The sequence below is a fragment of the Enterobacter cloacae complex sp. IR5401 genome, from assembly GCF_049238425.1.
In the GTDB taxonomy this organism is placed as follows: domain Bacteria; phylum Pseudomonadota; class Gammaproteobacteria; order Enterobacterales; family Enterobacteriaceae; genus Enterobacter; species Enterobacter hormaechei_C.
In genome coordinates, this window is the sequence record NZ_JBMKHN010000005.1 from 57672 (window position 1) to 115342 (window position 57671).

Consider the following 57671-nt stretch of genomic DNA (forward strand, 5'->3'; position numbering starts at 1 on the left):
CTGCTGCGCCCGCTGTTGCCAGTTTCCCTGATGGCGTGAAAAGGCCTGTCCCAGATCGCTGCCGCCACCGCGCGGCGGCTCCTCAAGAATAGCCGCCAGTTTTGCCGCCGTGGCAATTTCATCGTCGCCCTGTGCTGCTACCAGCATTGCCGCCAGACGTGGATCGTTGCCCAGCGCCGCCATTTTCTGGCCGCGCGCCGTCAGTCGCTCGCCTTCCAGCGCGCCAAGCTGGGTCAGCAGACTGCACGCGGCGGAAAGGTTGACGACAGGCGGAGGATTAAGCCAGGTGAGCTGGTCAGGGTCCGGACAGCCCCACTGCATCAGATCCATCACCAGTCCGGAGAGATCGCTTTGTAAAATCTCAGGCGTGCTCTGGAATGCCGCACGCTCCGCCTGCTCGGCGCTGGTTAAATGCAGGCAAATACCCGGCTCAAGACGCCCTGCTCGCCCTGCGCGCTGCACCATTGAGGCCTGGCTGATGCGCTGCGTCAGCAGCCTGGTCAGCCCGGAACGCGGATCAAAACTGGCCACCCTCTCCAGCGTACTGTCCACCACCAGGCGAATGCCTTCGATGGTCAAACTGGTTTCCGCGATATTGGTTGCCAGCACCACTTTGCGCTGCCCCGCCGGTGCGGGAAGGATCGCCTTGCGCTGGTCAGCCAACGGCAGCGCGCCGTAGAGCGGGCACAGCATAACGTCACTGTTCACCCGGGATGCCAGCTGCTCCTGTACGCGCTGGATTTCGCCTACGCCGGGTAAAAACAGCAGCAGCGAGCCGGGCTCCTGGCGGAGCAATTCAGCGGTGGCGATGGCAACCGCTTCGTCAAAACGCTGATGGGCAGGCAGCGGCTGATAGCGGCGCTCGACCGGGAACGCACGCCCTTCAGAGGAGATCATCGGCGCGTCAGGGAGCGTCTGCCGGAGCCGCTCGTTATCCAGCGTCGCCGACATAATCAGCAGCCGAAGGTCGTCGCGCAGCCCCTGCTGAACGTCGAGCAGCAGCGCAAGGGCCAGATCGGCCTGGAGGCTGCGCTCGTGAAATTCATCAAGGATCACCAGCCCGACGCCGGTCAGCTCCGGATCGTTTTGCAACATACGGGTAAGAATACCTTCGGTGACCACTTCCAGCCGCGTGGATGGTCCAACGCAGGTTTCGGCGCGCATCCGGTACCCTACCGTCTCACCCGGTTTTTCATTCAGCAGTTCCGCCAGGCGCTGCGCCACATTGCGCGCCGCCAGCCTGCGCGGCTCCAGCAGGATAATTTTCCCGCTGATGTTCCCATCGCGCAGAATTTGCAGGGGCAGCCAGGTGGATTTACCCGCTCCGGTGGGCGCGCTGAGCAAAACCTGTGGCGCATGTTCTAAGGCTGCGAGAAGCTCAGGAAGGACGACGGCGACGGGCAAAGAGGACACTTACGGCTCCAGAGGGTTAACATTAATCGGCGTACATTGTAGCATCGGCGCATATCATTACCGAGTCTTGCGCATGTCTGAGTCTAAACGGCTATTCTTCGCCATTGAATTACCCACCACGCTTCAACGGCAGATTGTTCGCTGGCGCGCCAGCCACTTCCCCGCGGAAGCGGGCCGCCCCGTCGTCGCCGCCAATATGCACCTGACGTTAGCCTTTCTTGGTGAAGTAAGCGCTGAAAAGCAGCGCGCGTTAAGCGCAATGGCCGGACGCATTTCGCAGCCGGGGTTTACGCTGCATCTTGACGATGCCGGGCAATGGCTGCGCTCTCGGGTGGTCTGGCTGGGGACGCGGCAGCCCCCTCGCGGACTGCTACAGCTCGCCAACATGCTGCGGGCGCAGGCCGCGCGCAGCGGCTGTTATCAGAGCCCGCAGCCGTTTCATCCCCACATTACCCTGCTGCGCGATGCGGGTCAGGCCGTTGCCATCCCGCCACCGGGCTTTCACTGGTCCTTTCAGGTGAATGAATTTGCGCTGTACGAATCTGCCTTTGTACAAGGACGCACCCGCTATACTCCGCTCCAGCGCTGGACGCTGGGCGACACGTTAAGGAATCCTGATGAAGTTTAGTCCTGCACTCCAGCCCGCCACGCTGATCCAGCGTTACAAACGCTTTCTCGCTGATGTGATCACCCCTGCGGGCGAAACGCTCACGCTGCACTGCCCTAACACCGGCGCCATGACCGGTTGCGCCACGCCGGGTGACACGGTCTGGTATTCCACATCAGAAAATACTAAACGCAAATATCCCCATACCTGGGAAATGACCGAGACGCAAAGCGGGGCATTTATTTGCGTTAATACCCTGCGCGCAAATCAGCTGGTTAAGGAAGCTCTGACAAATGGAATGCTCCCTGAACTGATAGGTTACGGCACGCAAAAAAGCGAAGTGAAATATGGCGATGAAGGCAGCAGAATTGATTTTATGTTACAGGCGGAAGACCGCCCTGAGTGCTATATTGAAGTGAAATCAGTGACGTTAGCGGAACAGGAAAACGGCTTCTTTCCGGATGCGGTAACGCTACGTGGCCAGAAGCATCTGCGAGAGCTAATGAGTGTAGCGGCGGCGGGCAAGCGCGCCGTGTTGCTGTTTGCGGTTCTGCATTCAGCCATTGAACGGTTTTCCCCGGCCCGTCATATTGATCCTAAATACGCGCAATTGTTGAATGAGGCACAAAAGCAGGGGGTAGAGATTTTCGCTTATAAAGCGGAACTTTCTGCCGATAATATGACTCTGAGATCCTCTCTTCCCATTGTCTTATAAGGGATTAGACGATTGACTAATAAGTGTTCTGGCCGCGTGCGCAAATACGCTTTTCCTCACAGGGTTGTCAAGTGTTACGTTTAGATAATTGCCATACGGAAAAGCATCTGCTATTTATAGCGACCTGATTTTTCCCCCAACACGGGGATCGATAGTGCGTGTTAAGGAGAAGCAACATGCAAGAAGGGCAAAACCGTAAAACATCGTCCCTGAGTATTCTCGCCATCGCTGGGGTGGAGCCGTATCAAGAGAAGCCGGGCGAAGAGTATATGAACGAAGCCCAGCTGTCGCACTTCAAGCGTATTCTTGAAGCATGGCGTAATCAACTCAGGGATGAAGTCGATCGCACCGTTACACATATGCAGGACGAAGCTGCTAACTTCCCGGACCCGGTCGACCGTGCCGCTCAGGAAGAAGAGTTCAGCCTCGAACTGCGTAACCGTGACCGCGAGCGCAAACTGATCAAAAAGATCGAAAAAACGCTGAAGAAGGTCGAGGACGAAGATTTTGGCTACTGCGAATCCTGCGGTGTTGAAATCGGTATTCGTCGCCTGGAAGCGCGTCCAACAGCCGATCTGTGCATCGACTGTAAAACGCTGGCAGAAATCCGCGAAAAACAGATGGCTGGCTAACGCCTGCCCTCTCACTACTCTGCTAAGGCGGGAGTCTCTCCCGCCTTGTTACCGTTGATATGTCTGAATCTCACTATATCGGGCGCTTTGCGCCATCTCCCTCCGGTGAATTACACTTCGGCTCATTAATTGCCGCGCTTGGCAGCTACCTACAGGCTCGCGCCCGTCAGGGTCAATGGCTGGTCCGCATTGAAGATATCGATCCTCCGCGTGAAGTTCCCGGTGCAGCAGAAACTATTCTGCGTCAGCTGGAACATTACGGTCTTCACTGGGACGGCGACGTACTCTGGCAGTCTCAACGCCATGATGCCTACCGTGAACGTCTGGCGTGGCTTGCTGAACAGGGCCTTTCCTATAACTGCACCTGCACGCGGGCGCGAATTCAAAGCGTGGGTGGCGTTTACGATGGCCACTGTCGTACGCGGCACAACGGTCCTGAGAATGCTGCCGTACGGCTGATACAGCGTTCTCCGGTGACGCAGTTTACCGACGTTCTCTCAGGAACCATTCAGGCGGATGAACGCCTGGCGCGTGAAGATTTTATTATTCACCGTCGTGATGGTTTGTTTGCCTATAACCTGGCGGTGGTTGTCGATGACCATTTCCAGGGCGTCACGGAAATCGTGCGCGGGGCGGATCTGGTTGAGCCTACCGTGCGGCAAATATCGCTTTACCAGCAGTTTGGCTGGACGGTGCCGGATTACATCCATCTGCCGCTGGCGGTCAATGAACAGGGAAATAAGCTGTCGAAACAGAATCATGCCCCGGCGCTGCCTGACTGCGATCCGCGCCCGGTTTTGATCGACGCGCTGCGATTTCTCAACCAGAATGTAACGCAGGAATGGCAGGATCTGAGTCTGGATGAATTGCTGAAAACGGCCATTGCTGACTGGGCGCTTATCGCCGTGCCAAAAATCCAGCATTCTCAAATGCGTTGCGCTGAGCTATGATTAGCCGCTTTTTTGATAACAAAACACACTACGAGGTGTACTATTTTTACCCGAGTCGCTAATTTTTGCCGTAAAGTGCTGAGCCGCGAAGAGAGCATGGCGAACGACGCTATTGCACAGCCACACATGTCGGTCATTCCGCGTGAACAGCACAATATTTCCCGCAAAGATATCAGTGAAAATGCCCTCAAGGTGCTCTATCGTCTGAATAAAGCAGGCTACGAGGCCTATCTCGTCGGCGGCGGGGTGCGCGATTTACTGCTGGGCAAAAAACCAAAAGATTTCGACGTGACGACCAGCGCCACGCCTGAGCAGGTGCGTAAATTATTCCGCAACTGCCGTCTGGTTGGCCGCCGTTTCCGTCTGGCGCACGTGATGTTTGGACCAGAAATCATTGAAGTGGCGACCTTCCGCGGTCACCACGAAGCGGGCGTCAACGATCGCACGACTTCCCAGCGCGGCCAAAACGGCATGCTGCTGCGCGACAACATCTTCGGCTCTATTGAAGAAGATGCTCAGCGTCGCGATTTCACCATCAACAGCCTTTACTACAGCGTGGCGGATTTTACCGTGCGCGATTACGTCGGCGGTATGCAGGATCTGAAAGACGGCCTGATTCGCCTGATCGGTACGCCGGAAACGCGCTATCGCGAAGATCCGGTCCGAATGCTGCGCGCCGTGCGTTTCGCCGCCAAGCTGAACATGCGTATCAGTCCGGAAACCGCAGAGCCGATCCCGCGCCTGGCGACGCTGATTAACGACGTCCCCCCTGCCCGTCTGTTTGAGGAGTCGTTAAAGCTGCTCCAGGCAGGCTACGGGTTTGAAACCTACAATTTGCTGCGTGAATACAACCTGTTCCAGCCGCTGTTCCCGACCATTACCCGCTACTTCACCGAAAACGGTGACAGCGCAATGGAGAGGATGATTGCACAGGTGCTGAAGAACACGGATACCCGTATTCATAACGATATGCGCGTGAATCCGGCGTTCCTGTTCGCGGCCATGTTCTGGTATCCGCTGCTGGAAACGGCGCAGCGCATCACTCAGGAGAGCGGTCTCGCCTATTATGATGCGTTCGCGCTGGCGGCAAACGACGTGCTGGACGAAGGCTGTCGCACGCTGGCGATCCCGAAACGTATTACCACGCTGGTGCGTGATATCTGGCAGCTTCAGCTGCGTATGTCCCGCCGTCAGGGTAAACGCGCCTGGAAGCTGATGGAGCATCCTAAGTTCCGCGCCGCGTTCGATTTGCTCTCTCTGCGTGCTGAAGTCGAAAGAAACCAGGAGCTACAGCGCCTGGCGCAGTGGTGGGGAGAATTTCAGGTCTCTGCACCACCAGAGCAGAAAGATATGCTTACGGATCTCGATGATGAGCCGGCACCGCGCCGTCGTCACCGTCGCCCGCGCAAACGCGCACCGCGTCGTGAAGGCACGGCATGACCCTTGCGTATATCGCCATCGGCAGCAATCTGGCCTCTCCGCTGGAGCAGGTTAACGCTGCCGTGCAGGCGCTGGGGGAGATCCCGCAAAGCCGCATCGTCGCGCTGTCCTCATTTTACCGTACGCCGCCGCTCGGCCCGCAGGATCAGCCTGATTATCTGAACGCCGCCGTGGTGCTGGAAACGACCCTTGACGCAGAAACGCTGCTGGATAATACCCAGCGTATTGAGCTACAGCAGGGTCGCGTCCGCAAAGCCGAACGCTGGGGACCGCGCACCCTCGATCTCGATATTATGCTTTTCGGCCACGAGGTGATTAACACCGAACGCCTCACCGTTCCGCATTACGACATGAAAAACCGCGGGTTTATGCTCTGGCCGCTGTTTGAAGTCGCGCCCGATCTCACCTTCCCTGACGGCGCCTCGCTGCAAGCCGTTCTGCAAAATCTCAACGCGGATAAACCGGCCCGCTGGTAATCCCGCCTCTGCATCGATTAACCATTCCTTATTTGCGGTTAATCGATTGCCTAAAATCATTGTTCCCTCGAATGTTACTGTTAGAATGCGCAAAGATTCGCTTTTGGGCCATCAGGAAACAGTATGAAACCAACCACCATCTCCTTATTGCAGAAATGCAAACAGGAAAAAAAACGCTTCGCCACTATCACCGCGTATGACTACAGCTTCGCAAAACTGTTTGCCGAAGAAGGGATCAACGTCATGCTGGTCGGGGACTCGTTAGGGATGACGGTACAAGGACATGATTCCACTCTGCCGGTCACGGTCGAGGATATTGCTTACCATACCCGCGCCGTGCGCCGGGGTGCGCCCGCCTGCCTGCTGCTTTCCGATCTGCCGTTTATGGCGTATGCCACCCCGGAACAGGCCTTTGAAAATGCGGCGACAGTGATGCGTGCTGGCGCCAATATGGTCAAAATCGAAGGCGGCGCCTGGCTGGTCGATACGGTAAAAATGCTTACCGAACGCGCCGTGCCGGTTTGTGGTCATTTGGGGCTGACGCCGCAGTCTGTCAACATCTTTGGCGGATATAAGGTGCAGGGCCGAGGCGATGCGGCGCAGACGCTGTTTGATGATGCCGTGGCGCTGGAAGCCGCGGGCGCACAGCTGCTGGTGCTGGAGTGTGTACCGGTTGAGCTGGCTAAGCGTATCACTGAGGCGCTGTCGATTCCGGTGATCGGCATCGGCGCGGGCAACGTCACCGATGGCCAGATTCTGGTCATGCACGACGCCTTCGGGATCACCGGCGGCCACATTCCAAAATTTGCAAAAAATTTCCTGACAGAAGCAGGCGACATGCGTGCTGCTGTGCGGCAGTATATGGCTGAAGTGGAGTCCGGCGTTTATCCGGGCGAAGAACACAGTTTCCATTAAGGAGTCCAGGTGTGCTAATCATAGAAACTCTGCCGCTGCTACGCCAGCATATCCGCCGTGCACGTCAGGAAGGTAAACGTATTGCACTGGTCCCGACCATGGGCAATCTGCATGACGGCCATATGAAACTGGTTGATGAAGCAAGAGCCCGGGCAGATATCGTGGTGGTCAGTATCTTCGTTAACCCGATGCAGTTCGATCGCGAAGACGATCTGGCGCGCTATCCACGTACCTTGCAGGAAGATTGCGAGAAGCTCAAAAAACGTCATGCGGATATCGTCTTCGCACCGGCACCCGCAGATGTATATCCTCAGGGTACCACTGAATCGACCTACGTCGATGTGCCGGGTATTTCGACCATGCTGGAGGGCGCCAGCCGCCCGGGCCATTTCCGCGGCGTCTCCACCATCGTCAGCAAACTCTTTAACCTGGTGCAGCCGGACATCGCCTGCTTCGGTGAGAAAGATTTCCAGCAGCTGGCATTGATTCGCAAGATGGTGGCCGATATGGGCTACGATATTGAGATCGTCGGCGTGCCGATTGTGCGTGCTAAAGACGGCCTCGCCCTCAGCTCCCGTAACGGCTATCTGACCACCGAACAGCGTAAAATTGCGCCGGGCTTAAGCAAAGTCATGAATACCATGGCAGAGCAACTGCTGGCAAAAGAGTTAACCGCAGAAGAAATTATCGCTCTGGCTGAACAGGCGCTGAACGAGAAAGGTCTTCGTGCTGACGACGTTCAAATTCGGGATGCCGATACGCTTCTGGAACTCTCAGATACCAGCAAACGTGCGGTAATTCTGGTGGCGGCCTGGCTCGGCCAGGCCCGCCTTATCGACAACAAAGTGGTTGAACTGGCGTAGTTTTTCTACCCGGAAGTGAAAGGTAAATGTAATGATTCGCAAAATGCTACAAGGTAAGCTTCACCGTGTGAAAGTCACCCAGGCCGATCTGCACTATGAAGGCTCCTGCGCGATCGACCAGGATTTTCTCGACGCGGCGGGTATACTCGAAAACGAAGCTATTGATATCTGGAACGTTAATAACGGCAAACGCTTTTCAACGTACGCGATTGCCGCTGAACGCGGATCTAAAATCATCTCCGTTAATGGGGCAGCGGCGCACTGCGCGGACGTAGGCGATATCGTCATTATTGCCAGCTTTGTGATGATGTCCGACGAAGAGGCACGTCGCTGGCAGCCAAAAGTGGCCTACTTTGAAGGCGATAATGAGATGAAACGTACTGCGAAAGCCATTCCGGTACAGGTGGCCTGATAATATTTATCCCATGACCCATTCCTGTGTATTTATTAAATGAATGGGTCATTAAAATGTATTAATTGAATTAATACCCAAACGCTTCCCGCTCCACCAGACAAACCCATCATATTGATAATAAATACTTTTAAATTTACTAAAGTATTCATTTAGTTTAAATCACGCACAACATCTATATTTAATTGAGATTAACAATATAATCCGCCACGAAATTTAATTTCAAAAAAAGCTTTACGGTACTTATTATTTACTCAATGAATATGGATATTGAAATGATTTCTAAAAATTATGGTTTGGCAATTGCAATGGCAAGCATTCTGGCTGCAGGTTCAGCGGTAGCAGCAGACGACACGGGTACCATCACTTTCCACGGCATGGTTTCTAACAATACTTGCCAGGTCTCCCTTGATCAGAAAATCGATCAAAACGGTAATGATTTTGACGTAACCCTGGATACCGTGTTTGTGCGTGATTTTGCAAACGCACTGGGTAACACCAGCACCCTGGGTGAAAAGAAATTCACCCTTTCTCTGACGGGTTGTGATACCGCGACGGCGAAGAAAGCGTCTGCCCAGTTCTCTTCATGGGCGGGTTCTTCTTCTACAGAAGGCGGTCTGCTGGTGCCACCAAGCAATGCACAGGGTTCTGCTAAGAACGTTAACCTGGTGCTGTCAAACGACGGTAACTCAGCTACCGATCAGATTAAAATTGACCAGACCAACAACACTCAGCAAGCAACTATCGATCCAACTTCTGGCGCAGGAAACCTGTACTACCGCGTAGCATACACCCAGGGTCAAGGCTGGGATGCAGCAAGTAATCCAGTATCTGCTGGTACCGTGCAGGCACAGGTTGCCTTCACCATGATCTACGAATAAGAAATTCGTAAAATATTAAATTAAGCAATCCTTCATGATAAGTGAGGGATTGCTTATGTAATTCCAAAAGGAAGTGGAAAAATGTCTCATTCAGTCTTTATTAAAGGTTTTAAAGCCGCACTGCTCGCAACTGCTTTTTTGGCCGCATCGAATGCAAGTGCGGATATTGTTATTTCCGGCACCCGTATTATCTACCCACAGTCATCGAAGGATGTCGTCGTTAATCTCGATAACCATGGAAACAAACCGCTTTTGGTTCAAACCTGGCTTGACGATGGGCGTGATGGTGTTAACCCGGAAGAGTTGAAACTTCCTTTTATTATTACCCCTCCTGTATCCCGTATTGACCCGAAAAAAGGCCAATCCGTACGTATTACCTACACAGGTTCACCTTTACCACAGGATCGTGAATCGCTTTTCTGGTTCAATGTCCTGGAGATTCCGCCAAAATCAAAAGCTGCAGATAAAGAGAATCTTAACCAGCTTCAGCTGGCGTTCAGGACCCGTATTAAATTCTTTTACCGACCAGACGGGTTAAAAGGCTCGGCAGGTGAGGCCGCTGAGCATTTGACATGGACGCAGAAAAAAGAGGGGAACGCAGTTAAGCTTGTTGCCCATAATAACTCACCCTATAACGTCTCCGTTTCGGCGGTAACCATTAAAGCCAGTCAGAAAACATACGACGTTGATCATAAGGCCGTTCCACCGTTTAGTGATACCACAATGACGGTGAAAGGCTTAGCTTCTGCCGTAAATGGTAAAGTTGAGTTTGATACCATTAATGATTATGGCGGCACAGACCATCACGAAGCTGGACTTAAATAGAACACCCTTTAATACGCATAATAATTGATAGCATTAACTCTGTAGAGAGCCCCCTCTCTACACTGATTAAGTGGATGTGCCATGTTATTTAAACGTTCTCTTTTATGTCTTGCGATAAGCGCAGCATTGCCTTTTTATGCTTGCGCAGAAAATATCACGCCAGCAAAAGATCTGCCTGATAATGAAGAAGAGGTCGAGTTTAACGATCAATTTCTTTTAAATGGCAGTGCTAGTATTGATATTAATCGTTTTTCACATGGCAACCCGGTTTTACCGGGGACCTATCGCACTAAGATCAACCTGAACGGTAAACTGAAGTCCACCGTGGAGGTAACGTTTAAAGATAACGGAACACCTCGTGCAACCCCGTGCATAACAAAAGTGCTGCTGTCACAATCGGGTGTCGACACCAGCACATTGCCTGACGGACCGGAAGACGATGAAACCTGCGTCGATATTAAAAAGTCCTTCCCTGGCGCTACGGTTAACTATGACAGTGGCAAGCAGGCTATGGACCTTACTTTTCCACAGATTTATGTGCTGAAGCGCCCGGCTGGTTATGTCGATCCGTCGTTATGGGATAATGGAATTCCTGCTGCTCTGCTCTCGTATGACATGAATGGCTGGCGTAGTGAAAACAACGGCAGTACATCAGAAAGTGCATATATAGGATTACGCTATGGCCTGAATATGGGGCCATGGCGTCTTCGCTCGCGTGGCAATCTTAACTGGGACAAAGATAGCGGCACAAAATACTCCAGCCAGGATGTCTATTTGCAGCGCGATATCACGCCGTTGAGCGCCCAGTTCGTAATCGGTGATTCTTACACGCGTGGTGAGGCATTTAACTCTTTGAGCCTGCGCGGCGCACGTATGTATAGTGATGATCGCATGCTGCCAATCGGTTCAACAGGCTACGCGCCTGTTATCCGGGGTGTTGCGAACAGTAACGCGAAGGTCAGCGTCACGCAGAGCGGCAATAAGATTTATGAAACGTCGGTGCCACCTGGCGCGTTTGAAATAAACGACCTGAGTACCACAGGCTACGGTAATGATTTATTGGTAACGATTGAAGAGGCAGATGGTAGCAAACGTTCCTTTACCGTACCCTTTTCATCCGTTACTCAGATGCTCCGGCCGGGAGCCTCTCGTTGGGATGTTGGTTTAGGCGAGTTAAATGACAAGTCACTGATCGATGCCCCTAAAGTGGGTTACGGTACACTTTACTATGGCCTGAATAATACGTTCACGGGTTATATTGGCGCACAATACACCGATATGGATTTTTATGCAGGTATTCTCGGCGTGGCAATGAATACCCGTGTTGGTGCGTTTGCATTCGACGTTACGCAATCTTATACAGATATCGAGGGACTGGATACATTAAGCGGCCAAAGTTATCGTTTAACATACAGTAAAATGATTGAGTCGACCAATACCTCCTTTAACGTTGCGGCTTATCGTTTCTCAACTGAAGATTACCTGACGCTTAATGATGCGGCGCAACTTCAGGACAGTATTAAGCACCAGGAATACTCAAATCGTAGCTATGACTCAAACGAAGCGCTGTATGCAGACTATCAACGTACCAAAAACCAGGTGCAAATTAGTCTTAATCAACCGCTAATCTCTGGAGAAGACAATTTTGGCTCCCTTTATGTAAGCGGAACCTGGCAGGATTACTGGAACGCTACGGGCTCAAATTCCAATTACAATATTGGATATAACAATAGCTTCACCTATGGTAGTTATAGCCTGTCATTACAGCGAACCTATGATCAGAACGGTAAAAAAGACGACAGCGTTTATTTAAGCCTTAGCATTCCATTGAATGTTTTCTCAACGGACAGAGGACGTTCCGGCGGATTCTCGAACATCAACATGGGCTTACGTTCTGACCTTAAAGGTGGGACAAGCTTTAATACATCCGCGGGTGGAAATACGCAAGATAATAAAGTGAGTTATTCCGTTAGCGCCTCGTCAAACAGTGGTAATTACGGCGACCTGAATCAGATAAGTGGCTATGGGTCATATAATAGTGAATATGGCCCGCTGGGTTTATCTGCATCTTTTGGCGATGACAACAGTAAGCAATATTCAGCTTCCTATAATGGTGGCATGGTCTTGCATTCCGGGGGAATCGCATTTGCACCTGGAAGTATTGGTGACAACGATGCGCTGGCGCTGGTCAAAGCCAGTGGTGCCAAGGGGGCAGGTATCGGCTATGGGAGTAGCGAAATTGGCAGTTCCGGCTATGGCATTCTGCCTTATATGTCCGCCTATCGCGAAAACCGCGTTTACCTTGATATCAGCACGCTGGAAAACGATGTTGAAATTAAAAATACAAGTGAAATTACGGTTCCCCGCAGTGGTTCCGTCGTACTGGTTGATTTTGAAACCGATGAAGGTCGTTCATTAATTTTAGAACTTCAGCGTACCGATAAAGGATTTATTCCTTTAGGCGCGGATGTTTTAAATGAAAAAAATGAATCAATCGGCACCGTGGGCCAGGCGGGGCAAGCCTATGTCCGCGGCGTTGAAGATGAAGGTACGCTTCATGTTGTCTGGGGAAGCGATAAAGACAGTAAATGTGACGTGCATTATAACGTCTCAGCAAATGCTCAAAAAATAGGACTTACAACGGTACTGAACAATCAAGTGTGCCAGATGTAATTATTCAGGAAAATAGACAAGAGTTTATATGAAAAAAAATCTTTTCAGTCTGTCAGCCATTGTTCTGACGATGCTAACGTCATCAGGTTCGGCACTCGCCGAGGGCACTAATTTAGATGTTAACTTCACGGCTAATATCCGTGAAACTACCTGTGATATGAAACTGGTCGGTGGTACGGGTTCCGATACGCAACAAACGCTGACTATAGGTAATAATGGACAGGTGCGACTTGACGATGTGAAAGCCGGGACTGCAAACGCTACTTTCAAAATCGTGATCGTCGAATGTCCGGCATCTCTTACCTCACTGAAAACGACAGTAAAAGGATCCCCATCGGGTTATTTAGCTACCGGGCTTAAGAACCAGATCGTAAAAGAAAGCGGTGGTTCAGATTATGCTGCTGTCGAAATCGCCAGAGCTAGCTCACCGACCGCCCCGTTTACCATTAACTCTACCGTGGATGCGGAACGCCTGGTCTGGACCTCTACAGAAATCCAGAATAAGGAGGTTCCATTGGTGGCCACTATGCGTGAGACCCAGGCAAACAAAATGTCACTTGGTGATTTTCAGGCTGTAGCGACTTTTGAATTTAGCTACGAGTAATTGGCGCAGGAAAACGGAGCAACATCATGAAATTTAAATCAACTTTTATCGCCCTGTCCGTTTCTGCCCTTCTGTTCTCTGGAATGACAAGTGCAGCAATTACAGGTACCAGCAGCGTTGAGATGACGATTAAAACCAAAGTTGTATCGGGTACATGTACAGCCAAAGTGCTTAACGGTGCAGGAACTGCGTCCACTGAAATTGCGTTTGGCGATGTATACAAATCAGATCTGGTGAATAAAACCCGCGTCGAACCACTCAAAATTGCCTTCACCAACTGTTCCGGGGTAACAAAGGCAACGGTCACTGCCGCGAAAGGCGCTGGCGGAGAATGTAGTGGCACAGATAAGAGCGGCGACTCGTTTTCTGGAGGCCTGGCAACAGGTTTTGAAATATGGTCTGGCGTTGTTGATACCGGTCTACTCTTGAGCTGTAACACCCCTCCGGCAGCACAAGAAGTCACCATTACTAATGGCACCGGCGAATTCCCAATGAATTCCCGTATTGTAGTCGGTAAAGGCCAAACCATTGCTGATGTTGGCACAGGTGCGGTTACCGCTCCGGTAACGTTTACCGTCACCTATCAATAGTATCAGGAATCACCATGCAACAATCACCGTTAAATTTACACCAGCCCGGTCTTGTGTTGCTTATCGGTCTGGCTGGTAGCACTCTGCCTGGCATATGCCAGGCAGGTTCAGGCATGGATGTAAACCTGACAGCAAATATTGTAAATAATACCTGTCGGCTAAGCGTCGAAAATGGCGGAGAGATCTATTTGCCGACCGTGTCACGAGACTGGTTTTATAACAGCGACAAGAGCAACCGTTTATCGCCAACCGACGATGAAGCTGGAACGCCTTTTACGATTCACGTAGATGACTGCTACGCGGGCAATACAGAAGCCGCAACGATTAATCAATTGAAATTTAGTTTTGCTCCGCAAAATGGCTTCTGGAGCAATCACAACCAGGTCTTTAAAAACGATGCCACAGCTGGTGCGGCCGAAAATGTGGGAATCGTTATTTTCTCTGAAAAATACAGAACGAACGTTTTGAAAAATGATGGAACATCTAACGTTATTTACGATGTCAGTGAAAGTAGCGAAAGCTATATAAAAGATTATGGATTTTATGCGCGTTATCAGAACGTTGGAACGATCACCAGCGGCACCGTGATGAGTAATGTTTTGGTTAATGTGAGCTACGAATAAAGGGATTTATAATGAAGGAATATCTCAGTCTATTAGCACTCATGATGCTCGGAATGTCTGGCGCAGCACAAGCTCGTGAATGTAAATTTTACGCTGGCACGGACGATGTGTTAATTATGTCTCCGGGAACACAACCGGTGATTACCCCCTTACCCGTGGGTACGGTAACCACCCCAACGCAGATCAGCACCACGATCCTGATGGAGACAACACCGACATTAAGATCGCACTGCTCAGGCGGTGATGATGGCGCCGATGTTTATCAGTTAACCGATAATGCCATGCTGAGTGGGGAAATAGATGGCAAAGCCACGTTCAGTACCAACATCCCGGGGATTGTCTACACCCTGGCATTTTACCCGGATGGCAATGGCGTAACTGCATGGTTTCCTCCAAATGCGTACGCATTTTATAGAACGGGTATCGTCGGTTATGATTATGACATGCTTGATGAGAAAAACTGGCACGTTCGTATGGAGTTTTGGCAGACGAATGGATTTAATGGAGTGCCCTTAGATCAGAATTTCCTGACCGCAAGCAGTGGACCAATCGGTCAGATTGTCATCGGCGACCCAGATGAGCAGAAAAAAGACGACCATCCACGTCCGCGGGTAAATATGTCTCAGATGTCTTTCAGCATTCCCCTAAACCGTCCGACCTGTGCATTACGCGCTCCGACAACGGTTGACCTGGGAGACTGGTACCCCGCTGAAGTGGAAAACGATAATACCCGTAAAGTCGAGTTTCACATTACGGGAACATGCGTAAATACAATCGCTGTTTACTATACGTTATCCTCCACGCATACCACCGCTGATAAGAAATATTTTACTAATACTATTGAGAGTAATAGTGGGATTACTGCGGCAGGAGGCGTCGGCGTCATGATTTTAGATGCAGATAATAGTTCTATGCCCGTGCCGGCAGACAGTTCCAAACGAACTATTGCTACAGGAACGATATTTGGGGATCCCGTTAATATCATTGACAGATCAATTTGGGCCAAGCTGGTCAAAACCGGCAGCGACCCGGTAACCGTCGGTATTTTCGGCACCAACGTGACCTTCCAGATCACCTACGAATAACCTACCCCTGCGGCTGATTACTGATCAGCCGCGACATCGTCTCCAGCGAATCCGTTCTTAAGATGTACAACCGTTTTAGCAAGAACGGATTATCCCCCGGCTTCACTTTCCCTTTTACCGTCGTCACCGCCAGGTGAAAGCCCGCATCATTCGCTGCTTTTATCGCCTTTCCGTCATAGCCGCCAAAAGGGTAGGAGAGGTAAAGCACGTGCGGATTAAACTGGCTCAGCGCGCGGCGCGAGCGCTCAAAATCAAACAGAATAACGTGATAGCTGCGGCTTAATAAAATGGGATGTCTGGTGCCATCCACACGGTGCAGAAAGTGCGTATGCGACTGGATATCAAAGACATCCTGAATCGATTTCAGCTCCGACACGCTCATAAACTGGAGCGATTTCGGGTCCCATTTTTGCGGATGACGTTTAATCCGCGAGGAGATAATAAACGCGGTGGCGTGAAAGCCATATTCTTTGAGGATTGGCCAGGCGTAGCGGCTGACCGACTTTAGCCCATCGTCAAAGGTAATCACTACCGCTCTTGCGGGAAGGTTCATCTTATTGCGGACATAACCTTCGAGTTGCGCCATGGTCAGCGTGGTGTACCCCTGATCCCGCAGCCAGGTCATCTGGTTGCTGAACGCGCGCACGCTGGTGGTCGTGGAGGTGTGGCGAAACCGGGTATTCTCTTCATCACGCAGGATATGGTGATAGGTCAGCACCGGAATGCCATGATCCTCCTGCGCGTCCAGGCTGCTTACCCACGCCAGCCGGTTGCCGATGCGGATCTGATACCAGGACTGATTTAACCGATCTTTCAACTTGCTCAGAATGGGGTAGCGCAGGTTAGCGCTTAGCGTCCCGAACACCACGCTGCCGCTGTCGGGCGCGTTATAAACAGGTGTATCTTTCCAGGTGATGAGGTTTTGATTGCTGAGCGGCTTCTTCAGATCGCCGAGGCTGTCTTCAATGCGCTGTTTGCCCTGGACCGACTCCAGATGCCCTTTATCGATAAAACCGTTGCCGAAGCCGAAGCGAAACTCGCCATACTCCTCTGCGCCGGGTGTCACCGCCAGGATCTGCCCGGCGCGGATATTCCCGACGTTAATGACATTGTTGCCGATCTGCGCCCAGATGGCCGCATCTTCGGTCGTTTGCATATAGCGAGCAGGCTGGTCGATCAGGCTGGCAAATGCGCTGCCGGAAACCAGCAGCAAAAGAAACAGAAAGCGCATGAACATGGCATATGAATTGATGTGTGAAATCAATGCGTATTGTAACAAAAGTGCCAGCAATACCAACGTTTAATTTTTATACGCGTCCTGCATGAGGATAAACGGTGGATTTTTTTGCTGCTGGTGCCAGAGGCTACTCACCCCGGAACCCCCGCGATTAACGATCGCGTCGCGAAACGCCATGCTGCTGAGCGTGTCGCGCTGCGGATACATCTGTTCAAGTAAGGGAAAGCTAATACCCGATATGACCTCGCAGCGGTCATGTTTGTGGCTCATCAGCGCGGCAGAGCGATACGGCGCCGCGCCGGACTTATCGGTCAGGAAAATTACACCATCGCCGGAATCGGTCTCGTGCAGCGCGTCGCACATCATCCGGCTGAGCATATTGGTGCTCAGTCCACGCCAGTAGTTTACCGCCCGACACTGTGAAAGCGGCCCGAAACGGGCCTCAAGCTTCGCCAGCATCTCCTGTGCATCGTCATCATGACAGGTAATCACCCATCCCAGCATAATACCCTCCTTAGCAAGGGGATAAGTCTACCGGGTTGAGGAGAAAATATCGGTGATAGCTGTCAAAGAAAGCGGCTTCGTCCCGGCGGCTCGCACGCCGCCGGGACGCGCGGTTAACTACGCAGGCCGCGTCCGCGCTGGATCAGATACCAGCAGAGCAGGTAAAACGCGACGATGAAGATGGCCAGCACGGCAACGGTCGTTACCAGCGGGACATCGGTAATGCCAAGGAAGCCAAAGCGGAAACCGCTGATCATATAGACGATGGGGTTCAGGTGCGACAGCGCCTGCCAGAACGGTGGCAGCAGCGTCAGGGAGTAGAATACCCCACCGAGGTAGGTCAGTGGCGTGAGCACAAAGGTGGGGATGAGGCTGATATCATCGAACGTTTTTGCAAACACCGCGTTTAACAGACCCGCCAGCGAGAACAAAATCGCCGTCAGCAGTAACGTCAGCGCCACAAACAGCCACGAGTGCACCTGGAACGGCACAAAAAACAGCGAAACCGCCGTCACCAGAATCCCCACGCACAGGCCGCGCGCCACGCCGCCGCCCACGTAGCCCGCGATAATAACGTGCGTCGGTACCGGCGCTACCAGCAGCTCTTCAATGTTGCGCTGGAACTTCGCGCTAAAGAACGAAGAGGCGACGTTCGCGTAGGCGTTGGTGATCACCGCCATCATAATCAGCCCCGGCACGATAAACTGCATATAGCTAAAGCCGTGCATTTCACCGATGCGGGAGCCAATCAGGTTACCGAAGATAATAAAATAGAGCGTCATGGTGATGACCGGCGGAACCAGCGTCTGCACCCAGATGCGCATAAAACGGTTAATCTCTTTGGCCCAGATACTCTTCAGCGCCACCCAGTAGAGCTGCATCATGCCTGATCTCCTTGTTTATCATGGACCAGCGAAACAAAGAGTTCTTCCAGTCGGTTAGCTTTGTTACGCATGCTCAATACCTGAATACCCTGGGCGCTCAGCTGAGCGAAGACACTGTTAATCCCCTGCTCGCGCAACACTTCCACTTCCAGCGTGGAGGTATCCACCAGCCGGTACTGATAGCCTTCCAGCTTCGGCAGCGGGCTTTTCGCCGCCAGATCGAGAATGAAGGTTTCAGACTTGAGCTTGGAAAGCAGATCTTTCATGGAGGTATTTTCCACCAGCTCACCGCGCTGAATAATGCCGATATTGCGGCACAGCATTTCCGCCTCTTCCAGGTAGTGCGTGGTCAGAATGATGGTGGTGCCTTTGTCGTTCAGATCTTTCAGGAAACCCCACATGGAGCGACGCAGTTCAATATCCACACCAGCGGTCGGCTCATCAAGGATAAGCAGCTTTGGCTCGTGCATCAGCGCGCGGGCAATCATCAGGCGGCGCTTCATCCCTCCGGACAACATCCGCGCGCGCTCGTTACGTTTCTCCCACAGATCAAGCTGTTTCAGGTACTTTTCGCTGCGCTCAAGCGCCTCTTTGCGCTCCACGCCATAGTAACCCGCCTGGTTAACAACAATCTGCTGTACCGTCTCAAACGGGTTAAAGTTGAACTCCTGCGGCACCAGCCCCAACTGGCGCTTGGCGTTGACCACATCTTTTTGCAGATCGTAGCCAAACACGCTGACGCGGCCCGAGGTTTTATTGACCAGTGAACTGATGATCCCGATGGTGGTGGATTTCCCTGCCCCGTTCGGCCCCAGAAGCGCGTAGAAATCTCCCGCTTCGACTTTAAGATCTATCCCGCGCAGCGCCTGAACGCCCCCCGGGTAGGTTTTTTTGAGCTGTTCAAGCTCCAGTGCAATCGCCATGAATTCAACTTACCTTAAGTTCTGACACACGTTGTGTGGTTTCATTAAAAGTCGGGTTACCCTATAGTAGCGCAACGCAATCACTTGGTTACAGGTCGCTAACCTCCATGAACGACATAGATACACTCATCAGCAACAATGCACTATGGTCAAAAATGCTGGTGGAGGAAGACCCCGGATTTTTTGGAAAACTCGCGCAAGCGCAGAACCCACGCTTTCTCTGGATTGGATGTTCTGACAGCCGCGTCCCCGCCGAACGTCTGACTGGTCTTGAACCTGGCGAACTGTTTGTTCACCGCAATGTGGCTAACCTGGTTATTCATACCGATCTCAACTGCCTTTCGGTTGTTCAGTATGCCGTTGATGTTCTGGAGGTCGAGCACATTATTATCTGCGGCCACTACGGCTGCGGCGGCGTGCAGGCGGCGGTCGAAAATACAGAGCTGGGGTTAATCGATAACTGGCTGCTGCACATTCGTGATATCTGGTTCAAACATAGCTCACTACTGGGCGAAATGCCGCAGGAGCGCCGTCTCGACACGCTGTGTGAGCTGAACGTGATGGAGCAGGTGTATAACCTGGGCCATTCGACGATTATGCAGTCTGCCTGGAAACGCGGGCAGAAGGTCTCTATCCACGGCTGGGCGTACGGTATTCACGACGGCCTACTGCGCAATCTGGAAGTGACCGCCACCAACCGCGAAACGCTGGAACAGCGTTACCGCTCGGGAATTGCCAACCTCAAGCTTAAGCACGTTAACCATAAATAACAAAGCCGGGGGTTTTCACCCTCTCCCTGTGGGAGAGGGCTGGGGTGAGGGCATCAGCCCGCAATTATTCGTCCAGAATCACCACTTTCCCAACATACGGCAGATGGCGATAACGCTGTGCGTAATCAATGCCGTAACCCACCACGAATTCGTCCGGGATGGAGAAACCAACGAACTCCACCGGCACCTGCACTTCACGGCGCTCAGGCTTATCCAGCAGTGTACAAATCGCCAGTGATTTTGGTTCACGCAGGCTCAGGATCTCACGCACTTTAGAGAGCGTGTTGCCGGAGTCGATGATGTCCTCAACAATCAACACATCTTTGCCACGAATATCTTCATCCAGATCTTTCAGGATTTTCACATCACGGGTTGTGGACATGCCGCTGCCGTAACTGGAGGCGGTCATAAAATCGACCTCGTGCGGCACCTGCACTTCACGGCACAGGTCTGCCATGAACATGAAAGAGCCACGCAACAAACCGACCAGCACCATTTCGCTGCCGCTGTCCTTGTAATGTTCGGTGATTTGACGACCCAGTTCGGCGATACGCGCTTTGATCTCGGCTTCCGGGATCATCACTTCAACAGTATGTTTCATATTACTAACCAAATGATTTTAGTGAAAATCTCTCAATGCGGATGACTCTCGCTCCGGCATCGATACGCAAGCCAGCCATTATACCAGTAAATGGATAAGCCTGGCGTATGAGTTATAAAAAGCAATATTTGTGATTCCGATCACAGTTGTTAATACCTATAATTAATTGCTAGCAAATAATTAACAAAACTGACGAGTACTTTTCTATGGCTGAAACAAAAACTAAACAGCCGCGTCTACTGGTGACATTAACAGCCGCGTTTGCTGCATTCTGCGCGCTGTATTTGTTAATCGGTGGCGTATGGCTGGTCGCGATTGGCGGCTCCTGGTACTACCCGATTGCGGGTCTGGTTATGGTTGGCGTAACCGTCCTGCTTTTACGCAGAAAACAATCTGCTCTGTGGTTGTACGCAGCGTTACTGCTCGCAACCATGATCTGGGGCGTCTGGGAAGTCGGGTTCGACTTCTGGGCGCTGACGCCGCGCAGCGACATTCTGGTCTTCTTCGGTATCTGGCTGATCCTGCCGTTTGTCTGGCGTCGTCTGATTGTCCCTTCCAGTGGCGCCGTGGCCGGTCTGGTCGTTGCTCTGCTGATTAGTGGCGGCATCCTGACCTGGGCCGGTTTTAACGACCCGCAGGAGATCAATGGCACGCTGAACGCGGAATCCACGCCGGCTGCGGCTATTTCGCAGGTGGCGGACGGTGACTGGCCTGCTTATGGTCGTAACCAGGAAGGTCAACGCTACTCCCCGCTGAAGCAGATCAACGCGGACAACGTGAAAAACCTGAAGGAAGCCTGGGTATTCCGTACCGGCGACCTGAAGATGCCAAACGATCCGGGTGAGCTGACCAACGAAGTGACCCCGATTAAAGTGGGCAACATGCTCTACCTGTGTACGGCGCACCAGCGCCTGTTCGCGCTCGACGCGGCCACCGGTAAAGAGAAATGGCACTTTGATCCACAGCTGAACTCCAACCCGTCGTTCCAGCACATCACCTGCCGCGGCGTCTCTTACCACGAAGCGCGCGCAGATAATGCCAGCCCGGAAGTCATTGCCGACTGTCCTCGCCGCATTATGCTGCCGGTGAACGATGGCCGCCTGTTTGCCATCAACGCTGAGACCGGTAAGCTGTGCGAAACCTTCGCTAACAAAGGCATTCTGAATCTTCAGACCAACATGCCGGACACTACGCCGGGTCTGTATGAGCCGACCTCCCCGCCAATCATCACTGATAAAACCATCGTGATTGCCGGTTCGGTAACGGATAACTTCTCTACCCGCGAAACCTCCGGCGTTATCCGTGGTTTCGACGTGAACACCGGTAAACTGCTGTGGGCCTTCGACCCGGGCGCGAAAGATCCTAACGCGATCCCATCCGATGAACACACCTTTACCTTTAACTCACCGAACTCCTGGGCACCGGCAGCGTATGACGCGAAGCTGGACCTGGTTTACCTGCCGATGGGCGTGACCACGCCGGATATCTGGGGCGGTAACCGCACGCCGGAGCAGGAACGTTACGCCAGCTCCATCGTGGCGCTGAACGCAACGACCGGTAAACTGGCATGGAGCTACCAGACCGTTCACCACGATCTGTGGGATATGGATATGCCGTCCCAGCCGACGCTGGCGGACATTACCGTTAACGGTAAAACCGTTCCGGTGATTTACGCCCCGGCCAAAACCGGCAACATCTTCGTGCTGGATCGCAGCAACGGTAAGCTGGTTGTTCCTGCGCCAGAAAAACCGGTTCCGCAGGGCGCGGCCAAAGGCGACTACGTCACCAAAACGCAGCCGTTCTCTGACCTGAGCTTCCGTCCGAAGAAAGATCTCAGCGGTGCAGACATGTGGGGTGCCACCATGTTTGACCAGCTGGTGTGCCGCGTGATGTTCCATCAACTGCGCTATGAAGGCATCTTCACGCCGCCTTCAGAGCAGGGCACGCTGGTCTTCCCGGGTAACCTGGGGATGTTCGAGTGGGGTGGGATCTCCGTTGACCCTAACCGTCAGGTCGCCATCGCTAACCCAATGGCGCTGCCGTTCGTTTCCCGTCTGATCCCACGCGGTCCGGGTAACCCAATGGAGCAGCCGAAAGATGCGAAAGGCAGCGGTACCGAAGCCGGTATCCAGCCGCAGTATGGCGTTCCTTATGGTGTGACCCTGAATCCGTTCCTTTCTCCGTTCGGTCTGCCGTGTAAACAGCCTGCCTGGGGTTATATCTCCGGTCTGGATCTGAAGACCAATAAGATCGTCTGGAAAAAACGTATTGGTACGCCACAGGACAGCATGCCGTTCCCGATGCCTGTTCCAGTGCCGTTCAATATGGGTATGCCAATGCTGGGTGGCCCAATCTCCACCGCCGGTAACGTGCTGTTTATCGCGGCAACCGCAGATAACTACCTGCGCGCGTACAACATGACCAACGGTGAAAAACTGTGGCAAGGCCGTCTGCCAGCCGGTGGACAGGCAACGCCGATGACCTATGAAGTGAATGGCAAACAGTATGTTGTCATCTCCGCGGGTGGTCACGGTTCGTTTGGCACGAAGATGGGCGACTATATTGTCGCGTATGCACTGCCTGACGACGCTAAGTAACGAAAAAGCCCGGTGGCGCTAACGCTTACCGGGCCTACGGGTGCCCTATGTAGGCCGGGTAAGGCGAAGCCGCCACCCGGCTTTTTTTATACGGTAAAACCGAGCATCATCCCCGTATCTTCATGCTCCAGCAGATGACAGTGGGCCATATAGGCAAACTCTTTCGGTGCCTCGTGGTCGAACTTCACCAGCACCTCGCTGACGCCGCCTTCCACCCTCACCGTATCTTTCCAGCCCGCGCGATGCGGCTCCGGCGCTTTACCATTTTCAGACAGAATACGGAACTGCGTGCCGTGGATATGGAACGGGTGCAGCATCATGTCCCCTTCGCCTGAAATCACCCAGCGTTCAAACTGCCCTTTCGTGGCGGCGAACATGGGCGTATTCATATCGAACGCTTTGCCGTTGATGCGGTTGGCATTGTGGAAATCGAAACCATGGCCGCCGTGATCCATGCCGCCCATATTGCCATGATCCATATTCATATGGCCCATCATCTGGCCGTGATGCATTCCCGCCATGGCCTGATTGCCGTACTTCTTCATCAGCGCCTGCATGCCCATCATGTCGAGCATCGGGTCCATGGAAAGCTTAAGTTTACGCTGCGTAAGCCCGTCCAGCGACGGGAGTGCTGGCAGAGTGGTGAGGGTCTCCGGCAGCGTACCGGAGGCGGTGATCTGTAGCGGCTGAATGCGCAGGACCGGATGCGGCTTATCAAACGGCGCGACGGCCATCCCCATCTGGCTGACCGGCAGGGTCACCAGGTCAAACGCTTTGCCATCGCTGATATCCACCAACACCTCGAAGCGCTCGCCCATCAGCATCGGCAGCTCGCTCACCTTCACCGGCTCCGGCAGCAGGCCGCCGTCGCTTGCCACTACATAAAGCGGGCGTTTATCGCTGGTGGCGCAGTTCAGGGAGCGGGCGTTACAGCCGTTAAGCAGACGTAAGCGCAGCCAGCCTTTTGGCGCGGCATGCTGCGGGTAGATCGCGCCGTTGGTCAGCAGCGTATCGCCAAACCAGCCTACCGCCGCGCTCATTACGTCCAGCTGATAGTCAATTTGCCCGTCAGCGCTGAATTTTTTATCCTGCACAATCACCGGGACATCGTCGATACCCCACTGTTTCGGCAGGCGCAGCAGGCGGCTTTCATCGTCTTCAATCAGCACCAGCCCGGCCAGCCCCATCGCCACCTGATGGCCCGTTTTGCCATGCTGATGCGGGTGGAACCAGCAGGTCGCCGCGCGTTGTTCCGGGGTAAAGGTTACGCTGCGTTTACCACCAGGCCTGATGACGCCCTGAGGCCCCCCATCCACTTCGCCCGGGACTTCCAGCCCGTGCCAGTGCAGCGTGGTCTCTTCCGCAAGCGTGTTATGAATGTCTACCGTCACCGCCTTCCCTTTGCGTAACTGCAACGCCGGGCCGAGCAGATTGCCGTTATACCCCCACGTCGTGGCGGCGTGCTGACCGAACGTGGTTTTACCGGCCTGCACCACAAGCTGAATGCGGCTGCGGGCATCTGGGGCGAGTAATTCAGGAATGGGTAAAGCCGGTCTGTCGGCGGCAAAAACGGCGCGGCTCCAGAGAGGTATCGCGCTGGCAACCCCCAGCGCGGCAGAAAATTTTAAAAAATCACGACGTTGCATGTGCATTTCCTTATTTCCAGCAGGCGATCTTTTGAGCATAAACCCTCCCCTTACCGGAAGGTCAAGCACGGCGGCAATAATAAAGATCGTCGGCCTGGCATCAAGTATGCTAACGTTAATTTTCCGTGATGCAGTGGTAAAGGCAATGAAGACGTTTTTCAGAACAATTTTGTTCGCCAGCCTGATGGCGATGTGTGCGAACAGTTACGCGCTAAGTGAAAACGAAGCGGAAGATATGGCCGATCTGACGGCAGTTTTTGTTTTTCTGAAAAACGATTGTGGTTACCAGAATTTACCCAATGGGCAAATTCGTCGCGCACTGGTCTTTTTTGCCCAGCAGAATCAATGGGACCTCAGCAACTACGACAGCTTCGACATGAAGGCGCTCGGTGAAGACAGCTACCGTGATTTAAGCGGTATTGGCATTCCCACTGCTAAAAAATGCAAAGCGCTGGCTCGCGATTCACTCAGCCTGCTCGCCTACGTGAAGTAACTTTCCCGACGCCCCTTGTTGACCCGCTAACCGCCTCTCGGCGGTGTTGTGTTGCACCCATCTGCCGGATGTAATGGATGTTAACGAAGGAGGTGCTCCCCATGACCGAAAAAACGGTATGGCAAGAAACGCTGCACGACCAGTTTGGTCAGTATTTTGCCGTGGATAACGTGCTCTATCATGAGAAAACCGATCATCAGGATTTGATAATATTCGAAAACGCCGCTTTTGGCCGCGTGATGGCGCTGGACGGCGTGGTGCAAACCACCGAGCGCGACGAGTTTATCTATCACGAAATGATGACCCACGTCCCGCTGCTGGCCCACGGCCACGCGAAGGACGTGCTGATTATCGGCGGCGGCGACGGCGCGATGCTGCGTGAAGTCTCTCGCCATCAGAATGTCGAAACCATTACCATGGTGGAAATCGACGCCGGGGTCGTGTCGTTCTGCCGCCAGTATCTGCCCAACCATAATGCCGGCAGCTATGACGATCCGCGGTTTAATCTGGTTATCGACGATGGCGTCAATTTTGTTAACCAGACCACGCAAACGTTTGATGTCATTATCTCTGACTGTACCGACCCTATCGGTCCGGGCGCGTCGCTGTTTACCTCGTCGTTTTACGAAGGCTGCAAGCGCTGCCTGAAGCCTGCCGGAATTTTTGTGGCGCAAAACGGCGTTTGCTTCCTGCAACAGGATGAAGCGCTTGATAGCCACCGTAAGCTGAGCACCTATTTTGCTGACGTCAGCTTCTATCAGGCGGCCATTCCGACGTACTACGGCGGTATCATGACCTTTGCCTGGGCGACGGATAACGACGTCCTGCGCCATCTCTCCACCGAAATTATCCAGGCCCGCTTCCATCAGGCCGGGCTCCAGTGCCGCTACTACAACCCGGCTATCCACACCGCAGCCTTTGCGTTGCCTCAATATCTGCAAGACGCGCTGTCCTCAAAGGAGGTGAACTAATTGAAAAAGCTTAAACTGCATGGCTTTAACAATCTGACCAAAAGCCTGAGTTTTTGTATTTACGATATCTGCTACGCCAAAACAGCAGAAGAGCGCGATGGTTACATCGCCTATATCGATGAACTCTACAACGCCAACCGTCTGACCGAGATCCTGACAGAGACCTGCTCGATTATCGGCGCGAACATCCTCAATATCGCGCGCCAGGATTATGAGCCTCAGGGTGCGAGCGTCACCATTCTGGTGAGTGAAGAGCCGGTTGACCCACAGCTTATCGACAAAACCGAACACCCCGGCCCGCTGCCGGAAGTGGTGGTTGCTCACCTGGATAAAAGCCACATCTGCGTGCACACCTACCCGGAAAGCCACCCGGAAGGCGGGCTGTGTACCTTCCGCGCGGATATTGAAGTGTCCACCTGCGGCGTGATTTCACCGCTGAATGCGTTGAATTATTTAATCCACCAGCTGGAATCGGACATCGTCACCATTGATTATCGCGTACGCGGTTTTACCCGTGATATCAACGGCATGAAGCACTTCATTGATCATGAGATCAACTCCATTCAGAACTTCATGTCCGAGGACATGAAGTCGCTGTACGACATGATGGATGTGAACGTCTATCAGGAGAATATCTTCCACACCAAAATGTTACTTAAGGAATTCGACCTTAAGCACTACATGTTCCACACGAAGCCGGAAGATTTAAGTGAAGAAGAGCGAAAGGTCATTACCGACCTGCTCTGGAAAGAGATGCGCGAAATTTACTACGGCCGTAACATTCCGACCGTGTAAACGTGACCCGGAGCAGGGACGCTTCGGGAAGTTACTTCTGTTTCATAAAGTCGCGGTAGGCATTCACCACACTCAGGAAGTCTTCCACGCCGCACAGCGACAGGCTCTCTTCGTCGTAGTAGCTCATCCCCTCTTCCATTTCATCACCCGAGAACTCAAGCTGGTTGGCGCGCACCATCACCTCTTCGCCATCCATCCACAGCGTGTATTCGTGCCCGGCGCGTTGCCAGGAGCGTTCACTGCCTTTCACCGTTTCCGCCGCCTGTTCGACTTCATCCAGCAGCGCGAGGTTCTCTTTCACCTCTTCGTTAAACCAGTGTCCAACGGCTTCGTGCCCCATCGACATTCGCACTTTCACCACGCCGGTGATGTCGCGCAAAAATTCGTAATCCATAGCGTTTTCCTCTGCAAAGCCATTAGGGTAATTATCGCAGCAGAGAGGAAGAAAAAAAGCGGGAGAGGTGGGAGGAATGAAAATAAAAAGGTGAGAGCAAGACCCTGCGGCCTGATGCCCTCACTCCGTCCCTCTCCCACGGGAGAGGGTGCAAACACTAAAAACCGTCTCGTAGAGACGGTTTTGCTGTTTATACGGCCGTCTGGAAGATCACCCCGTCTGCCTTCTCGGTGTACTGAGAGAGCTGGTCGAAGTTCAGGTAGCGATAGGTATCCACCGCCGTCTTATCCACCTGAGCCACAAAGGTCTGGTACTCTTCCGGCGTTGGCAGTTTGCCAATCAGCGCCGCAACCGCCGCCAGCTCCGCAGAGGCCAGGAAGACGTTCGCACCGGTACCTAAACGGTTCGGGAAGTTACGGGTCGAGGTGGAGACCACCGTCGCGCCGTCGGCTACGCGCGCCTGGTTGCCCATACACAGGGAACAGCCAGGAATTTCGATACGCGCACCGCTCTTACCAAACACGCTGTAGTAGCCCTCTTCGGTCAGCTGAGCCGCGTCCATACGGGTTGGCGGCGCCACCCACAGACGGGTTGGCAGCTGGCCTTTGTGGGTATCCAGCAGCTTGCCGGCTGCACGGAAGTGGCCGATGTTGGTCATGCACGAACCGATGAACACTTCGTCGATCTTCTCGCCCTGAACTTCGGACAGCGGACGCGCGTCGTCCGGATCGTTCGGTGCACACAGGATTGGCTCTTTGATATCCGCCAGATCGATGTCGATCACCGCCGCGTACTCTGCGTCAGCATCGGCTTCCAGCAGCTGCGGATCGGCCAGCCATTTTTCCATGCCCTGGATACGACGCTCCAGCGTACGACGGTCGCCGTAGCCTTCTGCAATCATCCACTTCAGCAGCACGATGTTAGAGTTCAGATACTCAATAATCGGCTCTTTGTTCAGCTTGATGGTACAGCCCGCAGCCGAACGCTCAGCGGAGGCATCGGTCAGCTCGAAAGCCTGCTCAACTTTCAGATCCGGCAGACCTTCAATTTCCAGAATGCGGCCAGAGAAGATATTTTTCTTCCCTTTTTTCTCAACGGTCAGCAGACCCTGTTTGATGGCATACAGCGGGATCGCGTGAACCAGGTCGCGCAGGGTAATACCCGGCTGCATTTTACCTTTGAAGCGCACCAGCACCGATTCCGGCATATCCAGCGGCATCACGCCGGTCGCGGCAGCAAACGCCACCAGACCGGAACCCGCCGGGAAGGAGATACCGATTGGGAAACGGGTATGGGAGTCACCGCCGGTACCGACGGTATCCGGCAGCAGCATGCGGTTCAGCCAGGAGTGGATAACGCCGTCGCCCGGACGCAGAGACACGCCACCGCGGTTCATGATGAAATCTGGCAGCGTGTGGTGCGTGGTCACGTCAACCGGCTTCGGATACGCCGCAGTGTGGCAGAAGGACTGCATCACCAGATCGGAAGAGAAGCCCAGGCACGCCAGGTCTTTCAGCTCATCACGGGTCATTGGACCGGTGGTGTCCTGAGAGCCGACGGAGGTCATCTTCGGCTCGCAGTACGCGCCAGGACGGATACCAGCGACGCCGCAGGCGCGACCGACCATTTTTTGTGCCAGCGAGAAGCCACGGTTGCTTTCCGCCACGTCTTTCGCCTGACGGAACACGTCGCTGTGCGGCAGACCCAGCGCTTCACGCGCTTTGGTGGTCAGGCCACGGCCGATGATCAGCGGAATGCGGCCACCAGCACGTACTTCGTCGATCAGCACGTCGGTTTTCAGCTCAAAGCTTGCCAGCAGCTCATTAGTTTCGTGATTACGCACTTCGCCTTTATACGGGTAAACGTCAATCACGTCGCCCATGTTCAGGTTAGAGACATCCACTTCGATCGGCAGCGCGCCAGCATCTTCCATGGTGTTGAAGAAGATTGGCGCAATTTTGCCGCCGAGGCACAGGCCGCCGCCGCGCTTGTTTGGCACGTGCGGAATGTCGTCGCCCATGAACCACAACACGGAGTTGGTGGCGGACTTACGGGAAGAGCCGGTACCCACAACGTCACCCACGTAAGCCAGCGGGAAACCTTTTTGTTGCAGGGCTTCGATCTGTTTGATCGGGCCAACGCTGCCCGGCTGGTCCGGCTCAATGCCTTCACGGGCGTTTTTCAGCATCGCCAGGGCGTGCAGAGGGATATCAGGACGAGACCACGCGTCCGGTGCCGGGGAGAGGTCATCGGTGTTGGTTTCACCGGTCACTTTGAAGACGGTAACGGTAATTTTTTCAGCAAGCTGAGGGCGGTTCAGGAACCATTCGGCATCGGCCCAGGACTGCATCACCTGCTTCGCATAGACGTTGCCTGCTTTAGCTTTTTCTTCCACATCGTAGAAGTTATCGAACATCAGTAGCGTTGAAGAGAGCGCTTTAGCGGCAATCGGTGCCAGCTTGTCGTTATCCAGCGCGTCAATCAGCGGATGAATGTTATAGCCACCCTGCATGGTGCCGAGCAGTTCAATCGCTTTTTCAGGAGTAACCAGTGGGGAGGTGGCTTCGCCTTTGGCAACGGCGGCAAGGAATCCGGCTTTTACGTAGGCAGCTTCATCTACGCCAGGCGGTACACGGTTGATCAGCAGATCTAACAGGAATTCTTCTTCGCCCTCAGGCGGGTTCTTCAGCAGCTCGACGAGCGCGGCCATTTGGGTTGCATCTAAAGGTTTGGGTACAATTCCCTCGGCGGCACGTTCTGCTACGTGCTTACGGTATTCTTCTAGCACGACGGTTCTCCTCGCTCTCATTGTCATATGCGGCGGGCGTTCTCTTCACGCTCCTGTGAGACAGCAGTTTGTAGGGTAAATGCCCGATACCGCGTCGGGCAGCATAGCAGGATTTCTGCACAGTGTTAATCTGTTTACAAAAAAGCAACATTAAAAAATTTGCTGAATCGTTAAGCATGATGTAGCACCCCGTCACCGGGCCCGGAAGCAGTTCCGTAAGTCTGTCGTCCCCCCGGCAACGCGCTGCTGGTCGCTCGCAAGAGCGGCCTTTTGAATTTCCGTCGCCTGCTCAGCCATCCGATATAATTGTGTAATAAATACTCACACTCTTTATCCGGATGCTTCAGAGTTTTTCCCAACAAAAGTCAAAACTGTAAAACACGGGTGAATGATACTCGCGGCAACAGCAACGCCTCACGGCACTGCACTCGTCTCGTTGGAGTCAATCTATGAAGTTGCCTTTTAAACCACATCTTGTTGTTCTGCTTTGCAGTGCGGGGCTGTTTGCCGCCTCGGGCGTCATGTTCGTTAAAAGCCGCGCAACGGAACCCGCTCCCGCACCTGCGCCGGTAGCCCCGCAGCTCCCCGACCCGGCAGCACAGCCTGCCCCGGTGGCCACCCCTGCCTATACCGCCGCGCAGATCGATCAGTGGACCGCGCCCATTGCGCTCTACCCCGATGCGCTGCTGTCGCAAATTCTGATGGCCTCAACCTATCCGGCGAGCGTGATTCAGGCCGCCCAGTGGTCAAAGGACAACCCTAAAATGCAGGGCGATGCCGCCATTCAGGCGGTCAGCGGGCAGCCATGGGATGCCAGCGTGAAATCGCTGGTCGCCTTTCCGCAGTTAATGTCGCTGATGGGGGAAAACCCGTCGTGGGTACAAAGCCTCGGCGACGCCTTTCTGGCCCAGCCAAAGGATGTGATGGATTCCGTGCAGCGTCTGCGCCTGCTGGCGAAGCAGACAGGCACATTGCAATCCACCCCGCAGCAGACCGTCACCACCGTGAAAAAATCTGCGCCAGCCTCCGCCAGTACAGCCGCGACGTCAACGTCGGCTAGTCCGACGGTGATTAAAATTGAGCCAGCCGATCCACAGGTGGTTTATGTCCCTACCTACAACCCTTCCACCGTTTACGGCACGTGGCCAAATGCCAGCTATCCGCCGGTGTATCTGCCTCCGTCTCCCGGCCAGCAGTTTACCAATAGTTTTGTCAGAGGCTTTGGCTATAGCCTCGGCGTAGCCACCACCTATGCGCTGTTCAGTAACATCGACTGGGACGATGACGACGATCATCATCACGATCATGATGACGATCACCACGGCGGTTATTCGCATAACGGCGATAACATTAATATTAATGTTAATAACTTCAATAAGATCACCGGCGAGCACCGTACCGATAATCACCAGGTCTGGCAGCATAATCCGGCCTACCGCAACGGCGTGCCCTACGCCAATAGCCAGCTTGCCAGCCGCTATCATCAGACTTCAGTGCCGGGCGGGTTGAGCGCTACCCGGCAGCAGCCGGTCAACCGCGATAGCCAGCGGCAGGCCGCGATGGCGCAGGTACAGCAGTCGACGGGCAAAACGCTCACACAGCTACAGCATGGCGACGCGCATTTCCCGCAACATTCAGCGTCCGCGCAGCAACTGAAGCAGCTCTCTCAGCGCAGCAACTACCGCGGCTACGACAGCGCGCGGCCCCACGCACAACAGATGAATAATACTCTTGCGCAAACCAGACGCCCGACGCAGGTTCAGCATCAGCCGCTGCGGGCAAACGCCCTGAGCGGCAACGACAGCCGTTCGGCCAGCTGGCAGGCCCAGCACCAGCGCGGGCTGCAAAGCCGCCAGCACGCGTCGCTGAACAGTGAGCAGCGTGCCAGCTTCCGCCAGCAGCTGTCCGAACAGCATACCGAACACCATGAATTCCACCGTCGTTAAGGGAGCCGCCATGAACATGAAACCGATCGGTGGAATGCTGTTGTTGATGGTATCCACCTTCGCCTTCGCCCAGCAATCTTTCTCCACACCTGAGCAGGCGGCCAATGCCCTGACGAAGGCCATCAGCGAGCAGAATGAGAGCGCGATGGCCGACCTGCTGGGGGATAACTGGCGCGACTATCTGCCACCTGAAGGGGTTGATCCGGAGGCGGTGGCTCGATTCCTGCGTGACTGGAAGATAAACCATCGTACCGAAATCAGCGGCGATATTGCCCATCTGTCAGTTGGCGATAACGGCTGGCAACTCCCCATACCGGTAGTGAAGAAAAAAGAGGGCTGGCAATTTGATATGCAGAAAGCGGCTGATGAGATCCTGACCCGCGAAATCGGCCGCAACGAACTCGCGGCTATCGAAGCGCTGCATGCCTACGTCGACGCACAGCGGAGCTACTACGCCATGAACCACCGCTATGCACAGAAGATTGTCAGCACGCCAGGGCTAAAAGACGGCCTGTACTGGCCCATCTCGCCGGGCGAAGCGCCAAGCCCGCTGGGTCCCGCCTTTAGCCCGCCGGAGCCTGGTATGGGCTATCACGGCTATCGGTTCCGCATTCTGTCGGATAAAAATGGCTTTGCGATGGTTGCCTGGCCCGTAAGCTATGGTCAGACGGGGGTAATGAGCTTTGTCGTTAACCAGGAAGACAAGGTTTATCAGGCAAATCTCGGCAACGATTCGGCGCAGAAAGCGCAGGCGCTCGCTGCATACCACCCGGATAAAACCTGGCAGCCTGTCCCCCCCTGAACGCAGTGCATAAAAAAAGCGGCCTGAGGCCGCTTTTTTCATCTTAAGAAACTTATTTCTTCTTCGCTTTCGCGTTTGGCAGGTCGGTGATGCTACCTTCAAACACTTCTGCCGCCAGGCCCACGGACTCGTGCAGAGTCGGGTGAGCGTGGATGGTCAGCGCGATGTCTTCCGCGTCACAGCCCATTTCGATAGCCAGACCGATTTCACCCAGCAGCTCGCCGCCGTTGGTACCGACAATCGCACCACCGATTACACGGTGAGTTTCTTTGTCGAAGATCAGTTTGGTCATACCGTCTGCGCAGTCGGACGCGATAGCACGGCCAGAAGCAGCCCACGGGAAGGTGGCGGTTTCGTAGCTGATGCCTTTCTCTTTCGCTTCTTTCTCAGTCAGACCAACCCATGCAACTTCTGGCTCGGTGTAGGCGATAGATGGGATCACTTTCGGATCGAAGTAGTGCTTCATGCCGGCGATAACTTCAGCGGCAACGTGACCTTCGTGAACACCTTTGTGCGCCAGCATTGGCTGACCGACGATATCGCCGATAGCAAAGATGTGCGGCACGTTGGTACGCAGCTGTTTGTCAACGCGGATGAAGCCACGGTCGTCCACTTCCACGCCAGCTTTGCCCGCGTCGAGGTTTTTACCGTTCGGCACACGGCCGATAGCCACCAGCACGGCGTCGTAACGCTGTGGTTCGGATGGGGCTTTTTTGCCTTCCATGGAAACGTAAATACCGTCTTCTTTCGCTTCAACGGCAGTCACTTTGGTTTCCAGCATCAGGTTGAATTTCTTGCTGATGCGTTTGGTGAAGACTTTAACGATGTCTTTGTCGGCAGCCGGGATAACCTGGTCGAACATTTCAACCACGTCGATCTCTGAACCCAGCGCATGGTACACGGTACCCATTTCCAGACCGATGATACCGCCGCCCATAACCAGCAGACGCTTAGGAACGGTTTTCAGCTCCAGCGCATCGGTGGAATCCCACACGCGTGGATCTTCATGTGGAATGAATGGCAGTTCGATTGGGCGAGAGCCTGCCGCGATGATCGCGTTGTCGAAGTTAATCACGGTTTTACCGTTTTCACCTTCCACTTCCAAGGTGTTCGCACCGGTGAATTTACCCAGACCGTTTACCACTTTCACTTTACGGCCTTTGGCCATACCCGCCAGACCGCCGGTCAGCTGAGTGATAACTTTCTCTTTCCAGGTACGAATTTTGTCGATGTCGGTTTTCGGCTCGCCGAAGACGATACCGTGTTCAGCCAGCGCTTTGGCTTCTTCGATAACTTTCGCTACGTGCAGCAGCGCTTTAGAAGGGATACAGCCGACGTTCAGACAAACACCGCCGAGGGTGCTGTAACGTTCTACGATGACGGTTTCCAGACCTAAATCCGCGGCGCGAAATGCTGCGGAATAACCTGCCGGGCCTGCCCCAAGTACTACGACCTGAGTTTTGATTTCTGTGCTCATCATGACCTCTTAATGTATACCCGTCGTCCACCGGGTCGTTCTATCCGCCCGTATTTTACAAAATTGTTAACAATTTTGAAACAACAAACGGCTCACGAATTATCGCTTTCACCAATAACCTCAAAAACCCCATGAGATTATCAGAAAAAAGCCGGCCGATTGGCCGGCTTTTCGATTACATCACCAGGCGGCGAATGTCGCTCAGCATGTTGTTAATGATGGTGATGAAACGCGCACCATCAGCCCCGTCGATCACGCGGTGGTCGAAGGACAGAGAGATTGGCATCATCAGACGCGGTACGAACTCTTTGCCATTCCACACCGGCTCCATCGCGGACTTGGACACACCGAGGATAGCCACTTCCGGCGCGTTCACAATCGGCGCGAAGTGGGTGGTACCCAGGCCGCCGATGCTGGAGATGGTGAAGCAGCCGCCCTGCATTTCGCCGGCAGTCAGCTTACCATCACGCGCTTTCTTGGAGATGGTGGTCAGTTCACGGGACAGCTCTGTGACGCTCTTCTTGTTCACGTCTTTGAAGACCGGAACAACCAGACCATTTGGCGTATCAACCGCAACACCGATGTTGATGTATTTCTTCAGCGTCAGCTTCTGGCCGTCTTCGGACAGGGAGCTGTTGAAGCGTGGCATCTGTTCCAGCGCCGCCGCAACCGCTTTCATGATGAAGACCACTGGGGTGAACTTCACGTCCAGCTTACGCTTCTCAGCTTCGGCGTTCTGCTGTTTACGGAACGCTTCCAGATCGGTGATATCGGTCTTATCGAAGTGGGTAACGTGCGGGATCATCACCCAGTTACGGCTCAGGTTAGCACCGGAGATTTTCTGGATACGGCCCAGTTCCACTTCTTCGATTTCGCCGAACTTGCTGAAGTCCACTTTCGGCCATGGCAGCATACCCGGGATACCGCCGCCAGCGGCTGCCGCAGGTGCAGCTTCGGCGCGTTTCACCGCGTCTTTCACGTAAGCCTGAACGTCTTCGCGCAGGATACGACCTTTACGGCCGGTGCCCTTCACTTTCGCCAGGTTCACGCCGAATTCGCGCGCCAGGCGACGGATCAGCGGAGTCGCGTGGACATAAGCGTCGTTTTCAGCGAACTCAGATTTTTCTGCTTTAGCAGCAGGGGCAGCAGCCGGTTTAGCAGCCTGAGCCGGTGCAGCAGCCGGTGCCGGAGCAGCCGCAGCAGCAGGAGCGGCGGCAGGTGCAGCGCCTTCCACTTCGAAGACCATGATCAGAGAGCCGGTAGAGACTTTGTCGCCGGTGCTGATTTTGATCTCTTTAACGGTACCCGCGAACGGCGCAGGCACTTCCATGGAAGCTTTGTCGCCTTCAACGGTGATCAGTGACTGTTCAGCGGCAACTTTGTCGCCCACTTTCACCATCACTTCGGTCACTTCAACTTCGTCACCGCCGATGTCTGGTACGTTAACGTCTTTCACGCCGCCAGCAGCCGCTGGTGCAGCAGCCGGAGCCGGAGCAGCTTCCGCTTTCGCTGGAGCCGCAGCGCCTTCAGAGCCCGCCACTTCGAAAATCATGATCAGGGAACCCGTAGACACTTTGTCACCGGTGTTGATCTTGATCTCTTTAACGGTACCGGCGAATGGCGCTGGTACTTCCATAGAGGCTTTATCGCCTTCTACGGTGATCAGTGACTGCTCAGCCGCAACGGTATCGCCCACTTTCACCAGGATTTCAGTGACTTCAACTTCGTCACCGCCGATGTCAGGCACGTTCACTTCTTTCGCTGCCGCGGCCGCCGCTGGAGCAGCAGCAGGAGCGGCTTCTTTCTTCTCTTCCTGCGCAGGTGCAGCAGCTGCTGCACCGTCGGCGGAATCGAAAATCATGATCAGTTTGCCAGTCTCGGTTTTATCGCCAACAGAGACTTTGATCTCTTTAACGATGCCAGCCTGAGGAGACGGGACTTCCATAGAAGCTTTGTCGCCTTCTACGGTGATCAGCGACTGTTCAGCTTCAACTTTGTCGCCCACTTTGACCAGGATCTCGGTGATTTCAACTTCATCAGCCCCGATGTCCGGTACATTGATTTCGATAGCCATTATTCTTTTACCTCTTACGCCAGACGCGGGTTAACTTTATCTGCATCGATGTTGAATTTAGTAATTGCGTCTGCAACCACTTTCTTATCGATTTCGCCACGTTTAGCCAGTTCGCCCAGTGCTGCTACAACCACGTAGGAAGCATCAACTTCGAAGTGGTGACGCAGGTTTTCGCGGCTGTCAGAACGACCGAAGCCGTCAGTACCCAGTACGCGATAATCATCAGCTGGAACGTAAGTACGAACCTGCTCAGCGAACAGTTTCATATAGTCAGTAGACGCCACCGCTGGCGCGTCGTTCATCACCTGAGCGATGTACGGAACGCGTGGGGTTTCCATTGGGTGCAGCATGTTCCAGCGCTCACAATCCTGGCCATCACGCGCCAGTTCAGTGAAGGAGGTAACAGAGTACACATCGGAACCCACACCGTAGTCTTTCGCCAGGATCTGCGCTGCTTCACGAACGTGACGCAGGATAGAACCGGAGCCCAGCAGCTGAACTTTACCTTTGCTACCTTCGATGGTTTCGAGTTTGTAGATACCTTTACGGATACCTTCCTCGGCGCCTGCTGGCATTGCCGGCATGTGGTAGTTTTCGTTCAGGGTGGTGATGTAGTAGTAAATATTCTCTTGCGCTTCACCGTACATGCGCTGCAAGCCGTCATGCATGATGACTGCCACTTCGTACGCGTAAGACGGATCGTAAGAGATACAGTTAGGGATAGTCAGAGACTGAATGTGGCTATGACCATCTTCGTGCTGTAGACCTTCACCGTTCAGGGTCGTACGACCGGAAGTACCACCGATCAGGAAGCCGCGAGCCTGCTGGTCGCCTGCCTGCCAGCACAGGTCACCGATACGCTGGAACCCGAACATGGAGTAGTAAATGTAGAACGGGATCATCGGCAGGTTGTTGGTGCTGTAAGAGGTCGCAGCGGCCAGCCAGGATGCGCCTGCACCCAGTTCGTTGATACCTTCCTGAAGGATCTGGCCTTTCTCGTCTTCTTTGTAGTATGCAACCTGCTCACGGTCCTGCGGGGTGTACTGCTGGCCGTTCGGGCTGTAGATACCGATCTGACGGAACAGACCTTCCATACCGAAAGTACGCGCTTCGTCGGCGATGATTGGAACCAGACGATCTTTGATCGACTTGTTCTTCAGCATCACGTTCAGGGCACGAACGAAAGCGATAGTGGTAGAGATCTCTTTGTTCTGCTCTTCCAGCAGCTGAGAGAAATCTTCCAGCGCTGGCAGTTCCAGCTTCTCGGTGAAGTTAGGCTGACGAGCAGGCAGGTAGCCTTTCAGCGCCTGACGACGTTCGTGCAGGTACTTGTGTTCTTCAGACCCTTCCGGGAAGGTGATGTAAGACAGTTTTTCTACCTGCTCATCGGTCACTGGAACGTTGAAACGGTCGCGGATATAACGCACGCCGTCCATGTTCATTTTCTTAACCTGGTGAGCGATGTTCTTACCTTCTGCGGTATCACCCATGCCGTAACCTTTGATGGTGTGGGCCAGGATCACAGTCGCTTTACCTTTGGTTTCACGCGCTTTTTTCAGTGCAGCGTAAACTTTCTTCGGATCGTGACCACCGCGGTTCAGCGCCCAGATCTGCTCGTCAGTCCAGTCTGCAACCAGGGCTGCGGTTTCAGGATATTTGCCGAAGAAGTGCTCACGAACGTAGGCACCGTCTTTGGATTTGAAGGTCTGGTAGTCGCCGTCAACGGTTTCGTTCATCAGCTGGATCAGTTTACCGCTGGTGTCTTTACGCAGCAGTTCATCCCAACGACCGCCCCACATCACTTTGATCACGTTCCAGCCAGCACCTGCGAAGATGCCTTCCAGTTCGTTGATGATCTTGCCGTTACCGGTTACCGGACCATCCAGACGTTGCAGGTTACAGTTGATGATGAAGCACAGGTTGTCCAGCTTCTCACGGGTCGCGATGGTGATGGCGCCTTTAGATTCTGGCTCATCCATTTCACCGTCGCCCAGGAAGGCGTAAACGGTCTGCTCAGAGGTGTCTTTCAGACCACGGTGTTCCAGGTACTTCAGGAATTTAGCCTGATAGATCGCACCGATTGGACCCAGACCCATAGATACGGTCGGGAACTGCCAGAACTCAGGCATCAGTTTAGGGTGCGGGTAAGAAGACAGACCCTTACCGTGAACTTCCTGACGGAAGTTGTTCATCTGCTCTTCAGTCAGACGACCTTCCAGGAAGGCACGTGCATAGATGCCCGGAGAGATGTGGCCCTGGAAGTACACCAGATCGCCGCCGTCTTTCTCGTTAGCTGCACGGAAGAAGTGGTTGAAGCACACTTCGTAAATGGTCGCAGAAGACTGGAAGGACGCCATGTGGCCACCCAGTTCCAGGTCTTTCTTAGATGCGCGCAGAACGGTCATGATGGCGTTCCAGCGGATAGCAGAACGGATACGGCGTTCCAGATCCAGATTGCCCGGGTATTCCGGTTCGTCTTCGACGGCAATCGTGTTTACGTAGTTGCTAGCCCCTGCACCTGAAGCCACTTTCACGCCGCCTTTGCGTGCTTCAGAAAGCAGCTGATCAATCAGATACTGAGCGCGCTCAACACCTTCTTCACGGATGACCGATTCGATCGCCTGTAGCCAGTCGCGAGTTTCGATCGGATCCACGTCATTTTGGAGACGTTCTGACATGGGGGTATTCCTTATCTATCTAATACGTTGATTTGTCTGGAACCTGTCCCATTGTATTTTCGCCAGAAAACACAATAAGACAGGTTCTGCGTTTAGTTGCCGCGCTCTAAAAGTACCTGGCGCTTAATCCTTTCGTTGCTGTATGCGGCGTAATGAACGTTCGCGACGCGATTGTTCACGGCTGCGGTCCAGCAAGATTTCCTCAATGAAAGCCAGATGGCGGTGCGACGCTTCGCGCGCCTGCTCCGGTTCCCCGGCCATTATCGCCTCGAATACTCGGGTGCGATGGTTGCTTACCAGCGGGAGCATCTCCCGACGGGCATACAACAATTCAAAATTCTGACGAACGTTCTGGGCCAGCATCGGCTCCATGCAGCGTAGCAGATGGAGGAGCACCACGTTGTGCGCCGCTTCGGTGACGGCAATTTGATACTGGACGACGGCGCTGGACTCGGCGTCTAAATCGCCGGACTGCTGTGCCCGTTCAATGGCCTGATGCAGCTCGCGAATACGTATGCGGTCTTCATCAGTGCTGCGAAGGGCGGCGTAATAGGCCGCGATACCTTCCAGCGCGTGACGGGTCTCAAGCAGATCAAACTGGGATTCTGGGTGGTCAGAGAGAAGTTCTACCAGCGGGTCGCTGAAGCTCTGCCACAGGCTGTTTTGCACAAAGGTTCCGCCACCCTGGCGACGGAGCAACAGGCCCTTTGCTTCGAGACGTTGAATCGCCTCACGCAGAGAGGGACGTGAAACGTCGAACTGTTTTGCCAGCTCGCGTTCTGGCGGGAGCTTCTCGCCCGGGCGCAGTGTCCCTTCGAGAATTAAAAACTCCAGCTGCTGCTCAATCACATCGGAAAGTTTTGGTTGGCGAATTTTGCTGTAGGCCATATTCCCTGTCTTACGCCTTTTTGCCCGGAGTCAATTGGTCTTACCAATTTCATGTTCGTATCGCTAAAGTAACAAAGTATTCACCTTCTGTCCATATTGGTTTTGATTGAAATCAGTAAACCCGGCACATTTTAACAACCTTACAGAACTAACGTTTCAGGAATGTAACTTTGCACAAATGAAATGGTTACTACCAAAGAGGCAGTTTTAACCATAATGAAACGAGGGTTTTTGCAATCTGAAGCGATTCAACAAGGCAAAAAATGAAAATTCGCCCTCTTATGATGAATTTCTATTCTATAGGTTGGGGTATGAGGGGTTAACGTACCGATTTACAATTGGTTTCTTTTTATTCAAGTCGTCATCGCCCCTTCATAAAGCAGGTGCATTCGCTGGCGCTTACCACTATTCTGGCGCTAACGGAAGCCATCTCCGCTTTTTTCGGTATCGTTAACCGTAAAGAAATAAATACAGAATATGGACTTTCATAATTACATACGCACAGCGTGAACATAACAACCACACACGAGGTTTCAAATGGAAGCTCAACAGCATGGCGATCAGCTAAAGCGCGGCCTTAAAAACCGCCATATACAGCTCATCGCCCTGGGCGGTGCTATTGGTACTGGCCTGTTTCTGGGCAGTGCATCGGTTATCCAGTCGGCCGGTCCGGGCATTATTTTGGGGTACGCGATAGCGGGTTTCATTGCATTTCTGATTATGCGTCAGTTAGGGGAAATGGTTGTTGAGGAGCCGGTCGCAGGCTCATTCAGCCACTTCGCCTATAAATACTGGGGCAGCTTCGCAGGTTTCGCCTCGGGCTGGAACTACTGGGTTCTGTACGTTCTGGTTGCCATGGCCGAGCTGACCGCCGTCGGGAAATACATTCAGTTCTGGTACCCGGAGATCCCTACCTGGGCGTCTGCGGCGGCCTTCTTCGTCCTGATTAACGCCATTAACCTCACCAACGTAAAAGTGTTCGGTGAGATGGAGTTCTGGTTTGCCATCATCAAAGTGATTGCCGTTGTAGCGATGATCATCTTCGGCGGCTGGCTGCTGTTCAGCGGCAACGGCGGCCCGCAGGCCACCGTGCGCAACCTTTGGGAGCAAGGCGGGTTCTTGCCTCACGGCATGACCGGCCTGGTGATGATGATGGCGATCATTATGTTCTCCTTCGGCGGTCTGGAGCTGGTGGGCATCACCGCCGCGGAAGCCGACAACCCGGAACAGAGCATCCCGAAAGCCACAAATCAGGTTATCTACCGCATCCTGATCTTCTATGTGGGCTCCCTGGCGGTGCTGCTCTCGCTGCTGCCATGGACGCGCGTCACGGCGGATACCAGCCCGTTTGTGCTCATCTTCCACGAGCTGGGCGATACCTTCGTGGCGAACGCGCTCAACGTCGTGGTGCTGACCGCTGCGCTCTCCGTTTATAACAGCTGCGTTTACTGCAACAGCCGTATGCTGTTCGGCCTGGCGCAACAGGGCAACGCACCGAAAGCGCTGCTCACCGTTGATAAGCGTGGCGTACCGGTTAATACCATCATCGTGTCGGCGGTCGTGACGGCGCTGTGCGTGCTGATTAACTACCTGGCCCCGGAATCAGCCTTCGGTCTGCTGATGGCGCTGGTGGTTTCCGCCCTGGTGATTAACTGGGCAATGATTAGCCTCGCGCACATCAAGTTCCGCCGCGCCAAGCAGCAGCAGGGCGTAACCACGCGCTTCCCTGCCCTGCTCTATCCGCTGGGGAACTGGGTTTGCCTGCTGTTCATGGCAGCTGTACTGGTCATCATGCTCATCACCCCAGGCATGGCGATTTCCGTCTACCTGATCCCGGTCTGGATTGCGATCCTCGGCGTGGGTTATATGGTGAAACAGAAAAATGCCAAAACGGTGAAAGCGCACTAAATGTTTTCTCGCTGTACTCGCGGTTGCGGGTACAGCGTCTTGTTACCTTCCTCACAAATTCACGCCAACAGCAAAATCCTCCATATCACCGCCTTTATATTGCAACGCATATATTCGTTTGCCAGCGAATAATTCTCTCCATACCGAAACCCGGAGAGCTGTCGATGAATAACAACAAACTGTCAGTAAAAGAAAAGATCGGCTATGGCATGGGTGACGCCGGATGCAACATTATCTTTGGCGCCATCATGTTATTTGTTAACTATTTTTATACGGATATTTTTGGTCTGGCTCCTGCACTGGTTGGCGTTTTACTCCTGTCCGTGCGCGTCATTGATGCCGTAACGGACCCGATCATGGGCGCGATTGCTGACCGTACCCGCAGCAAATATGGCCGGTTTCGTCCATGGCTGCTGTGGATTGCCTTCCCCTATGCGCTGTTCAGCATTCTGATGTTCACCACGCCAGAGTGGAGCTATAACAGCAAAGTTATCTATGCCTTTGTCACCTACTTCCTGCTGTCGCTGACCTATACCGCCATCAATATTCCGTACTGCTCGCTCGGCGGCGTGATCACCAACGACCCGAAAGAGCGCGTTGCCTGCCAGTCCTACCGTTTTGTTATGGTTGGTATCGCCACGCTGCTGCTGTCGCTAACGCTCCTGCCAATGGCCGACTGGTTCGGTGGGGATAACAAAGCCAAAGGCTACCAGATGGCGATGACCGTGCTGGCGCTGATTGGTACCTGCATGTTCCTGTTCTGCTTCGCCACGGTGCGCGAGCGCGTGCGTCCGGCGGTGCAAACCCATGACGAACTTAAAAACGACCTGAAAGACGTGTGGAAGAACGACCAGTGGGTGCGGATCCTGCTGTTAACCCTGTGCAACGTCTGCCCTGGCTTTATCCGCATGGCGGCCACCATGTATTACGTTACCTGGGTCATGGGGCAAAGCACCCATTTCGCCACGCTGTTTATCAGCCTGGGCGTGATCGGCATGATGTTCGGCAGTATGCTGGCGAAAGTGCTGACCGACCGCTGGTGTAAGCTGAAGGTCTTCTTCTGGACCAACATCGCGCTGGCGATTTTCTCCTGCGCCTTCTACTTCTTCGACCCGAAAGCGACGACAACCATTGTTGTGCTTTACGTCCTGCTGAACATCCTGCACCAGATCCCATCCCCGCTGCACTGGTCCCTGATGGCCGACGTGGACGACTACGGTGAATGGAAAACCGGGAAACGTATCACCGGGATCAGCTTCTCCGGCAACATCTTCTTCCTGAAACTGGGTCTGGCGATTGCCGGGGCAATGGTCGGTTTCCTGCTCTCCTGGTACGGCTACGATGCGGGCGCAAAAGCGCAGAGCGCGGATGCCATCAACGGGATCGTGCTGCTCTTTACCGTCATTCCTGGCATTGGATACTTAATTACCGCGGGCGTAGTACGTCTGCTGAAAGTGGACCGTGAGACCATGAAGCAGATCCAGTCCGATCTGGAAAAGCGTCGCACCAACTATCGCGAGCTGAACGATTATCAGGAACTCAAAGCCGCTGAGACTAAATAAGGAAAGCCGAATGCAAACCTGGCCAAACCCGTTTATTGAACAACGCGCCGACCCGTATATCCTGCGTCACGATGGGCAATATTACTTTATCGCCTCCGTACCGGAGTACGATCGGCTGGCGATCCGCCGCGCGGACTCGCTGGAAGGTTTACGCGATGCCGAAGAGGTGGTTGTCTGGCGCAAGCCCGACACCGGCCCGATGAGCCAGCTGATCTGGGCACCGGAACTGCATCATATCGACGGCAGTTGGTACATCTATTTTGCCGCCACGCATACCCAGGCGCTCGATCATCTCGGGATGTTCCAGCATCGCATGTTTGCCATTGAATGCGCAGATCGCGATCCGCTCACCGGTACGTGGGTAGAAAAAGGGCAAATCAAAACCCCGTTTGACACCTTCGCGCTGGATGCCACCACCTTTGTTCATCAGGGTAAACGCTGGTATTTGTGGGCACAAAAAGCCCCGGATATTTCCGGTAACTCGAATCTTTACCTGTGTGAAATGGAAAATCCGTGGACGCTGAAAGGCGAGCCGGTGATGCTCAGTAAACCGGAATATGACTGGGAGTGCCGCGGGTTCTGGGTCAATGAAGGCCCGGCGGTGCTGTTCCATGGCGATAAGCTGTTTATCAGCTATTCCGCCAGCGCCACCGACGAGAACTACTGCATGGGATTACTGTGGGCAGACCTGAATGCCGATCCGCAAAACCCGGCTAACTGGCATAAATCCCCGCGCCCGGTGTTCGTCACCAGCTACGAAAACCGTCAGTATGGGCCAGGCCATAACAGCTTTACGCAGACGCCGGAAGGCGAAGATGTGCTGGTCTACCACGCGCGAAACTACACTGAAATTGAAGGCGATCCGCTTTACGATCCCAATCGCCATACTCGCCTGAAACTCATCCGCTGGAACGAAAACGGGATGCCTGAATTCGGCATCCCGCCCGCAGATACACCGTAACGGCTTCGGCGCGCTGGCTTAAACCAGCGTGCCGTAAATCGTCAGCAGCGCCACAATCACCACCACCACAAACGACGTTTTCTTCGCCATCGAGACGGCAGCCTTTGGCGTTGCGACTTTGTCCGTGTGCGGCTCACGCGCCAGCGAGAACTGTGCCAGTCGGGTTAAAACCTGATACTGCGAGGTATGACGGTCAGCAAGGGAGACAAACCACGCGGGCAGCGCCTTTTCACCGTGACCGATGAGGGCATAGACCACGCCTACCAGACGCACCGGAAGCCAGTCGAGCACGTGCAGGATGGCATCAATGCCGGACTGTAGACGTTCATGCGGCGTAAGATAGCGGGCAAGCCAGGTCTGCCAGGCGCGCAGGAACGCGTAACCCATCAGCAGTACCGGCCCCCAGGGTCCGCCCACCACGAACCAGAACAGCGGCGCCAGGTAGTAACGGAAGTTAATCCACAGCAGCGCGTTTTGCAGCTCCCGCAGAAACTCGCGTTCATCGCAGTCCGGCGGTACGCCGTGGATCATCGTCAACTCGCTCGCCATCGCGCCGCGCGCGTGGGCATCATCCCGGGAAGCGGCTTTCAGATACGCGTGATAGTGCAAACGCACCTTGCCCGCGCCAATACACAACACACCGAGCAGGATCCACACCACCAGCAGCGGCACGTTGAAAAAGAGGCCGTAAAGCGAGCGCAGCAACAGGAACGTAATGGCCATCACGCCTGCCGCCATCAGCAGCGTGCGCAGCATGGAAAAATGTCTGATGCGGCGGAATAACACCTCCAGCCGATGATCCAGATGCCAGTGCTCGCCGAGCTTAAACAGGCGTTCAGCGATCATAACCAGCAGCATGGTAAACAACGTCATGTTATCTCCTTATCTGACGACGTGGTAAGCATGGCGTGAAACCGGGACCAGTCAAACGCCGGGCCGGGGTCGGTTTTTCTTTCGGGGGCGATGTCGCTGTGCCCTGTAATATTGTCTGCAATGGCGGGATAGCGCCCGATTAACGTTTGCGTTACAGCAACCAGTTTCTCATATTGCGCATCGGTGTAAGGCGTGGTGTCCGTTCCTTCCAGTTCAATTCCAATGGAGAAATCATTGCACCGCTCGCGCCCCTGATACTTCGACACGCCGGCATGCCAGGCACGCTTATCAAAAGGAACATACTGAACCACTTCGCCATCACGACGGATCAGACAGTGCGCCGATACGCGCAGATGCGCAATCTCAGCAAAGAAGGGGTGGGCATCGGGATCTATCGTTCCAGTGAATAACGCATCGATCCACGGACCGCCAAACTCACCCGGCGGGAGACTAATATTGTGAACCACCAGCAGTGTGGGCTTTTCATCCTCCGGGCGGCAGTCGTGGTGCGGCGACGGTACATGCCGCGCGTCCACCAGCCATCCGTTTTCTAACAACATGCTGGAACTCCTTATCTATGGTGCTGTTACTCGGTTCAGAGTAGCATGTTTCAATATTATGATTCGTTACCAATTTGGAGTTTTATCATGCCGCCTCGCCGCTATAACCCCGACCACCGACGTGACGCGCTTCTGGAACGTATTAATAGTGATATCCCGGCAAGCGTTGCCCATGCCCTGAGAGAAGATCTCGGCGGTGACGTCAGCGCCGATAACGATATTACCGCCCAATTGTTGCCAAAAGAGACACGCTCGCATGCGGTGGTTATCACCCGTGAAGCAGGGGTTTTCTGCGGCAAGCGCTGGGTTGAAGAGGTCTTTACCCAGCTGGCGGGTGATGATGTGCAGGTCACATGGCACGTGGAGGACGGCGATAGCGTCACGCCAAATCAGCCACTGTTCGAACTGGACGGCCCGTCCCGCGTCTTGCTGACTGGTGAACGCACCGCGCTCAATTTTGTGCAAACGCTCTCTGGCGTTGCCAGTGAAGTACGCCGCTACGTTGACCTGCTGGCAGGCACCCGCACGCAGCTGCTGGATACCCGTAAAACCCTGCCGGGCCTGCGCACCGCGCTGAAATACGCGGTACTCTGCGGTGGCGGCGCCAACCATCGTCTGGGGCTATCCGATGCCTTCCTGATCAAAGAGAACCACATTATTGCCTCTGGCTCAGTGCGTCAGGCCGTGGAAAAAGCCTTCTGGCTGCATCCGGATGTGCCCGTCGAAGTGGAAGTGGAAACGCTGGAGGAGCTGGACGAGGCCATTAAAGCGGGGGCTGACATCATCATGCTCGATAACTTCGACACGGAGCAGATGCGTGAAGCGGTCAAACGCACAAACGGCCAGGCGCAGCTTGAGGTGTCCGGCAACGTGACGTTCGACACCATCCGCGAATTTGCTGAAACCGGCGTCGATTACATCTCCGTAGGCGCCCTGACCAAGCACGTCCGCGCCCTCGACCTCTCGATGCGCTTCAAATAAATTATCCCCCCTCTCCGCCCGGAGAGGGGAAATACGAAACCGCTCGCAATTACGCTGTCCTTCTCTGCAACACTGAATCATTTCCCTGAAAGCCCCTTCACGTTCACGCTTTTGTCCCTCGTTTTCGCATGCTGGCACTGCCACAGTAGCGCCACTTAACATAAGGAGCAGACATGAACAGACAACAAGGATTTACCCTGATTGAGCTAATGGTGGTCATTGGCATTATTGCCATCCTGAGCGCGATTGGCGTCCCGGCCTATCAGAACTACCTGCGAAAAGCGGCGCTCACCGATATGCTGCAAACGTTCATCCCCTACCGCACCGCCATTGAGCTTTGCGCCCTGGATCGTGGTGGTGTGGATCGCTGCGACGCAGGCACCAATGGCATCCCCTCCCCGACAACCACACGTTACGTTTCAGCGATGAGCGTGGCGAAGGGGATCGTATCGTTAACAGGGCAGGAAAGCCTTAACGGACTTGAAGTGCTCATGACACCGATCTGGAGCGACGGTAACGGTATGACGGGCTGGACGCGTGACTGCAAAATTGCGTCCGACACGGCGCTCAGACAAGCCTGTGAAGATGTTTTCCGCTTCGACAACAACTGACAGGAGTGGACAATGAATACCGAGCAGCTTATGACGCTCTGTCAGCGCCATCACGCACTGCTACTCGCAAGCGACACCGAGATGATCAGCATTGCGGTGGTGGGTAATCCTGCCTCTGAGCTGATGGAAGCGTTACGCTTCGCCACGCAGAAACGTATTGATATTGAGTGCTGGACGGCTGAACGGATGGAAAAAAGGCTTCAGTCCCTCTCATCATCACACCTGCCGGGCATCGCGCCAAACTCAGCCGCTGACGTGCTCAGTACAACCTTGCAGCAGGCAGTAAACCAGCGGGCTTCTGACATCCATATTGAACCGACGGAGCACGGCTACCAGATCCGTTTGCGAATCGACGGTGTTCTCTACCCGCAACCGCCGATCTCTGCCGCCCTCGGGACGACGCTTGCCGCACGCCTGAAGGTGCTGGGTCAACTGGATATTGCGGAGCGCCGCCTGCCGCAGGACGGTCAGTTTACGGTGGAGCTGGCAAGCGTCCCCGTCTCTTTTCGTATCGCAACCCTTCCCTGTAGCGGTGGAGAAAAAATCGTGCTTCGTCTGCTTCACCAGGTACAGCAGGCTCTGGTGCTTGAACAGCTGGGGATGAGCGCAGACCAGCAGGCCCGTTTTGCCGGGGCGCTTAACAGCCCTCAGGGGTTGATTCTGGTCACCGGCCCGACCGGTAGCGGGAAAACGGTGACGCTATACAGCGCGTTACAGGCGCGAAATACCCCTGACGTTAATATTTGCAGCGTGGAAGATCCCGTTGAAATCCCGCTTGCAGGCTTAAACCAGACGCAGATTAATCCGCGTGCGGGGCTGACCTTCCAGAGCGTGCTGCGCGCCCTGCTCAGGCAGGATCCTGACATCATTATGGTAGGTGAAATTCGTGACGGCGAAACGGCAGAAATTGCCATTAAGGCGGCACAAACCGGGTATCTGGTGCTGTCCACCCTCCATACTAATTCGACGACTGAAACGCTGGTACGGCTGCAACAGATGGGCGTCGCGCGCTGGATGATCTCTTCGGCGCTCTCGATGGTGATTGCCCAGCGGCTGGTGCGCCGTTTATGCCCGTACTGCCGACAGGAAGCCAGCCGCCACACCGAATTACCCCGCACGCTGTGGCCCCGGCCGCTTCCTCGCTGGCAACCCACCGGCTGCGATCGCTGCTACCACGGTTTTTATGGTCGCGTAGCCATTTTTGAAGTGCTCGTCATCGACGACACGCTGCGGCAGGCCATCGCCAGCGGAGCAAGCACGGAGGTGATTGGGTCCAGCGCTCGTCAGGCGGGAATGACCTCTTTGTTTGAGCATGGCTGCATGGCCGTAGAGCAAGGGCTGACCACGCTCGAAGAGTTGTTGCGCGTCCTGGGAATGCCCGATGGCTGCTAATTCTCTCTGGCGCTGGCGTGCCCTGACCACCGAGGGGGAGGTGCAAACCGGCACCCTCTGGGCCATCGACCGTAACGCAGCTTACACGGCTCTGGTGTTTAAACAGCTGCACCCGCTGGCGCTAAAACGCTGCCAGCAGCGCCACCGATGGCAAGTGCAGCACTGCTACGATATTTTTCGCCAGCTCGCCACGCTGCTACAGGCCGGACTCACGCTGTCCCAAAGCCTGCACATGCTGGCGGAACAGCATCCTTTGCAGCACTGGCAGGCGCTGCTGCACAGTCTTGCTGATGACCTGAGCGAAGGTTTCGCTCTGTCAGAGGCCATGAAGAAATGGCCAGAGGTGTTTAGCCCCCTTTATGTCTCGATGGTGAAGACGGGTGAACTGACGGGTAAGCTCGAAGCCTGCTGCCGTCAGCTTGCGCAGCAACAAAAATCCCAGCAGCAGCTCAGTGCAAAGGTGAAGAAAGCGCTGCGCTATCCGCTGATCATCCTGACGCTGGCCGTTTTCGTGGTGCTGGCGATGGTCACGCTGGTTTTGCCTGAGTTTGCTGCAATCTACAAAACGTTCAACACCCCGCTCCCTTTGCTCACGCAGGCGGTCATGGGGCTGGCGGCCTTGGTTCAGGCGCATATCCTCACCCTTTTGGCCCTGCTCGTGGCAATGGTTGTCATCGCCTGTAAGCTGCGGCGGCATCCGCGCTGGCAGTATGTCTTGTTACATGTACCGGTGATGGGCACGCTGACGCGCGGGCAAAAACTGGGGCAAATTTTTACCGTGCTGTCATTAACCCAGCAGGCCGGAATTGCCTTTTTACAAGGACTGGAGAGTGTGGAGGAGACCGTTGTGAGGGGCTACTGGCAGGAGAAAATCCGTGAGATACGCAGCGATATCGAACAGGGGACGCCCGTGTGGTCCTCCTTCCAGAAGGCCTCTGTTTTTACGCCACTGTGTATTCAGCTCATTCGCACCGGAGAAGTGTCGGGTTCACTGGATGTCATGCTGATGAATCTGGCCCGCCATCATACGGAACAGACATTTCAGCAGGCAGACAATCTGGCGGCGCTTCTTGAGCCTTTGCTACTGGTCGTGACAGGTCTGATTATTGGCACGCTGGTGGTGGCAATGTATCTGCCGATTTTCCATCTGGGGGATGCAATGAGCGCGGGGTAACGCTGGCGCACGGACGCGCGCCAGCCGTAGCCGTCAGAGGCTATTGAAAACGCGGTTTTCCTGCTCCTGAACGCGGATAAACGTCGTGCGTTTAGTCAGCTCTTTCAGGCGGGAAGCCCCAACGTAGGTGCAGGCAGAACGCAGTCCGCCGAGGATATCGCGCGCCGTGTTTTCGACCGGACCACGCAGTGGTAGCTTAACGGTTTTGCCTTCCGCCGCACGGTATTTCGCGACACCACCCACGTGACGGGTCATCGCGGATTCAGAGCTCATTCCGTAGAATAGCATGAATTTCTCGCCGTTCTCTTCCACCACGGTACCGCCGCTCTCTTCGTGGCCTGCCAGCATGCCGCCGAGCATCACGAAATCCGCGCCGCCGCCGAAGGCTTTCGCGACATCGCCTGGCATGGTGCAGCCACCGTCGCTGATGATCTGGCCGCCCAGACCGTGCGCAGCGTCAGCGCATTCAATTACCGCAGACAGCTGCGGATAACCCACACCGGTTTTCACGCGCGTGGTGCAAACGGAGCCCGGGCCAATGCCTACTTTCACAATGTCGGCTCCGGAGAGGATCAGCTCTTCACACATTTCACCGGTCACCACATTGCCCGCGATGATGGTTTTGGTTGGCCAGGCTTCACGCGCCTTGCTGACGAACTGGACGAAATGTTCGGAATAACCATTTGCCACGTCAATGCAGACAAAATTCAGCGCCGGATTGGCGTTCAGGATCTGTTTGGTTTTCTCGAAATCTGCATCAGACGTACCGGTCGAGACCATCACATGCTTCACCACTTCAGCCGAGGCGGAGGCGACAAACGCATCCCACTCTTCAGCGCTGTAGTGTTTGTGTACCGCAGTAAGGATGTCGAATTGCGCCAGTGCGGTCGCCATCTCGAAGGTCCCGACGGTGTCCATGTTGGCCGCGATAATCGGCACGCCAGACCACGTCTGACCGGAATGCTTAAAGGTGAATTGACGTTCGAGTTCAACGTCTGAGCGACTTTTCAGTGTAGAGCGTTTAGGGCGGATAAGAACGTCTTTGAAACCTAACTTCAGATCTTCTTCGATACGCATGTGCGGATTCCTGGGGTTAGAGGCAAATATATTAAAAGCACAACTCCAGTGACGCTATCATACGCACTAATACCTGCTCCGCAAGACTGCGAAATTCTCTTTTTTTACGCTACAATCCTATAAATTTACCTGGTAAAAAGCGGGTAAAGAGAGCTAAACATTGGCTGTTGTAAGTTTGAATTTTAAGCAACTGATTTTAAAACTGAATAATTCCCAGGATCTGATTTAATGGGGTATATCGTCGCATTAACCGGCGGCATCGGTAGTGGTAAAAGCACCGTTGCGCACGCGTTTGCTCGTCTCGGCATCACGATTATCGACGCCGATATCATTGCCCGTCATGTGGTAGAACCCAATACACCCGCCTTAAACGCCATCGAAGCGCATTTTGGTCGCCGTGTGATACAGGCTGACGGCACCCTGAATCGTCGGCAGCTGCGTGAGTGCATATTTTCCGATCCAGCGGAAAAAGCCTGGCTTAATGCCCTGCTCCACCCCATTATCCACCAGGAAACTCAGCGTCAAATTGCCGCAGCCCGTTCGCCCTATGTGTTGTGGGTCGTCCCGTTACTGGTGGAAAATCAGCTTCAGAATAAAGCAGACAGAACGCTGGTGATTGACGTTTCCCGCGAAACGCAAATCCAGAGAACCATGGCGCGTGACCATGTTTCACGCGAACATGCTGAACAAATTCTTGCCGCACAGGCCACGCGCGAAGCGCGCCTCGCCGTTGCGGATGATGTTATTGATAATAACGGCGCACCAGATGCCATTGCATCGGATGTTGCTCGTCTGCACGCGCAGTATCTGACCTTCGCCGCGCAGGCCGTTGCACAGGAAAAACCATAATGTCGACTCATATCCTTTTTGAGCACCCGCTTAACGAAAAAATGCGTACCTGGCTACGCATAGAATTTCTTATTCAACAGCTTTCACAACATCTGCCTGTCAACGATCACGCCACCGCGCTGCATTTTTTCCGCAACGTGGGCGATCTGCTGGATGTGATTGAACGCGGTGACGTCCGCACTGAGCTGTTGAAAGAGCTGGAGCGCCAGCAGCGTAAATTACAGGCCTGGGCCGAAGTACCGGGCGTGGATCAAAGTCGAATTGACGCTTTACGCCAGCAGCTGAAAAACAGCAGCACGACGCTGATGGCCGCGCCGCGCGTTGGCCAGTTTTTACGAGAGGATCGTCTGATTGCGCTGGTGCGCCAGCGCCTGAGCATACCGGGCGGTTGCTGTAGCTTTGACCTGCCAACGCTGCATATGTGGTTGCACATGCCGCAGGAACAGCGCGATCGCCAGGTGAACAGCTGGCTGGGCAGCCTGGAGCCGATGAATCAGACGTTATCCTTGATCCTCGATCTTGTGCGTAACTCTGCCCCGTTCCGCAAACAAACCAGTCTCAATGGTTTCTATCAGGATAACGGCGACGACGCCGATCTTCTGCGCCTGAATCTGTCTCTTAGCGAGCAGCTTTACCCGCAAATTTCCGGACATAAAAGCCGTTTCGCGATCCGCTTTATGCCGCTGGACAGTGAACATGGCACCGTGCCGGAACGCCTCGATTTTGAACTGGCCTGTTGTTAAGGAGTGCCGATGTCTGACGTAACCACCGTAAACTGCCCAACCTGTGGGAAAACTGTCGTCTGGGGAGAAGTGAGTCCATTTCGCCCATTCTGCTGCAAGCGCTGTCAGCTTATAGACCTGGGCGAATGGGCGGCGGAAGAGAAACGCATTCCGAGCGAAGGCGATCTCTCGGATAGCGATGACTGGAGCGAAAACCTGCAGTAACGTTCAAAGCCTGCTGGCGCTTCGCGTAGCAGGCCTACGGTTGTGCAACCAGCCGGAGGATCACAGGCTCATTGGCGGGCGGAAATTTTTCCGCATCGCTGGCCTTAAGCTCAATCCAGTTACCCGGCTGCCCCTCTTTACCCCACGGTTCACCTTCCCAGCTTTCCACCAGCCAGAACCACAGTGTGATGTGACGATCCGGAAACTGGTACTCCAGCTTATCGAACAGCGTTGCGCCAAGCGGGGTGATCCCCACCTCTTCCTGAAGCTCACGCACCAGCGCCTGCTCCGGCGTTTCACCTGATTCGATTTTCCCGCCGGGGAATTCCCATTTGTTGGCCATGTGCGCATCGGCGGCACGTTGGGTAATGAAGATCTGGTTTTGCGGGTTGCGAATGATCCCGACAGCAATTTGCAGTGTTTTCATCATGTCACTTCCATAAAAAAGGCGCAGATATCTGCGCCTTTTCAGTTTGTTATGTTCTTAGCTCAGACGGCCGTGGCACGCCTTGTATTTTTTGCCGGAACCGCATGGGCACGGATCGTTACGACCAACTTTACGATCGCCCGTCTGCGCTGCGATTGCTGCTGCGGCTTCGCTCTCATCGGTCTGATGGCTCAACTGCTGCATCTGTGCCAGACGCTCAGCTTCTTCACGACGCTGCTGCTCCATCGCTTCCACTTCTTCCGGCATACGCACCTGAACTTTGCTCAGAGTGCTGATGACTTCATACTTCAGCGACTCCAGCATGGCGGCAAACATGGAGAAGGATTCACGCTTGTACTCCTGCTTCGGATCTTTCTGCGCATAACCTCGCAGGTGGATACCCTGACGCAGGTAGTCCATTGCCGCCAGGTGCTCTTTCCACAGGGAGTCCAGGGTCTGCAACATTACGCCTTTCTCGAAGTGACGCATCATCTCTGCGCCAACCACTTCTTCCTTACGCTTGTAGACGTCCAGCGCGGTTTCGTAGATACGCTCGCGCAGGGTCTCTTCGTGCAGCTCAGGCTCTTTGTCCAGCCACTCTTTGATTGGCAGTTCGAGATCGAAGTCGTTTTTCAGACGTTCCTGCAAGCCTTCGATATCCCACATTTCTTCCAGAGACTGCGGTGGAATATGAGCGTTGATAGTGGCTTTGAACACATCTTCGCGAATGCTGTTGATGGTTTCGCTCACGTCGGACACGTCCAGCAGTTCGTTACGCTGGGTGTAGATCGCACGACGCTGGTCGTTGGCAACGTCATCATATTCCAGCAGCTGCTTACGAATATCGAAGTTGCGGCTTTCCACTTTACGCTGGGCGTTGGCAATCGCTTTGGTAACCCACGGGTGCTCGATCGCTTCGCCAGGTTTCATGCCCAGTTTACGCATCATGCCGGACACACGGTCAGAGGCGAAAATACGCATCAGCGCATCTTCCATAGACAGATAGAAGCGGGAAGAACCGGCATCACCCTGACGACCCGCACGACCGCGCAGCTGGTTATCGATACGACGAGATTCGTGACGCTCGGTACCAATGATGTGCAGACCACCGGATGCCAGCACCGCGTCGTGACGCACTTGCCAGTCGGCTTTGATCTGCGCGATTTGCTCTGGGGTTGGGTTTTCCAGCTCCGCCACTTCGGCCTGCCAGCTACCGCCGAGCATAATATCGGTACCACGACCCGCCATGTTGGTGGCGATGGTTACGGCTGCCGGGTAACCCGCCTGCGCAACGATATCTGCTTCTTTAGCGTGGAACTTGGCGTTCAGAACGTTGTGTTTGATGCCTGCTTTAGTCAGCTCGTTAGACACCACTTCGGACTTCTCGATGGAGATGGTCCCCACCAGTACCGGCTGGCCCTTCGCGGTACGTTCGCGAATATCTTCGATGATCGCCTGAATTTTTTCCGCTTCAGTCATGTATACCAGGTCCGGCATATCCTTACGGATCATCGGACGGTTGGTAGGTACTACCACGGTATCCAGCTTATAGATGGAGCTAAACTCAAACGCTTCGGTATCTGCGGTACCGGTCATCCCCGCCAGCTTCTCGTACAGACGGAAGTAGTTCTGGAAGGTGATGGATGCCAGCGTCTGGTTTTCGTTCTGAATATCCACGCCTTCTTTGGCTTCCACGGCCTGGTGCAGGCCATCGGACCAGCGACGTCCCTGCATGGTACGGCCGGTGTGTTCATCGACGATGATGACTTCCCCGTCTTTAACGATGTAGTCAACGTCGCGGGTGAACAGCGCGTGCGCGCGCAGTGCAGCCGTTACGTGGTGCATCAGCATGATGTTGCTCGGGGAGTACAGAGACTCGCCCTCTTCCATAATGCCTTCAGCAACCAGCAGCTCTTCGATTTTCACCAGGCCGCGTTCGGTCAGGTTGACCTGACGCGCTTTTTCATCCACGGAGAAGTGACCTTCACCCTGGAAGGTATCGGAGTCTTCTTTCTCCTGACGCAGCAGGTGAGGAATGATTTTGTCGACTTTACGGTACATCTCGGAGCTGTCTTCGGCAGGGCCGGAGATGATCAGCGGGGTACGCGCTTCATCGATCAGAATGGAGTCAACCTCATCCACCAGCGCATAGTGCAGTTTACGCTGGACGCGCTCTTCCGGGCTGAACGCCATGTTGTCACGCAGGTAGTCGAAGCCGTATTCGTTGTTGGTGCCGTAGGTGATGTCCGCATTGTAGGCTTCACGCTTGGCAGGTGCCGGCAGGCCGGACATGTTAATGCCCACGGTCATGCCGAGGAATTCGAACAGTGGACGGTTGTTTTCGGCGTCGCGCTGCGCCAGATAGTCGTTGACGGTAACAACGTGAACACCCTTACCCGTCAGCGCATTCAGGTAAGCCGGCAGCGTTGCAGTCAGGGTTTTACCTTCACCGGTACGCATTTCCGCGATGCAGCGCTCGTTGAGCACCATCCCGCCCAGCAGCTGCACGTCGAAGTGACGCATGCCGAACACGCGTTTACTGGCCTCACGTACTACGGCAAAGGCTTCCGGGATCAGGCTTTCTAAGGTTTCGCCTTTCTCCAGACGCGCACGGAACTCCGCGGTTTTTGCTTTCAGTTCATCATCAGAGAGCTTCTCCATCGCCGGTTCCATACCGTTGATGACGTTTACCGCTTTGCGCATGCGGCGCAGGGTACGATCGTTACGACTACCAAAAACTTTGGTTAACAATTTGATTAGCATAATAAATTCTCAAACGCCCCAGTCGGGCAGATAAATTAAGGTATTGAAAAAGGTTAATTTAGCTGAGGCGTTGAGGCCCGGCACGGATGCCGTGAACCTGGCTAATCCATGTCGAAACAGAGAAGGATGCAGGGGAAACAAAATCCGTTTTCGCCGTCTGATTCACGGTCACTGGCGGCTGGTTGTCCTGCGTCAGAAGCGCATTAAGCGTATCGAGCAGGGCAAGATGCTGAGCCTGGACCGGCAGCGTTTCTTCCGCAACAGGCATCGTCTGCGGCGCCATCGCGAACGACAGATGGCGGATAACCGTGCGAATCGCGTGCTGCTGCCAGTAATCAACGGAGAAATTGGGACGACGGCTGGCTTCAAGCCATGCGAGATTAGTGAAGTTAACCCGTGTGGTGAGATCGTGTTTAGTCGTCGTGGAACGTGCTGGCGTCGCCGCGTCTGCGCTGTTGCTGAGCACAGGCAAGCCGAGACTCGCCGCGACCATCCCCAATAAGAGATGCGGCCAGAAGTAACGTCTGCCAAATTGTCGCCAGCGCGTCAGTATTCCGCTCACTTGCTCCACCACGTTCGCCCGCCAGTGCAGGCTGAGTTTAGTTATTCTTTTTTAGCGCCCAGATATTACCACTAAAGCCAATACACGGCAGCAGGAATGACACCTTGCAGCAGGTAAAAACGGTCAATAATGCAGCGAACACACCGTTATTCGGCACCCGACACAGGCCAGGGGTGAAAGGGACAAATTAAAGAAGGGCAGAAATAAAAACGACTGGCTTCCCTGGTCGGAGAGAGTACCAGGTGAACCAGTCGCTTTTCTTACGAAACGGGTTTAACCGTTACGCCAGGACCATAGTCGGTGCTTTGAACGCCAGCGGCAGTTCAGCTTCGTCTTCGAAGGTCACATATTCCCAGGCTTCCTGTTTTGCCAGGACGGCCTGCAACAGTTTGTTGTTCAGTGCATGACCGGATTTAAACGCGGTAAAGGCACCAATGATGTTGTGACCACACATGAAGAGGTCGCCGATCGCGTCCAGCATTTTGTGACGAACAAATTCATCTTCAAAACGCAGGCCGTCTTCGTTCAGTACGCGATAATCGTCAACAACGATGGCACAATCGAAGCTGCCGCCCAGGCACAGGCCGCGGGATTGCAGATATTCGATATCACGCATAAAGCCGAAGGTACGTGCTCGGCTGATCTGGCGCATGAACGCATCCGCAGAGAAGTTCATCGCATAGCGCTGGGTGCTGGAGTCAATCGCCGGATGGTTAAAATCGATGGTGAAGTCCAACGAAAAACCATTGTACGGTTTGAATTCAGCCCATTTGTCGCCATCTTCGACGCGAACGGTCTCTTTAATGCGAACAAATTTCTTCGCGCAGTTCAGTTCTTCGATGCCGGCATCCA

The 57671-nt window shown here is 54.2% G+C and carries 53 protein-coding genes (2 of these 53 cut by a window edge); 33 read left to right on the forward strand and 20 right to left on the reverse strand.

Annotated elements, in window-relative coordinates:
* Positions 1–1413, reverse strand: partial view of an ATP-dependent helicase HrpB gene (gene hrpB, locus ACOTX1_RS09325; protein WP_023315427.1) — the 5' portion only. It extends 1017 nt beyond the left edge of the window; 1413 of the gene's 2430 nt are visible here — the first part of the coding sequence; its start codon is at positions 1411–1413; the stop codon falls past the left edge of the window.
* A gap of 73 nt (positions 1414–1486) precedes the next feature.
* Between hrpB and thpR the strand changes: the two genes are divergently transcribed.
* The 16 genes from thpR (at position 1487) to ACOTX1_RS09405 (ending at position 15704) form a co-directional block, all read left to right on the forward strand.
* Complete coding sequence (gene thpR, locus ACOTX1_RS09330; RefSeq protein ID WP_003856249.1) at positions 1487–2041, forward strand: RNA 2',3'-cyclic phosphodiesterase; 555 nt, start codon at positions 1487–1489, stop codon at positions 2039–2041.
* Positions 2031–2735, forward strand: a complete 705-nt coding sequence (sfsA, locus tag ACOTX1_RS09335) for a DNA/RNA nuclease SfsA (RefSeq protein WP_023315426.1) — start codon at positions 2031–2033, stop codon at positions 2733–2735. Before thpR ends, sfsA begins: the two co-directional genes overlap by 11 nt.
* A gap of 176 nt (positions 2736–2911) precedes the next feature.
* Positions 2912–3367 carry an RNA polymerase-binding protein DksA gene (dksA, locus tag ACOTX1_RS09340; RefSeq protein ID WP_001155232.1) on the forward strand — a complete coding sequence of 152 codons (456 nt, stop codon included), beginning with the start codon at positions 2912–2914 and terminating at the stop codon, positions 3365–3367.
* A gap of 59 nt (positions 3368–3426) precedes the next feature.
* Positions 3427–4317, forward strand: a complete 891-nt coding sequence (gluQRS, locus tag ACOTX1_RS09345; RefSeq protein WP_023315425.1) for a tRNA glutamyl-Q(34) synthetase GluQRS — start codon at positions 3427–3429, stop codon at positions 4315–4317.
* 42 nt (positions 4318–4359) lie between these two features.
* Positions 4360–5757: a polynucleotide adenylyltransferase PcnB gene (gene pcnB, locus ACOTX1_RS09350; protein WP_071785222.1), complete on the forward strand. Its 1398-nt coding sequence runs from the start codon at positions 4360–4362 to the stop codon at positions 5755–5757.
* On the forward strand, positions 5754–6233 hold the full coding sequence (folK, locus tag ACOTX1_RS09355) for a 2-amino-4-hydroxy-6-hydroxymethyldihydropteridine diphosphokinase (RefSeq protein ID WP_023315424.1): 480 nt from the start codon (positions 5754–5756) through the stop codon (positions 6231–6233). The genes pcnB and folK overlap by 4 nt, the downstream gene beginning before the upstream one ends.
* Positions 6234–6356: 123 nt before the next feature.
* The gene (gene panB, locus ACOTX1_RS09360; RefSeq protein WP_023315423.1) at positions 6357–7148 is read left to right on the forward strand and encodes a 3-methyl-2-oxobutanoate hydroxymethyltransferase; all 792 of its coding nucleotides are present in this window, start codon (positions 6357–6359) and stop codon (positions 7146–7148) included.
* Between the two features lie 11 nt (positions 7149–7159).
* Entirely contained in the window at positions 7160–8011 is an 852-nt protein-coding gene (panC, locus tag ACOTX1_RS09365; protein WP_023315422.1) for a pantoate--beta-alanine ligase, read from the forward strand.
* 31 nt (positions 8012–8042) lie between these two features.
* Entirely contained in the window at positions 8043–8423 is a 381-nt protein-coding gene (panD, locus tag ACOTX1_RS09370) for an aspartate 1-decarboxylase (protein WP_003856284.1), read from the forward strand.
* A 275-nt stretch (positions 8424–8698) separates the two neighbouring features.
* Positions 8699–9304: a fimbrial protein gene (locus ACOTX1_RS09375; RefSeq protein ID WP_023315421.1), complete on the forward strand. Its 606-nt coding sequence runs from the start codon at positions 8699–8701 to the stop codon at positions 9302–9304.
* An 81-nt stretch (positions 9305–9385) separates the two neighbouring features.
* Entirely contained in the window at positions 9386–10129 is a 744-nt protein-coding gene (locus ACOTX1_RS09380; protein WP_023315420.1) for a fimbrial chaperone, read from the forward strand.
* Positions 10130–10210: 81 nt separating this feature from the next.
* Positions 10211–12802 carry an outer membrane usher protein gene (locus tag ACOTX1_RS09385; protein WP_023315419.1) on the forward strand — a complete coding sequence of 864 codons (2592 nt, stop codon included), beginning with the start codon at positions 10211–10213 and terminating at the stop codon, positions 12800–12802.
* 28 nt (positions 12803–12830) lie between these two features.
* Positions 12831–13406, forward strand: coding sequence for a fimbrial protein (locus tag ACOTX1_RS09390; protein ID WP_023315418.1), 576 nt, complete (start codon positions 12831–12833; stop codon positions 13404–13406).
* A 26-nt stretch (positions 13407–13432) separates the two neighbouring features.
* Positions 13433–13996, forward strand: a complete 564-nt coding sequence (locus ACOTX1_RS09395) for a hypothetical protein (protein WP_023315417.1) — start codon at positions 13433–13435, stop codon at positions 13994–13996.
* 14 nt (positions 13997–14010) lie between these two features.
* Complete coding sequence (locus tag ACOTX1_RS09400) at positions 14011–14619, forward strand: fimbrial-like protein (protein ID WP_023315416.1); 609 nt, start codon at positions 14011–14013, stop codon at positions 14617–14619.
* 11 nt (positions 14620–14630) lie between these two features.
* Positions 14631–15704 (forward strand): fimbrial protein StkG, encoded by a 1074-nt coding sequence (locus tag ACOTX1_RS09405; protein WP_023315415.1) that lies wholly within the window; start codon positions 14631–14633, stop codon positions 15702–15704.
* Between the two features lies 1 nt (position 15705).
* On the opposite strand, the gene ACOTX1_RS09410 is transcribed toward ACOTX1_RS09405, so the two are convergent.
* From ACOTX1_RS09410 to ACOTX1_RS09425, 4 genes are all read right to left on the reverse strand, one after another.
* On the reverse strand, positions 15706–16941 hold the full coding sequence (locus ACOTX1_RS09410; RefSeq protein ID WP_023315414.1) for a polysaccharide deacetylase family protein: 1236 nt from the start codon (positions 16939–16941) through the stop codon (positions 15706–15708).
* 63 nt (positions 16942–17004) lie between these two features.
* Entirely contained in the window at positions 17005–17445 is a 441-nt protein-coding gene (locus ACOTX1_RS09415) for a PTS sugar transporter subunit IIA (RefSeq protein WP_023315413.1), read from the reverse strand.
* Positions 17446–17558: 113 nt separating this feature from the next.
* Complete coding sequence (locus ACOTX1_RS09420) at positions 17559–18329, reverse strand: ABC transporter permease (RefSeq protein ID WP_023315412.1); 771 nt, start codon at positions 18327–18329, stop codon at positions 17559–17561.
* Complete coding sequence (locus ACOTX1_RS09425; protein WP_023315411.1) at positions 18326–19252, reverse strand: ABC transporter ATP-binding protein; 927 nt, start codon at positions 19250–19252, stop codon at positions 18326–18328. The genes ACOTX1_RS09420 and ACOTX1_RS09425 overlap by 4 nt, the downstream gene beginning before the upstream one ends.
* Positions 19253–19359: 107 nt before the next feature.
* Between ACOTX1_RS09425 and can the strand changes: the two genes are divergently transcribed.
* A complete protein-coding gene (can, locus tag ACOTX1_RS09430) occupies positions 19360–20022 on the forward strand; it encodes a carbonate dehydratase (protein WP_003856301.1) in 663 nt (220 codons plus the stop codon).
* Between the two features lie 64 nt (positions 20023–20086).
* Here the strand turns inward: can and hpt are convergent, their stop codons facing one another.
* Positions 20087–20623, reverse strand: coding sequence for a hypoxanthine phosphoribosyltransferase (hpt, locus tag ACOTX1_RS09435; protein ID WP_003856303.1), 537 nt, complete (start codon positions 20621–20623; stop codon positions 20087–20089).
* A 206-nt stretch (positions 20624–20829) separates the two neighbouring features.
* Between hpt and ACOTX1_RS09440 the strand changes: the two genes are divergently transcribed.
* Positions 20830–23220: a glucose/quinate/shikimate family membrane-bound PQQ-dependent dehydrogenase gene (locus ACOTX1_RS09440; RefSeq protein ID WP_003856304.1), complete on the forward strand. Its 2391-nt coding sequence runs from the start codon at positions 20830–20832 to the stop codon at positions 23218–23220.
* An 86-nt stretch (positions 23221–23306) separates the two neighbouring features.
* On the opposite strand, the gene cueO is transcribed toward ACOTX1_RS09440, so the two are convergent.
* Entirely contained in the window at positions 23307–24866 is a 1560-nt protein-coding gene (gene cueO / locus ACOTX1_RS09445; protein WP_032634407.1) for a multicopper oxidase CueO, read from the reverse strand.
* 145 nt (positions 24867–25011) lie between these two features.
* Between cueO and ACOTX1_RS09450 the strand changes: the two genes are divergently transcribed.
* From ACOTX1_RS09450 to speD, 3 genes are all read left to right on the forward strand, one after another.
* Entirely contained in the window at positions 25012–25359 is a 348-nt protein-coding gene (locus ACOTX1_RS09450) for a YacC family pilotin-like protein (protein WP_003856306.1), read from the forward strand.
* A gap of 101 nt (positions 25360–25460) precedes the next feature.
* Entirely contained in the window at positions 25461–26330 is an 870-nt protein-coding gene (speE, locus tag ACOTX1_RS09455; protein WP_023315408.1) for a polyamine aminopropyltransferase, read from the forward strand.
* Entirely contained in the window at positions 26331–27125 is a 795-nt protein-coding gene (speD, locus tag ACOTX1_RS09460) for an adenosylmethionine decarboxylase (RefSeq protein WP_003856308.1), read from the forward strand.
* A gap of 31 nt (positions 27126–27156) precedes the next feature.
* On the opposite strand, the gene yacL is transcribed toward speD, so the two are convergent.
* Together yacL and acnB are read right to left on the reverse strand one after the other, a co-directional pair.
* On the reverse strand, positions 27157–27519 hold the full coding sequence (yacL, locus tag ACOTX1_RS09465; protein WP_003856309.1) for a protein YacL: 363 nt from the start codon (positions 27517–27519) through the stop codon (positions 27157–27159).
* A gap of 190 nt (positions 27520–27709) precedes the next feature.
* Positions 27710–30307, reverse strand: coding sequence for a bifunctional aconitate hydratase 2/2-methylisocitrate dehydratase (gene acnB, locus ACOTX1_RS09470; protein ID WP_023315407.1), 2598 nt, complete (start codon positions 30305–30307; stop codon positions 27710–27712).
* Positions 30308–30756: 449 nt separating this feature from the next.
* Here acnB and ACOTX1_RS09475 point away from each other — a divergent pair, with 449 nt between their 5' ends.
* Both ACOTX1_RS09475 and ACOTX1_RS09480 read left to right on the forward strand, forming a co-directional pair.
* Complete coding sequence (locus tag ACOTX1_RS09475; RefSeq protein ID WP_023315406.1) at positions 30757–32253, forward strand: DUF3300 domain-containing protein; 1497 nt, start codon at positions 30757–30759, stop codon at positions 32251–32253.
* A gap of 10 nt (positions 32254–32263) precedes the next feature.
* On the forward strand, positions 32264–33055 hold the full coding sequence (locus ACOTX1_RS09480) for a DUF2950 family protein (protein ID WP_023315405.1): 792 nt from the start codon (positions 32264–32266) through the stop codon (positions 33053–33055).
* 52 nt (positions 33056–33107) lie between these two features.
* Here ACOTX1_RS09480 and lpdA read toward each other — a convergent pair whose 3' ends face one another.
* The 4 genes from lpdA to pdhR all read right to left on the reverse strand — a co-directional run bounded on the left by lpdA (position 33108) and on the right by pdhR (position 40172).
* On the reverse strand, positions 33108–34532 hold the full coding sequence (gene lpdA / locus ACOTX1_RS09485; protein ID WP_003856313.1) for a dihydrolipoyl dehydrogenase: 1425 nt from the start codon (positions 34530–34532) through the stop codon (positions 33108–33110).
* Positions 34533–34707: 175 nt separating this feature from the next.
* Complete coding sequence (gene aceF / locus ACOTX1_RS09490) at positions 34708–36606, reverse strand: pyruvate dehydrogenase complex dihydrolipoyllysine-residue acetyltransferase (protein ID WP_023315404.1); 1899 nt, start codon at positions 36604–36606, stop codon at positions 34708–34710.
* A gap of 14 nt (positions 36607–36620) precedes the next feature.
* Positions 36621–39284: a pyruvate dehydrogenase (acetyl-transferring), homodimeric type gene (gene aceE, locus ACOTX1_RS09495; RefSeq protein WP_003856315.1), complete on the reverse strand. Its 2664-nt coding sequence runs from the start codon at positions 39282–39284 to the stop codon at positions 36621–36623.
* A gap of 123 nt (positions 39285–39407) precedes the next feature.
* Positions 39408–40172 (reverse strand): pyruvate dehydrogenase complex transcriptional repressor PdhR, encoded by a 765-nt coding sequence (gene pdhR, locus ACOTX1_RS09500; protein ID WP_023315403.1) that lies wholly within the window; start codon positions 40170–40172, stop codon positions 39408–39410.
* A 537-nt stretch (positions 40173–40709) separates the two neighbouring features.
* Here pdhR and aroP point away from each other — a divergent pair.
* From aroP to ACOTX1_RS09515, 3 genes are all read left to right on the forward strand, one after another.
* Entirely contained in the window at positions 40710–42080 is a 1371-nt protein-coding gene (gene aroP, locus ACOTX1_RS09505) for an aromatic amino acid transporter AroP (protein ID WP_003856317.1), read from the forward strand.
* Positions 42081–42244: 164 nt separating this feature from the next.
* Positions 42245–43642: a glycoside-pentoside-hexuronide (GPH):cation symporter gene (locus ACOTX1_RS09510; RefSeq protein ID WP_023315402.1), complete on the forward strand. Its 1398-nt coding sequence runs from the start codon at positions 42245–42247 to the stop codon at positions 43640–43642.
* Positions 43643–43652: 10 nt separating this feature from the next.
* Positions 43653–44603 carry a family 43 glycosylhydrolase gene (locus ACOTX1_RS09515; RefSeq protein ID WP_023315401.1) on the forward strand — a complete coding sequence of 317 codons (951 nt, stop codon included), beginning with the start codon at positions 43653–43655 and terminating at the stop codon, positions 44601–44603.
* Between the two features lie 18 nt (positions 44604–44621).
* Here ACOTX1_RS09515 and ampE read toward each other — a convergent pair whose 3' ends face one another.
* Positions 44622–45476 (reverse strand): beta-lactamase regulator AmpE, encoded by an 855-nt coding sequence (ampE, locus tag ACOTX1_RS09520; RefSeq protein WP_003856320.1) that lies wholly within the window; start codon positions 45474–45476, stop codon positions 44622–44624.
* On the reverse strand, positions 45473–46036 hold the full coding sequence (ampD, locus tag ACOTX1_RS09525) for a 1,6-anhydro-N-acetylmuramyl-L-alanine amidase AmpD (RefSeq protein WP_003856321.1): 564 nt from the start codon (positions 46034–46036) through the stop codon (positions 45473–45475). Before ampD ends, ampE begins: the two co-directional genes overlap by 4 nt.
* An 87-nt stretch (positions 46037–46123) precedes the next feature.
* Here ampD and nadC point away from each other — a divergent pair, with 87 nt between their 5' ends.
* The 4 genes from nadC to hofC all read left to right on the forward strand — a co-directional run bounded on the left by nadC (position 46124) and on the right by hofC (position 50194).
* The gene (gene nadC / locus ACOTX1_RS09530) at positions 46124–47017 is read left to right on the forward strand and encodes a carboxylating nicotinate-nucleotide diphosphorylase (protein WP_023315400.1); all 894 of its coding nucleotides are present in this window, start codon (positions 46124–46126) and stop codon (positions 47015–47017) included.
* Positions 47018–47190: 173 nt separating this feature from the next.
* A complete protein-coding gene (gene ppdD, locus ACOTX1_RS09535; protein ID WP_023315399.1) occupies positions 47191–47628 on the forward strand; it encodes a prepilin peptidase-dependent pilin in 438 nt (145 codons plus the stop codon).
* Between the two features lie 12 nt (positions 47629–47640).
* Positions 47641–49020 carry a type II secretion system protein GspE gene (gene gspE, locus ACOTX1_RS09540; RefSeq protein ID WP_126497744.1) on the forward strand — a complete coding sequence of 460 codons (1380 nt, stop codon included), beginning with the start codon at positions 47641–47643 and terminating at the stop codon, positions 49018–49020.
* Positions 49010–50194 (forward strand): protein transport protein HofC, encoded by a 1185-nt coding sequence (gene hofC, locus ACOTX1_RS09545; protein WP_023315397.1) that lies wholly within the window; start codon positions 49010–49012, stop codon positions 50192–50194. Before gspE ends, hofC begins: the two co-directional genes overlap by 11 nt.
* Before the next feature lie 33 nt (positions 50195–50227).
* On the opposite strand, the gene ACOTX1_RS09550 is transcribed toward hofC, so the two are convergent.
* On the reverse strand, positions 50228–51271 hold the full coding sequence (locus ACOTX1_RS09550; protein WP_003856327.1) for a GMP reductase: 1044 nt from the start codon (positions 51269–51271) through the stop codon (positions 50228–50230).
* Positions 51272–51499: 228 nt separating this feature from the next.
* Here ACOTX1_RS09550 and coaE point away from each other — a divergent pair, with 228 nt between their 5' ends.
* The 3 genes from coaE to yacG are packed head-to-tail and all read left to right on the forward strand — an operon-like array spanning position 51500 to position 53067.
* Positions 51500–52120 carry a dephospho-CoA kinase gene (gene coaE, locus ACOTX1_RS09555; protein ID WP_003856328.1) on the forward strand — a complete coding sequence of 207 codons (621 nt, stop codon included), beginning with the start codon at positions 51500–51502 and terminating at the stop codon, positions 52118–52120.
* Positions 52120–52863, forward strand: a complete 744-nt coding sequence (zapD, locus tag ACOTX1_RS09560) for a cell division protein ZapD (RefSeq protein WP_003856329.1) — start codon at positions 52120–52122, stop codon at positions 52861–52863. Before coaE ends, zapD begins: the two co-directional genes overlap by 1 nt.
* Before the next feature lie 9 nt (positions 52864–52872).
* Positions 52873–53067, forward strand: coding sequence for a DNA gyrase inhibitor YacG (gene yacG, locus ACOTX1_RS09565; RefSeq protein ID WP_023315396.1), 195 nt, complete (start codon positions 52873–52875; stop codon positions 53065–53067).
* 34 nt (positions 53068–53101) lie between these two features.
* On the opposite strand, the gene mutT is transcribed toward yacG, so the two are convergent.
* From mutT to lpxC, 4 genes are all read right to left on the reverse strand, one after another.
* Positions 53102–53494 (reverse strand): 8-oxo-dGTP diphosphatase MutT, encoded by a 393-nt coding sequence (gene mutT, locus ACOTX1_RS09570; RefSeq protein WP_032634644.1) that lies wholly within the window; start codon positions 53492–53494, stop codon positions 53102–53104.
* A 57-nt stretch (positions 53495–53551) separates the two neighbouring features.
* Positions 53552–56257 carry a preprotein translocase subunit SecA gene (secA, locus tag ACOTX1_RS09575; RefSeq protein WP_023315394.1) on the reverse strand — a complete coding sequence of 902 codons (2706 nt, stop codon included), beginning with the start codon at positions 56255–56257 and terminating at the stop codon, positions 53552–53554.
* Between the two features lie 58 nt (positions 56258–56315).
* On the reverse strand, positions 56316–56819 hold the full coding sequence (gene secM, locus ACOTX1_RS09580) for a secA translation cis-regulator SecM (protein WP_032628081.1): 504 nt from the start codon (positions 56817–56819) through the stop codon (positions 56316–56318).
* Between the two features lie 280 nt (positions 56820–57099).
* A protein-coding gene (gene lpxC / locus ACOTX1_RS09585) for a UDP-3-O-acyl-N-acetylglucosamine deacetylase (RefSeq protein WP_003856337.1) crosses the window boundary here: on the reverse strand, positions 57100–57671 show its 3' portion. 346 nt of this gene lie beyond the right edge of the window; 572 of the gene's 918 nt are visible here — the last part of the coding sequence; its start codon lies beyond the right edge, outside the window — the gene reads right to left on this strand; it ends in the stop codon at positions 57100–57102.

What these genes read in the sequence shown, in the direction of transcription:
- thpR (WP_003856249.1), top strand. Translation starts at nt 1,487, where the DNA reads ATGTCTGAGTCTAAACGGCTATTCTTCGCCATTGAATTACCCACCACG.
- sfsA (WP_023315426.1), top strand. Translation starts at nt 2,031, where the DNA reads ATGAAGTTTAGTCCTGCACTCCAGCCCGCCACGCTGATCCAGCGTTAC.
- dksA (WP_001155232.1), top strand. Translation starts at nt 2,912, where the DNA reads ATGCAAGAAGGGCAAAACCGTAAAACATCGTCCCTGAGTATTCTCGCC.
- gluQRS (WP_023315425.1), top strand. Translation starts at nt 3,427, where the DNA reads ATGTCTGAATCTCACTATATCGGGCGCTTTGCGCCATCTCCCTCCGGT.
- folK (WP_023315424.1), top strand. Translation starts at nt 5,754, where the DNA reads ATGACCCTTGCGTATATCGCCATCGGCAGCAATCTGGCCTCTCCGCTG.
- panB (WP_023315423.1), top strand. Translation starts at nt 6,357, where the DNA reads ATGAAACCAACCACCATCTCCTTATTGCAGAAATGCAAACAGGAAAAA.
- panD (WP_003856284.1), top strand. Translation starts at nt 8,043, where the DNA reads ATGATTCGCAAAATGCTACAAGGTAAGCTTCACCGTGTGAAAGTCACC.
- ACOTX1_RS09375 (WP_023315421.1), top strand. Translation starts at nt 8,699, where the DNA reads ATGATTTCTAAAAATTATGGTTTGGCAATTGCAATGGCAAGCATTCTG.
- ACOTX1_RS09380 (WP_023315420.1), top strand. Translation starts at nt 9,386, where the DNA reads ATGTCTCATTCAGTCTTTATTAAAGGTTTTAAAGCCGCACTGCTCGCA.
- ACOTX1_RS09385 (WP_023315419.1), top strand. Translation starts at nt 10,211, where the DNA reads ATGTTATTTAAACGTTCTCTTTTATGTCTTGCGATAAGCGCAGCATTG.
- ACOTX1_RS09390 (WP_023315418.1), top strand. Translation starts at nt 12,831, where the DNA reads ATGAAAAAAAATCTTTTCAGTCTGTCAGCCATTGTTCTGACGATGCTA.
- ACOTX1_RS09395 (WP_023315417.1), top strand. Translation starts at nt 13,433, where the DNA reads ATGAAATTTAAATCAACTTTTATCGCCCTGTCCGTTTCTGCCCTTCTG.
- ACOTX1_RS09400 (WP_023315416.1), top strand. Translation starts at nt 14,011, where the DNA reads ATGCAACAATCACCGTTAAATTTACACCAGCCCGGTCTTGTGTTGCTT.
- ACOTX1_RS09405 (WP_023315415.1), top strand. Translation starts at nt 14,631, where the DNA reads ATGAAGGAATATCTCAGTCTATTAGCACTCATGATGCTCGGAATGTCT.
- ACOTX1_RS09410 (WP_023315414.1), bottom strand. Translation starts at nt 16,941, where the DNA reads ATGTTCATGCGCTTTCTGTTTCTTTTGCTGCTGGTTTCCGGCAGCGCA.
- ACOTX1_RS09415 (WP_023315413.1), bottom strand. Translation starts at nt 17,445, where the DNA reads ATGCTGGGATGGGTGATTACCTGTCATGATGACGATGCACAGGAGATG.
- ACOTX1_RS09420 (WP_023315412.1), bottom strand. Translation starts at nt 18,329, where the DNA reads ATGATGCAGCTCTACTGGGTGGCGCTGAAGAGTATCTGGGCCAAAGAG.
- ACOTX1_RS09425 (WP_023315411.1), bottom strand. Translation starts at nt 19,252, where the DNA reads ATGGCGATTGCACTGGAGCTTGAACAGCTCAAAAAAACCTACCCGGGG.
- can (WP_003856301.1), top strand. Translation starts at nt 19,360, where the DNA reads ATGAACGACATAGATACACTCATCAGCAACAATGCACTATGGTCAAAA.
- hpt (WP_003856303.1), bottom strand. Translation starts at nt 20,623, where the DNA reads ATGAAACATACTGTTGAAGTGATGATCCCGGAAGCCGAGATCAAAGCG.
- ACOTX1_RS09440 (WP_003856304.1), top strand. Translation starts at nt 20,830, where the DNA reads ATGGCTGAAACAAAAACTAAACAGCCGCGTCTACTGGTGACATTAACA.
- cueO (WP_032634407.1), bottom strand. Translation starts at nt 24,866, where the DNA reads ATGCAACGTCGTGATTTTTTAAAATTTTCTGCCGCGCTGGGGGTTGCC.
- ACOTX1_RS09450 (WP_003856306.1), top strand. Translation starts at nt 25,012, where the DNA reads ATGAAGACGTTTTTCAGAACAATTTTGTTCGCCAGCCTGATGGCGATG.
- speE (WP_023315408.1), top strand. Translation starts at nt 25,461, where the DNA reads ATGACCGAAAAAACGGTATGGCAAGAAACGCTGCACGACCAGTTTGGT.
- yacL (WP_003856309.1), bottom strand. Translation starts at nt 27,519, where the DNA reads ATGGATTACGAATTTTTGCGCGACATCACCGGCGTGGTGAAAGTGCGA.
- ACOTX1_RS09475 (WP_023315406.1), top strand. Translation starts at nt 30,757, where the DNA reads ATGAAGTTGCCTTTTAAACCACATCTTGTTGTTCTGCTTTGCAGTGCG.
- ACOTX1_RS09480 (WP_023315405.1), top strand. Translation starts at nt 32,264, where the DNA reads ATGAACATGAAACCGATCGGTGGAATGCTGTTGTTGATGGTATCCACC.
- lpdA (WP_003856313.1), bottom strand. Translation starts at nt 34,532, where the DNA reads ATGAGCACAGAAATCAAAACTCAGGTCGTAGTACTTGGGGCAGGCCCG.
- aceF (WP_023315404.1), bottom strand. Translation starts at nt 36,606, where the DNA reads ATGGCTATCGAAATCAATGTACCGGACATCGGGGCTGATGAAGTTGAA.
- aceE (WP_003856315.1), bottom strand. Translation starts at nt 39,284, where the DNA reads ATGTCAGAACGTCTCCAAAATGACGTGGATCCGATCGAAACTCGCGAC.
- pdhR (WP_023315403.1), bottom strand. Translation starts at nt 40,172, where the DNA reads ATGGCCTACAGCAAAATTCGCCAACCAAAACTTTCCGATGTGATTGAG.
- aroP (WP_003856317.1), top strand. Translation starts at nt 40,710, where the DNA reads ATGGAAGCTCAACAGCATGGCGATCAGCTAAAGCGCGGCCTTAAAAAC.
- ACOTX1_RS09510 (WP_023315402.1), top strand. Translation starts at nt 42,245, where the DNA reads ATGAATAACAACAAACTGTCAGTAAAAGAAAAGATCGGCTATGGCATG.
- ACOTX1_RS09515 (WP_023315401.1), top strand. Translation starts at nt 43,653, where the DNA reads ATGCAAACCTGGCCAAACCCGTTTATTGAACAACGCGCCGACCCGTAT.
- ampE (WP_003856320.1), bottom strand. Translation starts at nt 45,476, where the DNA reads ATGACGTTGTTTACCATGCTGCTGGTTATGATCGCTGAACGCCTGTTT.
- ampD (WP_003856321.1), bottom strand. Translation starts at nt 46,036, where the DNA reads ATGTTGTTAGAAAACGGATGGCTGGTGGACGCGCGGCATGTACCGTCG.
- nadC (WP_023315400.1), top strand. Translation starts at nt 46,124, where the DNA reads ATGCCGCCTCGCCGCTATAACCCCGACCACCGACGTGACGCGCTTCTG.
- ppdD (WP_023315399.1), top strand. Translation starts at nt 47,191, where the DNA reads ATGAACAGACAACAAGGATTTACCCTGATTGAGCTAATGGTGGTCATT.
- gspE (WP_126497744.1), top strand. Translation starts at nt 47,641, where the DNA reads ATGAATACCGAGCAGCTTATGACGCTCTGTCAGCGCCATCACGCACTG.
- hofC (WP_023315397.1), top strand. Translation starts at nt 49,010, where the DNA reads ATGGCTGCTAATTCTCTCTGGCGCTGGCGTGCCCTGACCACCGAGGGG.
- ACOTX1_RS09550 (WP_003856327.1), bottom strand. Translation starts at nt 51,271, where the DNA reads ATGCGTATCGAAGAAGATCTGAAGTTAGGTTTCAAAGACGTTCTTATC.
- coaE (WP_003856328.1), top strand. Translation starts at nt 51,500, where the DNA reads ATGGGGTATATCGTCGCATTAACCGGCGGCATCGGTAGTGGTAAAAGC.
- zapD (WP_003856329.1), top strand. Translation starts at nt 52,120, where the DNA reads ATGTCGACTCATATCCTTTTTGAGCACCCGCTTAACGAAAAAATGCGT.
- yacG (WP_023315396.1), top strand. Translation starts at nt 52,873, where the DNA reads ATGTCTGACGTAACCACCGTAAACTGCCCAACCTGTGGGAAAACTGTC.
- mutT (WP_032634644.1), bottom strand. Translation starts at nt 53,494, where the DNA reads ATGAAAACACTGCAAATTGCTGTCGGGATCATTCGCAACCCGCAAAAC.
- secA (WP_023315394.1), bottom strand. Translation starts at nt 56,257, where the DNA reads ATGCTAATCAAATTGTTAACCAAAGTTTTTGGTAGTCGTAACGATCGT.